Source organism: Acidobacteriota bacterium, from assembly GCA_026707545.1.
Lineage (GTDB): Bacteria > Acidobacteriota > Thermoanaerobaculia > Multivoradales > Multivoraceae > Multivorans.
This window is the reverse complement of record JAPOWR010000004.1, coordinates 170612-228282: the sequence shown is the minus strand read 5'-3', so window position 1 is coordinate 228282 and position 57671 is coordinate 170612. Positions and strand designations below refer to the sequence as shown.

The 57671-nt window shown below is 67.5% G+C and carries 42 protein-coding genes, 1 tRNA gene and 1 pseudogene (1 of these 44 cut by a window edge); 25 read left to right on the top strand and 19 right to left on the bottom strand.

What is annotated here, in order from left to right; all coding sequences use genetic code 11:
- Window positions 1–210 precede the first annotated feature (210 nt).
- Together OXG83_15820 and OXG83_15815 are read left to right on the top strand one after the other, a co-directional pair.
- Window positions 211–2577: a sulfatase-like hydrolase/transferase gene (locus OXG83_15820; GenBank protein ID MCY3966498.1), complete on the top strand. Its 2367-nt coding sequence runs from the start codon at window positions 211–213 to the stop codon at window positions 2575–2577.
- Window positions 2574–4376: a CRTAC1 family protein gene (locus OXG83_15815; protein MCY3966497.1), complete on the top strand. Its 1803-nt coding sequence runs from the start codon at window positions 2574–2576 to the stop codon at window positions 4374–4376. Before OXG83_15820 ends, OXG83_15815 begins: the two co-directional genes overlap by 4 nt.
- Window positions 4377–4378: 2 nt before the next feature.
- Here OXG83_15815 and OXG83_15810 read toward each other — a convergent pair whose 3' ends face one another.
- Entirely contained in the window at window positions 4379–6211 is a 1833-nt protein-coding gene (locus OXG83_15810) for a tetratricopeptide repeat protein (protein MCY3966496.1), read from the bottom strand.
- A 61-nt stretch (window positions 6212–6272) separates the two neighbouring features.
- Here OXG83_15810 and OXG83_15805 point away from each other — a divergent pair, with 61 nt between their 5' ends.
- From OXG83_15805 to OXG83_15780, 6 genes and pseudogenes are all read left to right on the top strand, one after another.
- A complete protein-coding gene (locus tag OXG83_15805) occupies window positions 6273–9206 on the top strand; it encodes a hypothetical protein (protein MCY3966495.1) in 2934 nt (977 codons plus the stop codon).
- Entirely contained in the window at window positions 9200–10759 is a 1560-nt protein-coding gene (locus OXG83_15800; protein MCY3966494.1) for a hypothetical protein, read from the top strand. Before OXG83_15805 ends, OXG83_15800 begins: the two co-directional genes overlap by 7 nt.
- Before the next feature lie 14 nt (window positions 10760–10773).
- A complete protein-coding gene (locus OXG83_15795) occupies window positions 10774–12468 on the top strand; it encodes a DUF885 family protein (GenBank protein MCY3966493.1) in 1695 nt (564 codons plus the stop codon).
- Between the two features lie 16 nt (window positions 12469–12484).
- Window positions 12485–13531, top strand: coding sequence for an aldo/keto reductase (locus OXG83_15790; GenBank protein MCY3966492.1), 1047 nt, complete (start codon window positions 12485–12487; stop codon window positions 13529–13531).
- A gap of 127 nt (window positions 13532–13658) precedes the next feature.
- On the top strand, window positions 13659–15137 hold the full coding sequence (locus OXG83_15785) for a sulfatase-like hydrolase/transferase (protein ID MCY3966491.1): 1479 nt from the start codon (window positions 13659–13661) through the stop codon (window positions 15135–15137).
- Between the two features lie 1853 nt (window positions 15138–16990).
- Window positions 16991–17095, top strand: a pseudogene (locus OXG83_15780) (hypothetical protein).
- A 221-nt stretch (window positions 17096–17316) separates the two neighbouring features.
- Here the strand turns inward: OXG83_15780 and OXG83_15775 are convergent.
- The 11 genes from OXG83_15775 to OXG83_15725 all read right to left on the bottom strand — a co-directional run bounded on the left by OXG83_15775 (window position 17317) and on the right by OXG83_15725 (window position 33639).
- A complete protein-coding gene (locus tag OXG83_15775) occupies window positions 17317–17916 on the bottom strand; it encodes an HD domain-containing protein (GenBank protein MCY3966490.1) in 600 nt (199 codons plus the stop codon).
- A 31-nt stretch (window positions 17917–17947) separates the two neighbouring features.
- Window positions 17948–19228 (bottom strand): hypothetical protein, encoded by a 1281-nt coding sequence (locus OXG83_15770; GenBank protein MCY3966489.1) that lies wholly within the window; start codon window positions 19226–19228, stop codon window positions 17948–17950.
- Window positions 19229–19237: 9 nt separating this feature from the next.
- Window positions 19238–20488 carry a hypothetical protein gene (locus OXG83_15765; protein MCY3966488.1) on the bottom strand — a complete coding sequence of 417 codons (1251 nt, stop codon included), beginning with the start codon at window positions 20486–20488 and terminating at the stop codon, window positions 19238–19240.
- 9 nt (window positions 20489–20497) lie between these two features.
- Entirely contained in the window at window positions 20498–21748 is a 1251-nt protein-coding gene (locus OXG83_15760; GenBank protein ID MCY3966487.1) for a hypothetical protein, read from the bottom strand.
- Between the two features lie 13 nt (window positions 21749–21761).
- Complete coding sequence (locus OXG83_15755; protein ID MCY3966486.1) at window positions 21762–23078, bottom strand: amidohydrolase family protein; 1317 nt, start codon at window positions 23076–23078, stop codon at window positions 21762–21764.
- Window positions 23079–23109: 31 nt separating this feature from the next.
- The gene (locus tag OXG83_15750; GenBank protein MCY3966485.1) at window positions 23110–24498 is read right to left on the bottom strand and encodes an amidohydrolase family protein; all 1389 of its coding nucleotides are present in this window, start codon (window positions 24496–24498) and stop codon (window positions 23110–23112) included.
- Window positions 24498–25418 (bottom strand): hypothetical protein, encoded by a 921-nt coding sequence (locus OXG83_15745; protein MCY3966484.1) that lies wholly within the window; start codon window positions 25416–25418, stop codon window positions 24498–24500. Before OXG83_15745 ends, OXG83_15750 begins: the two co-directional genes overlap by 1 nt.
- Before the next feature lie 129 nt (window positions 25419–25547).
- Entirely contained in the window at window positions 25548–27428 is a 1881-nt protein-coding gene (locus OXG83_15740) for a CRTAC1 family protein (GenBank protein ID MCY3966483.1), read from the bottom strand.
- Window positions 27425–30256, bottom strand: coding sequence for a tetratricopeptide repeat protein (locus OXG83_15735; protein ID MCY3966482.1), 2832 nt, complete (start codon window positions 30254–30256; stop codon window positions 27425–27427). Before OXG83_15735 ends, OXG83_15740 begins: the two co-directional genes overlap by 4 nt.
- The gene (locus OXG83_15730) at window positions 30253–31989 is read right to left on the bottom strand and encodes a penicillin-binding transpeptidase domain-containing protein (protein ID MCY3966481.1); all 1737 of its coding nucleotides are present in this window, start codon (window positions 31987–31989) and stop codon (window positions 30253–30255) included. The genes OXG83_15735 and OXG83_15730 overlap by 4 nt, the downstream gene beginning before the upstream one ends.
- Before the next feature lie 129 nt (window positions 31990–32118).
- Window positions 32119–33639, bottom strand: a complete 1521-nt coding sequence (locus tag OXG83_15725) for a sulfatase-like hydrolase/transferase (GenBank protein MCY3966480.1) — start codon at window positions 33637–33639, stop codon at window positions 32119–32121.
- A gap of 96 nt (window positions 33640–33735) precedes the next feature.
- Here OXG83_15725 and OXG83_15720 point away from each other — a divergent pair, with 96 nt between their 5' ends.
- From OXG83_15720 to OXG83_15705, 4 genes are read left to right on the top strand one after another with little or no spacing between them, the layout of a single operon-like run.
- Window positions 33736–34932, top strand: a complete 1197-nt coding sequence (locus OXG83_15720; protein MCY3966479.1) for a TraB/GumN family protein — start codon at window positions 33736–33738, stop codon at window positions 34930–34932.
- A 27-nt stretch (window positions 34933–34959) separates the two neighbouring features.
- A complete protein-coding gene (locus OXG83_15715; GenBank protein ID MCY3966478.1) occupies window positions 34960–35652 on the top strand; it encodes a crotonase/enoyl-CoA hydratase family protein in 693 nt (230 codons plus the stop codon).
- Complete coding sequence (locus tag OXG83_15710) at window positions 35642–36373, top strand: glutathione S-transferase N-terminal domain-containing protein (GenBank protein ID MCY3966477.1); 732 nt, start codon at window positions 35642–35644, stop codon at window positions 36371–36373. Before OXG83_15715 ends, OXG83_15710 begins: the two co-directional genes overlap by 11 nt.
- A 57-nt stretch (window positions 36374–36430) precedes the next feature.
- The gene (locus OXG83_15705; GenBank protein ID MCY3966476.1) at window positions 36431–36682 is read left to right on the top strand and encodes a helix-turn-helix transcriptional regulator; all 252 of its coding nucleotides are present in this window, start codon (window positions 36431–36433) and stop codon (window positions 36680–36682) included.
- On the opposite strand, the gene OXG83_15700 is transcribed toward OXG83_15705, so the two are convergent.
- Window positions 36679–38205 (bottom strand): hypothetical protein, encoded by a 1527-nt coding sequence (locus OXG83_15700; GenBank protein MCY3966475.1) that lies wholly within the window; start codon window positions 38203–38205, stop codon window positions 36679–36681. The genes OXG83_15705 and OXG83_15700 overlap by 4 nt on opposite strands.
- A 369-nt stretch (window positions 38206–38574) precedes the next feature.
- Complete coding sequence (locus tag OXG83_15695; GenBank protein ID MCY3966474.1) at window positions 38575–39678, bottom strand: ResA-like WAxxUGC motif-containing protein; 1104 nt, start codon at window positions 39676–39678, stop codon at window positions 38575–38577.
- Between the two features lie 54 nt (window positions 39679–39732).
- Between OXG83_15695 and OXG83_15690 the strand changes: the two genes are divergently transcribed.
- The 4 genes from OXG83_15690 to OXG83_15675 are packed head-to-tail and all read left to right on the top strand — an operon-like array spanning window position 39733 to window position 44316.
- Entirely contained in the window at window positions 39733–40866 is a 1134-nt protein-coding gene (locus OXG83_15690) for a trypsin-like peptidase domain-containing protein (GenBank protein MCY3966473.1), read from the top strand.
- A gap of 48 nt (window positions 40867–40914) precedes the next feature.
- Window positions 40915–42687: a PQQ-binding-like beta-propeller repeat protein gene (locus tag OXG83_15685; GenBank protein MCY3966472.1), complete on the top strand. Its 1773-nt coding sequence runs from the start codon at window positions 40915–40917 to the stop codon at window positions 42685–42687.
- 31 nt (window positions 42688–42718) lie between these two features.
- Window positions 42719–43006: a DUF1330 domain-containing protein gene (locus OXG83_15680; protein ID MCY3966471.1), complete on the top strand. Its 288-nt coding sequence runs from the start codon at window positions 42719–42721 to the stop codon at window positions 43004–43006.
- A gap of 14 nt (window positions 43007–43020) precedes the next feature.
- The gene (locus tag OXG83_15675; GenBank protein MCY3966470.1) at window positions 43021–44316 is read left to right on the top strand and encodes a hypothetical protein; all 1296 of its coding nucleotides are present in this window, start codon (window positions 43021–43023) and stop codon (window positions 44314–44316) included.
- A gap of 38 nt (window positions 44317–44354) precedes the next feature.
- Here the strand turns inward: OXG83_15675 and OXG83_15670 are convergent.
- Window positions 44355–44428, bottom strand: a tRNA-Gln gene (locus tag OXG83_15670).
- A gap of 169 nt (window positions 44429–44597) precedes the next feature.
- On the opposite strand from OXG83_15670, the gene OXG83_15665 reads away from it, so the two are divergent.
- From OXG83_15665 to OXG83_15625, 9 genes are all read left to right on the top strand, one after another.
- Entirely contained in the window at window positions 44598–44897 is a 300-nt protein-coding gene (locus tag OXG83_15665) for a YciI family protein (protein ID MCY3966469.1), read from the top strand.
- Between the two features lie 44 nt (window positions 44898–44941).
- Complete coding sequence (locus tag OXG83_15660; protein ID MCY3966468.1) at window positions 44942–46486, top strand: FAD-dependent monooxygenase; 1545 nt, start codon at window positions 44942–44944, stop codon at window positions 46484–46486.
- A gap of 102 nt (window positions 46487–46588) precedes the next feature.
- Complete coding sequence (locus OXG83_15655) at window positions 46589–47101, top strand: (2Fe-2S)-binding protein (GenBank protein MCY3966467.1); 513 nt, start codon at window positions 46589–46591, stop codon at window positions 47099–47101.
- The gene (locus OXG83_15650; GenBank protein MCY3966466.1) at window positions 47098–49326 is read left to right on the top strand and encodes a molybdopterin-dependent oxidoreductase; all 2229 of its coding nucleotides are present in this window, start codon (window positions 47098–47100) and stop codon (window positions 49324–49326) included. Before OXG83_15655 ends, OXG83_15650 begins: the two co-directional genes overlap by 4 nt.
- Window positions 49327–49343: 17 nt before the next feature.
- Window positions 49344–49913 (top strand): cytochrome P460 family protein, encoded by a 570-nt coding sequence (locus OXG83_15645; protein MCY3966465.1) that lies wholly within the window; start codon window positions 49344–49346, stop codon window positions 49911–49913.
- 172 nt (window positions 49914–50085) lie between these two features.
- Window positions 50086–50346 (top strand): type II toxin-antitoxin system prevent-host-death family antitoxin, encoded by a 261-nt coding sequence (locus tag OXG83_15640; protein ID MCY3966464.1) that lies wholly within the window; start codon window positions 50086–50088, stop codon window positions 50344–50346.
- Complete coding sequence (locus OXG83_15635; protein ID MCY3966463.1) at window positions 50347–50757, top strand: type II toxin-antitoxin system VapC family toxin; 411 nt, start codon at window positions 50347–50349, stop codon at window positions 50755–50757. It begins immediately after the preceding gene.
- 137 nt (window positions 50758–50894) lie between these two features.
- Window positions 50895–51623: a CPBP family intramembrane metalloprotease gene (locus OXG83_15630; protein ID MCY3966462.1), complete on the top strand. Its 729-nt coding sequence runs from the start codon at window positions 50895–50897 to the stop codon at window positions 51621–51623.
- Between the two features lie 360 nt (window positions 51624–51983).
- The gene (locus OXG83_15625) at window positions 51984–53213 is read left to right on the top strand and encodes a tyrosine-type recombinase/integrase (GenBank protein MCY3966461.1); all 1230 of its coding nucleotides are present in this window, start codon (window positions 51984–51986) and stop codon (window positions 53211–53213) included.
- A 234-nt stretch (window positions 53214–53447) separates the two neighbouring features.
- Here OXG83_15625 and OXG83_15620 read toward each other — a convergent pair whose 3' ends face one another.
- The 4 genes from OXG83_15620 to OXG83_15605 form a co-directional block, all read right to left on the bottom strand.
- The gene (locus OXG83_15620) at window positions 53448–54407 is read right to left on the bottom strand and encodes a hypothetical protein (protein MCY3966460.1); all 960 of its coding nucleotides are present in this window, start codon (window positions 54405–54407) and stop codon (window positions 53448–53450) included.
- Window positions 54408–54752: 345 nt separating this feature from the next.
- Complete coding sequence (locus OXG83_15615; protein ID MCY3966459.1) at window positions 54753–54896, bottom strand: hypothetical protein; 144 nt, start codon at window positions 54894–54896, stop codon at window positions 54753–54755.
- Between the two features lie 51 nt (window positions 54897–54947).
- Window positions 54948–56387 carry a hypothetical protein gene (locus OXG83_15610; protein ID MCY3966458.1) on the bottom strand — a complete coding sequence of 480 codons (1440 nt, stop codon included), beginning with the start codon at window positions 56385–56387 and terminating at the stop codon, window positions 54948–54950.
- 319 nt (window positions 56388–56706) lie between these two features.
- Window positions 56707–57671 carry the 3' portion of a response regulator gene (locus tag OXG83_15605; protein ID MCY3966457.1) on the bottom strand. 466 nt of this gene lie beyond the right edge of the window, so the window shows 965 of its 1431 coding nt (coding positions 467–1431); its start codon lies beyond the right edge, outside the window — the gene reads right to left on this strand; it ends in the stop codon at window positions 56707–56709.

The following is a 57671-nucleotide window of genomic DNA, read 5'->3' as shown; positions in this document are numbered from 1 at the left end:
TCCCGCGCCCCTGGCAGGCTGGAAGTCGTCTGGTGGCGAAACGGCGACGACTGCCGGCTGCATGGCCCCGCTTTCTCGTAGAGGATCCAGAGGGTGGCATACGCACGGATGGCACGTGAGAAGAGTTAGGCGCTGTTAGGCTTTTTCCTCGTCATGGGGCGCGGACAAACTCGTCGCGATGATGCGCTTGGCCAGGAGCGCGCCTCGCGAGTGAAGCGCGCGGGGCGGTGGATCGGGCTTGCTGTGGCCCTGGCCGTTGCCGGCGTTGTGGTGGTCGGTGTGGCGGTCCGCCTACTGTCCGGCGGTGAGGTCACTGCGCCGTCGGGGCATGTGCTGGGTCGGCTTCCGGCCGGGGTCGGGCCCGGTGACCTGAGTCTTCTGCTCATCACGCTGGACACGACCCGGGCGGACCGGATCGGGGCTTACGGGTTCGCCGGCATCGAGACGCCGCACATGGACCGGCTGGCGGCGGAGGGTGTGCTGTTCGAGCAGGCGGAGGCGGTGGCGCCGCTGACTCTGCCGGCGCACGCGTCGATCTTCACCGGACAGTTCCCGCCGGCTCACGGAGTCCGGGACAACGGCGCCTTCTACCTGGGCGACGAGCACGTCGTCCTGGCCGAGATCCTGCGCGACGAGGGGCTGCGCACCGGCGGTTTCGTGGGGGCGTTCGTGCTCGACGCGAAGTGGGGGATCGCCCAGGGCTTCGACCACTACTTCGACGACTTCGAACTGAGCGACACCGTGCGGCTGGCGCTGAACGAGATCGAACGGCCGGCGGGCGAGGTCACGGACGCGGCGCTGGCGTGGCTCGACGAGGCCCCGGACGCGCGCTTCTTCTCCTGGGTCCACTTCTACGATCCGCACTCGCCCTACGAACCGCCGGAACCGTTCGCCGAGCGGTACCGGAACCGTCCATACGTCGGCGAGATCGCCTACGTCGACTCGCAGGTCGGCCGGTTGCTGGACTGGCTCGACCAGAACGGGCGCGCCGACGACACCGTCGTCATCGTGATCGGAGACCACGGCGAGAGTCTCGGCGAGCACGGCGAATCCGGCCACGGCTTCTTCGTCTACGAGGGGGCGACGCGGGTTCCCTTCATCCTTCGCGCGCCCTACGACACGATGCGGGGCCGCAGGATCGGCGACGTGGTCCGGGCGGTCGATGTCTCCCCGACCGTCCTCGACCTGCTGGCGGTCGACGCGGGCCAGGCGGAGCGGGATTCCTCCTTCGAAGGCGCAAGCATCGTCCGGCTCCTGACGGGGGCCTCAGGGCCGCGCCTGCCGGCCTACGCGGAAGCCGTCTATCCGCGCTATCACTACGGCTGGAGCGACCTCGCCGCGCTGCGGGTCGAGAACATGAAGTACGTCGCCGCGCCCCGGCCCGAGTTGTACGACCTGGCGGTCGACCCGGACGAGCGGAACAACCTGTACTCCGCGCGGCCCGACGAGGCGGACCGGATGGCCTCCATGCTCCAGTCCCTCGAGTCGAGATGGGCCGACGTGGCGCGGCCGGCGGCGATCGAGGAGATCGACCCGGAAACCCGGGCGCGGCTCGCCGCCCTCGGCTATCTGGCCAGTTTCGGCGGCAGTACCGACGACAACGTGGACCGGGCCCTGCTCGCCGACCCCAAGGACCGGATCCACCTCTTCAACCTGATGCGCGACGCGCGCGAGGCTTCGCTCAAGGGAAACCGGCCGGCGGCCGTCGAAGCCCTCGAACGGGTGCTGAACGAGGACCCGTTGGTGATCGACGCCTGGGTCCGTCTGGGCGATGAGCAAATGCGCGGCGACGACACCGGCGCCGCGATCGAGAGCTACCGGAGAGCCATCGAACTGAAGCCCGACTACGCCCACGCTGTGATCAACCTCGCCAACGCCTACCGGCGAGAGGGCGCCGAGGAGGAGGCGATCCTCGGCTACCGGGAGTTCCTGCGGCTCGATCCCCGCAACGCGATCATCCACTACGAACTGGCGCGCATGCTCGTGGACTTCGGCGACCTGGAGGGCGCCGAGGAGCACCTCAGGGAGGCCGCCGATCTGTCGCCGGAGATGGGCGCCGCGGTCGTCAGTCAGGGCGCCGTGGCTCTCCTCCGATCCGACCTGGTCAACGCGGAGCGGCTCTTCGAGGAGGCCCTGACCGTTCAGGAGGACGTTCGCCTGGCCCACTTCAACCTCGCCCTGCTCGCCGAGCAGCGCGGCGACCCGCGCGCCGCGGTCGACTTCTACCGCCGCGAACTCGACTACCACCCGCAGAGCTACCGGGTCCAGTTCAACCTCGGCAGGCTGCTCGACAGCCTGGGCGACCGTTATGGCGCGGCCGAAGCCCTGGAGCAATCGATCGAGATCAACCCGGGGTTCGCCGTCGGCCACTTCTTCCTCGCCAAGTCCCTCGTCGACCGCAATGAACAGCTCGACCGCGCGATCGAACTCGCCCGCACCGGCCTCGATCTCGACCCGGCCTCGGACATGGCGCCCATGGGCCACTACCTGCTCGCCGACATCTACGCCCGCCTCGGCCAGGCGGAAGAGGCGCAACGGGAACTCGCTTCCGCCCGCGCACTGGAACGCCAGGGTTGACTAACCACTGGGTGCGCCGGCCTCCTGGCCGGCATCAGGCGCAACGCCGCAAAGCGGCGAGCGCGCGCCTTGCCCTCACCCTGGTCTTTCTCACCGCCTGCGTCCCACCAACCAGCACCGACCCCGCCTCCACCACCCAACACCCGATCTTCATCGACGCCGCCCCCGCCTCCAACCTCGACTTCGTCTACTTCAACGGCATGTCCGGCGAGCACTACTTCAACGAGATCATGGGCGGCGGCGCCGCCCTGTTCGACTTCGACAACGACGGCGATCCGGACCTGTACCTCGCCCAGGGCGGAATGCCGAGCCCCGATCTCTCCCCCGACGACGCCCTCTTCCCGCCGCCTCCCGGCACGCCGCTCACGGACCGCCTGTACCGCAACGATCTGGAACCCGGCGCCACCGGCGCCAGCCTCCGTTTCACCGACGTCACCGACGCGAGCAGAATCGAGGCCGCCGGCTACGGCATGGGCGTCGCGACGGGCGACTTCGACAACGACGGCTGGACGGACCTCTACGTCACGAACTTCGGCTCCAACCAGTTCCTGCGAAACCGCGGCGACGGCACGTTCGACGACGTCACGGCCGCCTCGGGCGCCGACGATCCGCGCTGGTCCGTCGCCGCCACGTTCTTCGACTTCGACCGCGACGGCTGGCTGGACCTCTACGTCGGCAACTACGTCGACTACTCGCTGGAGGGCCACTCGCCGTGCCCACTCCCGAGCGGCGTCATGACCTACTGCGCCCCCGGCGCCTACCGGCCGGCGGCCGACAGCCTGTTCCGCAACCGCCGCGACGGCACCTTCGAGGACGTGTCGACTCCCTCGGGAATCGGCACCGAGCCCGGTTCGGGCCTCGGCGCCGTCGCCGCCGACTTCAACGGCGACCGCTGGATCGACCTCTACGTGGCGAACGACCTGATGTGGAACCGGCTGTGGATCAACCGGGGCGACGGCACCTTCGCCGACAACGCCCTGCTGGCCGGAGTCGCCGTCAACAGCGAAGGCCAGCCCGAGGCCGGCATGGGCGTCGACGCCGGGGACTTCAACGGCGACGGCCAACCCGACATCGTCCTCAGCCACCTGGAACAGGAGACGAACACCCTCTACGTCAACGGCGGCGCCGGACTGTTCCGGGACCAGTCGGCGTCGTCCCAACTCGGCCCGCCGAGCCTGCCGTTCACCGCCTTCGGCATCGGCTGGATCGATTACGACAACGACTCCTGGCTCGACCTGCTCGTCGTCAACGGCGCCGTGATCGGCATCGACGCGCAGATCCGGGAAGGCGATCCCTACCCGCTGCGGCAGACCGACCAGCTCTTCCGCAACCTCGGCGACGGCAGCTTCGCGGAAGTCACTGCCGAGGCCGGCGCGGTCTTCGAGTCGTCCGAAGTCAGCCGCGCCGCCGCCTTCGGCGACGTCGACAACGACGGCGACCTGGACGTCGTCGTCGTCAACAGCAACGCGCCGACCCGTCTGCTCCTAAACCAGGTCGGCCAGAACCGCCCCTGGCTCGGCTTGCGGCTCGTAGCCCACAACCGCGACGCGCTGGGCGCCCAGGTTCTGATCCACCGGCAGGGCGCAACACCCATCTGGCGCCACGTCCACACCGACGGCAGCTACGCCTCGGCCCGCGATCCCCGGCTGCTGATCGGCCTCGGTGAGGCAAATGCAGTCAGCCACGTCGAGGTCCGCTGGCCCGACGGCACGGCGGAACGCTGGGCAGACCTGCAAGTCGGGGAGTACCAAACGCTGGTTCAGGGCGAGGGGGATGCGCTGGGCTTGGGGTCTCCTTAGGATCAATACGGCGGAAACGCGTCCGCCGCGCGGGCGCAACACGCTTCGCTCCGCTCGTACCGCTCCAGGTTGCGGGAGAGCCGTCGCTCCTCGCCCGTCCTGCCCTGCCGGCGAGCCTCCTCGACGAGAGTGCGCTGGATGCTGACCGCCTCTTCGAAGCTGCCCGCTTCGGCGAGCGCCATGGCGGCGGTTTCGGCCGTGGACGCCGAGTTGTCGGCCTCCATCAGTGCGCCAGCGAGGGCGACGGCCCGTGGACCGTCGCGAAGCGATGGGTCCGGGGCACCGGCCAGCAGTCTCGCCAGCGAGTGAGCGGCCCGGCCGTCCGTCGACTCGACGCGCAGCCGCGCTTGGAGCACCGCCCTCGCATCACCGAAACGTCCGAGCCCCATCAGCACGGTCGCCTCGCGCAGCCAGGCGAGGCCGTCGGCGGGCGCGATCTCCCGGACCCGCGTGTAGTGCGGCAGCGCTTCTTCTAGACGGCCGGTGCGCACGAGGGCCTCAGCGAAGCCGAAGTGGATCTGCGGCGTCCTGTCACCCTCGGGCACCAGGCGCACGGCCTCGCGAAGTTCCACAACGGCCAGTTCGAAATTGCCCGTCTGCGCCAGCACGGCGCCGAGTCCAAGCCGCGCATCGCCGTTCGTAGCGTCACTCTCAAGCACTTGGCGGTAGGTCGCCTCCGCCTCGTCGAGCCGCCCCAACCGGATCTGGACGTTGCCGAGGGTCAGCAGAGCCTCCACCAGCCCCGGTTCGAGTTCAACCGCCCGGCCAAGGTGCTCCAGCGCGCGGTCGTTTCGCCCCAGTTCACTCAGGAGCACGCCGAGGTCCGAGTGGGCCTCGGCATTCTCGGGCTCCAACCGGACCGCGACGCCGAAGTGCTCCAGGGCCGCTTCCGCGTCGCCCCGGCGGATCAGTAGCGTCGCCAGGCTCTGGTGCGCGCGCACACTCGTGGCGTCGGCCGCCACCGCCTGCCGGTACGCGGATTCCGCCTCGGCCAGCCGACCCTCGCGGGCGGCGGAATGGCCTCGGTCGAGGTGGGGCAAGGCACCGATCGCGAGTGTCGTCAACTCGTGCATCAGCGGATCGGCCATGGCGACGCGGTTCGGCCCGCTCCGCGCCAGCGCTTCTTCGGCCCGCTCGAACTCGCCCAACTCGCGGTAGGCCTGGCCGAGGTGGTAGTGGAGGACGGAAGCTCTCGGCTGGAGTGTCAAGGCTCGCCGGAATTGCTCGATGGCCTCGGCGTATGCGCCTCTCTGCTCGGCGACCCGGCCCAACCCGTAGGCCACGGCGGCCGAGTCGTCCACCGCCGCTGCCCGGATGTAGAGCAGTTCGGCCTCTTCGATCCGGCCCTGTTCGACTTCCAGGTCGGCGAGCCGGACGAGGGCCGGCGCGTCGTCCGGTCGGAGATCGAGCGCGTGACGGAAGGCCGTAGAGGCCGCCTCGACATCGCCACTACCCGCCGCGAGGACGCCCAGGTAGTAAGCCCAGTCGAATGACTCCGGCGCCAGAGTGTGCGCCTCGGCGTAGCAGGCTCGCGCCGCCTCGAGCAAGCGGTGAGCCTGGTAGAGCCGGCCCAGGTTGCCCAAGGCCTGCGCCTGTTCGGCGGTGCCCGCGTCGGCGCTGGCGAGCAGCGCGTCGAGTGCACCGCGCCGGGCCTCCAGCTCTCGGGCCAGGGGCGGTTCCAGCTCCGAGAGGGCCGGGTGCGGGATCGCGGCTTCGGCCGCGGGCGCTGGCGCCTCGTCGCCACCGGGGGAGCAGGCGACGAAGACCGCGGAAAGGAGGAGGACGACTCCGATCGCCCCTTGGGGCACGCCCGGTGCCCGGGCCCCGCTGCTCATCAATCGATCCTAGCGGTCAGTGGTCCGATTGCCTCGTGTATCGTGACCTCGGCTTCATCGAATGCAGGCACCACGCTCCGCCGAGATCGTCCGGTTCGTGCCGCTCATCTGTGTCATCGCAATGGCGGCACCTGGCGTCGGGGTGCAGGCTCAGGCATCTGCCGCCTCGCTTTCCCCGCCAGTTGTCCCCGGGTACGAGCACCTCAGGCTGGCCGGCGCCACGGACGAAGCCGCGCTGGGCGAGATCCTCCTGGGCGAACTGAACTGCCTGTCCTGCCATGAGGCGACGGAGGCCACAGTAAGGCGGATCGCCACGAGAACCGCGCCGGATCTGGACCGGATCGGTGAACGCGCCACAGACCGCTGGCTCGCCGACTATCTGACCGAACCGCACGAACAGAAACCGGGCTCGACGATGCCCGAGATGCTCCACTCCCTGGAACCCGACGAACGGCAACGAGTCACAAGGACGCTCGTCGGCTACCTCGCTTTCCGCGGGGCGGAGGCCGGGCCGGAAGACCAGAACGCCGCCCGCAGCGACTTCACCGCCGGCTTCCCGGTTCATCGCTTCCGCTCCACGGTCGAACGCGGGCGCCGACTCTTCCACTCGGTCGGCTGTGTCGCCTGCCCCGCACCCGAAGGCGGCGCAGGCGAACCGGCCATCCCTTCCGTCCCCCTGGCCGACCTGAGCGCGAAGACATCAGTGGGAGCGCTGACGGAGTTTCTGCTCGACCCGCGCGGCGCGCGGCCGAGCGGACGCATGCCGCCGCTTCATCTCGCGCGGGACGAGGCCGAGGACATCGCGGTCTACCTGCTCCGCAGCCAGACGCCCCTTGTGGTCGAGCGCCGCCGCGGCTTCGAGTTCGAGTACTTCCTCGACCCGGAGCAGGACGAGGACGTGGCCGGTTTCTTCGACCGACCGGCACCGAACCTCGACCGGGCGGAGCCGGCGGCCGTGGGCCAGATCGCCACCCTTTCGCTCAACCTGCCGGCGAAGATGAACTACGGCAACCACGCGATCCGCTACAGCGGCCTCCTGACCCTGCCCGCGGACGGGAGCTACACCTTCACGCTGAGCGCCGACCGGCGGTCCGGTTCCACGCTGAGGATCGGAGACGAGGTCGTCGCTTCGAAGCCTCAGTTCAGCGCGCGGGCAACGGCCGTCGAACTCGATCTGAATGGCGGGGATCACCCGGTCGAGGTGGCGTACTTCATCCGAGGCAGCATCGAAGAGCCGTTCGTCGAAGTCCGCGTCGCCGGAGGCGCGTTGCAGGCGGAGACGTCGCTCGATGATCTGACGAGCTACGAGAACGTCCGCCTGCGACCTGTCGGCGCGCCGCCGGCCGCACGCGACTGGTACGAGGAGGAGGGCAGCGCGCTCTTCGCCCGCTTCGGATGCGCCTCATGCCACGACTCACCGGGCGTCGATCCGGAACGTGGCCGGTCGTACTCCGTGTCGCGCGAGCGGGCTCCCGATCTGAGCCTGCTCGATCCGGACTCCGTCTTCGCCGAGCCCGGCATGCACACCGGCGCGACGTCGCCGCGCTACCGACTCGCCGATCACCAGAAACGCGCGATCCAGGCGGCGCTTGCAAGCCTCGATGGATCCCCGGCACAACGAGACGCCGAGGACGAGATCGTCCATGCGATGGCGAGCTTCAACTGCTACGCCTGCCACCAGCGACGGGCCGGCGGCAAGGCGGTCGGCGGCCCTGACTCCGTGCGCGCCCAGTACTTCAAGGTCGTGGACAACCAGGACCTCGGCGAGGAGGGGCGGCTGCCGCCTCCGCTCGACGGCGTCGGCGGAAAGCTGAAGCCACGGACGCTGCACTCGATCCTGACCGACGACGAACTCCACGTCCGCCGCGACTTCATGGAGGTCAGGATGCCCCGCTTCCCGGCTGACGCCGCTGAGCGGCTCGCCACGGCGCTGGAGGCCCTCGACGCCTCGCCCGAAGACATGGACGAAGCGCCTTTCTCCGTCGCCGCCGCGAACGACGGCATGGAGCTCCTCGGCACCGGCGGCATGAGCTGCGTCACTTGCCACGACATCCACGCCAACCGGGCGCCGGGAATCTCGACGATCGACCTGGCGACCGCCTGGGATCGCCTGCGGCCGGGCTGGGTCGACCGGTTCCTGCGGGATCCTGCCGCGACCCGCCCAGGCACTCGGATGCCCGGCTACTGGCCCGAAGGCGCCACCAACTTCCCGCAGCTCGGCAACGGCACGGTCGACGGCCAGATCGGAGCGATCTGGAGTTTCCTGTCGCTCGGCACGTCGATGCCAACGCCCGAAGGGATGGATGCCGGGTCCGACATGGTCCTGGTGCCCGAGGACCGTCCGCTCGTCTTCCGCACCCACATGATCGACGTCGGTCCGCGGTCGATCGCGATCGGCTATCCCGAAAACGTCCACGTTGCCTTCGACGCGAATACCGTCCGCCTGGCCAAGATCTGGCGCGGCGGCTTCTTCGACGCGAAGGGCACCTGGCAGGGCAGGGCAGGCCAGTTCTTCGGTCCCTACGGCACGGACGTGCTGAACCTGCCACCGGGCCCGGCGCTGGCAATCCTCGACGACATCGACACCCCGTGGCCCAACCCCGGCCGCGGCGACCGTAATGTTGGCGGACGCTTCCTCGGCTACCGGCTCGACGAACAGGGTCACCCCGTTCTGCGCTACCGGGTGGGGGACATCCTGGTCGAGGAAACGCCGACGCCACTGCATGCGGGGGGCGGCACGGACCTGATCCGCCGCTTCCGGCTTGCCGCCGGCACCGCTCCCGACCCCCTCTTTCTTCTGCTGGCCGAAGGGGAAGAGATCGCATCGACGGCGGATCGGAAGTGGCGAGTTGACGACACGCTCGACGTGGCCGTCACATCGACCGCCGATCTCGAACCGATCGTCCGCGATTCCCAGGACGTCCGCCAGCTCCTGCAACGGATCGAACTCGAACCGGGCGAGACGCTCGCACTGGACGTGACGCTGTCATGGTGAGCTGCCGTCCAACCCTCGCGGTCGCGCTCGTCGCGTTCCTGCTGCCCCTGCCGCTGTTCGCTCAGGAACCGCCTGACGAGGAGCTACGGGAACTGACGGACAAGGAGCTGCTGGCCCGCCAGCAGGCGGACGTCGGCCCCCGGATCGCCGCCGAGGAGCCCTACTACCGGGTGCTCACCATGCCGCTCAACGAAGGCATGTCGATGGAAGTCGGCGGGCTGCTCCAGCTCTCCGACGGCCGCATCATGGCGGCGACGCGGCGCGGTGAGATCTTCATCGTCGAGAACGCCTTCAGCGATCCGCCGGCGCCGTTCTTCAAGCAGTACGCCTTCGGCCTCGGGCAGCCGCTCGGCCTGCTGGAGTACGGCGGCTGGATCTACGCCGCCCAGCGCGGCGAGCTGACGCGCCTCCGGGACATCGACGGCGATGACCGCGCCGACGTCTTCGAGACGGTGACCGACGCCTGGGAGACCAGCGGCGACTACCACGAGTACGTCTTCGGACCGCGGCCGACGCCTGACGGCAAGCTCTGGGTGACCATGAACATCCCGTTCGGCGACCAGCCCTACGGTCACGCCCCCTGGCGCGGCTGGGCGGCCCGCATCGATCCCGCGACCGGCGACACCGAGTTCGTGGCCGCCGGTCTGCGCTCACCCGCCGGCATCGAAGTCAGCCCCTGGGGCGAGGTCTTCTACACCGACAACCAGGGCGAGTGGAACAACGCCTCCAAGCTCTCGCTGATCCAGGTCGGGGACTTCCACGGCCATCCGCACGGCATGGCCTCCACCCACCATCCCGACTCGCAGGTCGAGCCGCCGCCGGAAGGCCAGCCGGAAGGCGGGACCTACATGAAGGACCTGCACGAGCTGATTCCGAACTACCGCATGCCCTCCGTCTGGTTCCCCTACGTGAAGATGGGGCAGTCCCCCTCCGGTCTCCGGTGGGACACGACCAGCGGCAAGTTCGGGCCCTTCGAAGGTCAGGTCTTCGTCGGCGACCAGCACCACGCGATGGTCATGCGCGTCTTCCTGGAGAAGGTCGGCGGCCACTGGCAGGGCGCCGCCTTCAACTTCCGGCGCGGCCTCGACAGCGGCGTGATCCGCCTGGCGTTCGCCGACGACGGTTCGCTCTTCGCCGGCCTGTCGGACCGCGGCTGGGGCGGCGTCGGCCCCGAACCTCACGGACTTCAGCGGATCGTCTGGACAGGGGCGGTGCCGTTCGAAGTCCACGAGATGCGGGCTCGGCCCGACGGCTTCGAACTCACCTTCACCCGGGCCGTCGATCCGGCGACGGCCGGCGACCCCGCGTCCTACCGCATGGAGAGCTACACCTACCGTCTTAGCGAGAACTACGGCGGCCCGGAGGACGACAAGCTGGTGGTCGCCGTCCGGTCCGCCCGGTTCGCTCCGGACGGCTTGAGCGTCCGCCTGGGGGTCGAGCCGTTGCGGGCCGGCTACGTCCACGAACTGCACCTCGATGGAGTCCGCAGCGGCGACGGCGAACCGCTGCTTCACCCGGAGGCTTACTACACCCTCGTCAACATCCCCGATTGAAAGGAGCACACCTCATGTGGCAGATCAAGTTCCGCCTCGCTCCCCTGACCATCCTGCTTGCGCTGGCGATCGCCTGCGCTCCGACGCCGCCAGCCACTGAAGAGGCCGCACCCGGCACCCACGACGACCTGCTCGTGCTCTTCGAGGACTTCCGCGTCTTCCAGGAACCGGAGATCGTGGACGGTGTGCCGGACTACACCACCGAGGCGATGGCTCGCCAGCGTGACGGCCTCGAGGACTACAAGAGGCGGCTCCACGCGATCGACATCTCGGAATGGACCGTCTCCGAGCAGATCGACCATCACCTGGTCCGGGCCGAGATGAACGGGCTCGACTTCCACCACCGGGTGACCCGGCCCTGGTCGCGCGACCCGGCCTTCTACCTCATGTCCCAGGGCGGCGCCGGGCCGGCGATGTCGGGCTTCCGGTCGCTGTTCCGGTTCGAACCGCCGTTCGACGAAGAGGAGCTCGCCGAGTACAGGACGACCCTGCAGGCGGTGCCGAAGGTCTACGAGCAGGCGAAGTCCAACCTGACCGAGGCGGTGCCCGATCTCGGCGGGATCGCGATCTGGGCCGCTCCGCGGGAGGCGCGCATCTACGAAGGGATCGCTGAGGACCTCGCCGAACATCATCCGGAACTCGTCGCCGACGCCGAGGCCGCCCGCGATGCGGTGCTCGCTTTCGGCGGCTGGGTCGAGGAGAACAAACCGTCCTGGAGCGGCGCCGCCGGCATCGGCAAGGAGAACTACGACTGGTGGCTCCGCAACGTCCACCTCTCGCCCTACGGCTGGGAGGAGAGCCGGATGATCGTCGAGCAGGAATACAACCGGCTCGTCACCTTCCTGGCCCTGGAGGAGCACCGCAACCGCGACCTGCCGCCGTTCGACATCGCCGACACCCCGCAGAAGTACGCCGACAACCTGCACGAGGCGCTGCGCTACGTCGTCGACTTCCTGCGCGACGGCGAAGTCATGACCGTTCCGGACTGGGTCGACCCGCACGACTACAGCGATCCCGAAGAGCCGCCGGAGCCGTTGCCCTCCGATACGAGCATCGACCACAAGGCGCGCGAGCGCGAGATCCTGCCCGGTGAGACCCACGAGTACGTCGGCCACATGCTCGACGACCAGCGGCGCCAGCGCGACGACCGGCCAATCCGCGGCGCCGACCGCCGCTTCAACATGGAGTGGATGCGGATGGAGGGCTGGGCGGTCGCCCTCGAGGAACTCACGATGCAGGCCGGCGTGCTCGACGAACGGCCCCGCCGCGGCCGCGAGGTCGAGTACCTGATGAACATCTCCCACATGAGCCTGGCGCTGCCCGACCTCGCGATGCACGCGAACCTGATCACCTTCGACGAGTCGCGGGCGCTCTGCGCCGCGCTGATGTCCAAGGGCTGGTCCCAGGAAGACGAGCGCATGGTCTGGTACGAGATGGAGTCCAACCTGCGCTTCCCCGGCTTCCACACCGGAGTCGTCGTCGGCAAGGCCCACTTCATGAAGCTCTTCCGCGAGCGCGCGATGCAGCTCGGCGACGAGTTCGTGCTCCGCGACTTCATCGACGAGTTCCTGGCCGGCGGCATCATCCCGATCTCGCTGATCCGCTGGGAGATGACCGGCTACGACGACGAGATCCGGTTCCTCCTGGGCGAGGACGACGTGCCGAACCGCGTCTTCGATCCGGCCCTGCAGCTCGCGGACCGCATGTAGGTAGGCTGCTCGTCCAATGGAGTACCGCACCCTCGGCCGCACCGGTCTGAAGGTCTCGCCGCTCGGCCTCGGCACGAGCAACTTCGGTGACGTGACGCCGGAGGACGAGGCGCGGCGGATCATCGAGCGGACTCTCGACGCCGGCGTCAACCTGATCGATCTCGGGCACATCTACGGCGACGGCCTCGCCGAGCGCATCGTCGGCAGCGTGCTCAAGGAGACCGGCCGCCGCCACGAGGTCGTGATCTCGACCAAGATCTACCCGGGCGAGTTCGATGATGAAACGGGGCTAGCGCGCGTAGAGCACGTTCCCGGGCAGAATCCGAACGAGCAGGGGCTGTCCCGGGCCGGCATCCTGAACGCCTGCGACGCGGCGCTACGCCGGCTGCAGACGGACCACATCGACCTCTACCAGACTCACCGGCCGGACTTCGGCATCCCGATCGACGAGACGCTGCGCGCGTTCGACGACCTGGTGCGCGCCGGCAAGGTGCGGTACATCGGTTGCTCGACCTACCCCGCCTGGGGCGTGATGGAAGCACTCATGGTGAGCGAACTGAAGGGCTACGTCCGCTTCGCGTCCGAGCAGGCGCCCTACAACCTGCTCGACCGGCGGATCGAGAACGAGCTGATCCCGCTATGCCAGAGGCACGGCCTCGGCATCCTGGCGTGGGCGCCGCTTGGGATGGGGGTGCTCGCCGGCCGGTACTCGGATGCGGCGAACTACCCGGAAGGCTCGCGCGCCGACGTGCTCGGCAAGTACTACGCCCGCCGGGTCACGGAACGCGCGGTCCGCGTCGGCGTCGAGTTCGCCGGCCTCGCGGCCGAAGCCGGCATCACGCCGGCCCAGCTCGCCATCCTCTGGTGCAAGGACCGGCCGGGCATCACGGCACCGCTGATCGGCCCGCGCCGGTTCGAGCACCTCGGCGAGCTCGTCGCGGTCCAGGAGATGACGCTCGATCCGGAGATCGCCGCCGCCTGCGACGCCCTGGTGCCGCCCGGCAGCGCCGTGTCCGACTTCCACAACACGTCGGGCTGGATGAAGACGCGGCTCACCTGGTAGCTACGTCGCGGACCCTGGCTGCGCCGCGAAGCGGCGACCAACCTGTCACCCTCCAACCCGGCTGCTAACGTAGTACGAACATCCAACACAGATCGACGAAGCCGTCCGAGTCGGCAAGGAGTTGCCCATGACCTCTCGCAACCACCTTCTCTCCCGACGCGAGGTTCTCGTCTCCGGCGCCGCGGCGACCGCGGCCGCCCTCACCGGCTGCGGCGACGCGCAGATTCCGGGGCCACGCGCGATCAGGCGGCCGAACATCCTGCTGTTGGTTTCGGACCAGCACCGGTTCGACTGGATGGGACGGAACCCGGACATTCCGGTGCCGACCCCGCACCTGGACGCCCTGGCGACACGCGGCGCCGACTTCACGCGGGCGGTCGTGCCGGCGCCGGTGTGCGGACCGTCGCGGTCCTGCCTGGCGTCCGGCATGGAGTACGAGAACTGCACGGTCGAACGGAACCGCGACGTGTACAACGCGGCGCTCCGGCCGACCTTCTACAAGCACCTGCACGACAGCGGCTACCACACGATGGCGTGCGGGAAGATCGACCTGCACAAGGGTCCCGCCGGCCGGCGCCCCGACGGCAAGCTGCACATGGAGGAGTGGGGCTTCTCCGACATGTTGATCACCGGCAGCAAGGGCGGCGGCGACAGCGAGCCCTACGGGTTCTGGCTCGATTCGCTCGACCCGCCGCTCAAGGACATCCACAACGCGGACATAGAGGAGCGGCAGGAGCCCCGGCACGTCAACTGGTGGGGGATGACGGACCCGACGCCGATCGGCGACCACGCCTACAAGGACAACTACACGGCCCGCACCGGGATGGAACTCCTCGACGGCGTCCCGGACGGCAGCCCCTGGTTCCTGATCGTGAACTTCAACGGGCCGCACCCGCCGATGGACATCACCGAGCGGATGGAGCGCGAGTATCGCGGGCCCGACCGGGTGATCGAGGACTTCCCGCAGCCGCACAACTACCACGGCATCTCACGGGGTGGCCAGCTCCTCGCGCCGCCGTCCCCGTTCACGCCCGAGCACCACGTCCGCATTCGCCAGAACTACGCGGCGATGATCGAGAACATCGACCGCTGGATCGGGCTCTACGAGGAGCGGCTGGAGGAGCGCGGCGAGCTGGACGACACGATCGTCGTCTACACCAGCGACCATGGCGAGATGCTGGGAGACCACGACTACTGGGGCAAGGGCGCTCCGCAGGAGGCTTCGTGGAGGATTCCCCTGGTCATGGCAGGGCCGGGCATCGCGGCCGGCATCCGCAGCGACGCACTCGTCTCCCTGATGGACCTCGCCGCGACCAGCCTCGACTGCGCCGAGGTCGGCGTTCCCGGGGAGATGCAGAGCCGCTCGCTGCGGCCGCTGCTAGACACGGGCCGAGGAGAGCACCGCGAGCACGTCCGCTCCGCCCTCAAGACGGGCAAGGCGGTCAGCGGGCAGTTCCGCGTCGTCCAGGACCACCGCTACAAGCTGGTCGACGGCTTCCACGAGGAGCAGGAGCTGTACGACCTGGAGGCGGACCCCTGGGAGGACGAGAACATCGCGGCCGCACACCCGGACGTCGTGGCGCGGCTGGAGAAGCTGCTGGTGTGATCAGCGAATCAGGATGAGTTCCGTCTGCGGTGGCGAGAGGTACTCGATGCCGTCCTCGCCGGCCAGCGCCTCTTCGTGGGCCCACCAGAACAGGTACTGGTCCTCGCCCTCAGGGGCCGGTGAGGGCATGTAGAAGAAGTACTCGATGACGAAGTGGTGGTACGGGGCGAGCGGAATGTCCTTCGACCAGTCCGGGCCCAGGGAGCCGATCCGGGGCCCGAAGTAGGTCTCGACCGATGCGGGCCGGGCGCCCTTCGTTTGTCCGTGCGAGTCCATGGAAATGTGTGTCTTCGACGTGTCGAAGCCGGCGGCGTAGGCCGGGAAGTCGTTCTTCGGCGTCACCATGTGGAGCTGGTTGTCGCGCACGACGATGCCGGCTTCCTCGAACATCCGTTCATAGTCGCGAATGATCTCGCGCGGCGTCAGACCGGACTTGATCGTCTCCGCCAGGATCGCCTCGACGCGCAGGTACTCGGCCCAGAGATCCTGGATCTCGGGCGGCGGCTCCGTCTCGCCGTCGCGTAGCACGTAGGCGTACATGCCGATGCTCGGGTTCGTGACGATGTCGCCACCCTGGACCACCGCGTCCTCCCAGCCCTCGCTGCGGCCGCGCTGGGACTGGCCGGTTCGCATGCGGCGCATGATCGTCAGTTCAGTCTCGTCGATCCTGGTGACGCCCGGCTCGATCGCGTCCAGCGCGTCCTCGAACAGCCAGAGCTCGTCACGCCGCAGCCGCTTGAGCAGTTCGACCTCGCTCGGCACCTGGTGGTTGATGTAGTCCATCATCAGCCACTCGGACGAGATCAGCCGGCTCGCGTACCGGTCGCCGAGTTCCTCCGAGAGCAGCAGGTAGTCGGTGTGCGAGAGGCCGTCGATCTCGCCCCGGTAGGTCGGCCACGGCCCCAGCTCGTGCTTGAAGTTGACGGCGATGACGTCCGGGTCGCGCTCGGCGACGAAGTCCCTGAGCCCCTCGAAGCGGTAGTCGTACTCCGTCAACGGGCCGCCGACCGGTTCCTGGACCCGGACCGCCGGGGCGACGATGTCGTAGGCGCCGCTCTCTTCGACGTACCGGTAGTTCGTCTCGCCCCAGCCGCGCTGGGTGGCGCCCCAGCGGCGTCCGAGGATGGCCCGCTCGATCCGGTCGCCACCGCGGTCCGTGAACACGAAGACGCCGGAGGCGCTGCCCAGTTCGTCGATACCGAAGTCGTCGGCGATCGACTCCCGCATCACATGGATCCACATGTCGACGCCGCGCTCCCTCATGATCTCCGGGAGAACGAGATCGAACTTGTCGCGCCGGATCTTCCGGTTTGCCGCTTCGTAGGGAGAGCGGAATTCGTAGGGCTCGATCACGAGCGGCGCGCCCTCGTAGTTCCCGTCCGGGATGACCATCGGGATCCTGTACTCGGGATCGTTCAGGACTCCAAAGAGGACTGGCTCGCCTTCCTGCAACTTCTCGGGCGTGTTGAGGGGCCACTCGTGCCCGATCTCTTCCAGACGGCCCGGCAGGTCCTGCGCCCCGATCATCGACGTGTAGACCCAGTAGATGTACTCGGAGGCCATGCAGCCGTAGTCGCAGGTCACGTCGTCGTAGGTGTACCAGGCGCCCTCCGGGTACTCGTCCGGCGGTCCGTCGAAGGCGCCGCCGCGGGCGATGTCCATCGCGTCGGTGAGCGCGGTCCCCGGCTCCGTCCCGAACACGTCCGGGTAGGCCACGCCGTAGCCGTTGTCCGTGACCATGTGCCAGACCTCTTCGATTGCCGCGTCGAACACGCCGCGGGCCCGGGCGTCGAGTTCGGTCTCCTCATCGTAGAGGCCCTGGCCCCGGGGCGCGTTAGCCCAGTCCATGTACTCGGCTTCCTCCTGGGTCCCGGTCATCACGATCGTGCCGCCGGTGTCCAGCATCGCCTGGTGGACCTTCGGGTTGTCGATCTCGCCGTCCTCGTCGTTGTCGAGGAACTGGGCGAGGACGCCCGCCGCGTGGAGGAGCTTGTCGTCGCCGGTCGTGTTCGTGGCGTAGATCGGTACGCCGTGGACCATCACCTTCTTGACCCAGGCGATGTCGTTCGCCGGCTCGCCTGCGTCGGGCACGCTGGAGCAGGCGACGATGATCAGGCATCCCAGCAGCGCAAGAGCGGTCTTCATGGTTCGTCCTCCTGGCCGCGCCAATGCGGCGAACTCAAGGAGCCAGGAGTTCGCGCCGAACGGCGTCTTCGATCAGTTCCTCTGCGTAGCGCCAGAGTTCGGGCGCGCCGTCCTCGATGCAACCGTTGATCTCGCGCACCTGGTCGGCCCGGACGCCGTGCTCCTGCCAGGGGCCGCCGCCGTTGATGTAGTTGAGCACCATCGGCTGCAGGCGGTCCAGCGCCCTCGCGAACTTCGCCTCGGGGCTCTCCCGCGCCTCGAACTCGTCCCAGATCGCACGCAGTTCGGCGCCGCTCTCGGCCGGCAGCAGCCCGAAGATCCGCTCCGCCGCACGCTCTTCGCGCTCCTCCTGGTCCTTCAGACCGGCCTGATCGTAGACGAAGGTGTCGCCCGCGTCGATCTCGACCAGATCGTGCACGATCAGCATCTTCAGCACCTTGAGCTGATCGAGCCCGGAGGCGGCCGCGTGCTCCGACAGAACCAGCGCCATCAAGCTCACATGCCATGAGTGCTCCGCGGAGTTCTCGAGGCGCTCGTTGCCGACGATGGACGTGCGCCGCAGCACCTGCTTGAGCCGGTCGACTTCGACCAGAAAGCGCATCTGCTGCACCAGGCGTCCGTGCCGTTCCTGCATCATGCAACGGTATCCAACCCCTCACGGCTGCCTACTCTTCCGACTGGTCCAGTTGCACGACGCCGTCGCTGAACTGCAGGGACTCGACGCCGCTCAGCGTGTCTGTCCCGTCCCGGTCCGGCTGCGAGTCCGTCACCGTCGCACCGTCGCCGTCCTGGGTCACTTGGTACTCGGCCGCCGCGCCGCTGAAGACGGCGGTGTCGTCGCCGTCGCCGCCGTCCAGCGTGTCGTTGCCGCCGCCGCCCTCGAGCCGGTTCGCGCCCCCGTTGCCGGTGAGCACATTGTCGTGCGCGTTGCCGCGCAGGTCCGCGTCCCCGTCGCCGGTGAGCGCGACGTTCCGCAGATGCTGCGTCTTCATCGTGTAACGCACCTCCGGGTCGAACGTCATCGAGAAGGTGCCGCTGAAGTCGAGCGGCAGCTCCGACGTGTAGGTCAGGTGCGGCGGCACCCACTTCCGGATCAGGTCGAAGCCCAGCGGGTCCTTCTCCTCCATCAGAGCGCGGCTGCCGGCGAAGTACACGCCGAAGTGCGAATGCCCCTCGGGGACATCGCCGGGGGCGATATCCCGTCCCTCGTACAGGGTCGGGATCACGGTCCACAGGTCGTAGTAGTTGTCGTGCAGAACGCCCACGTACTCGTTCGGGTGGTTCTCCGGCTCGTCTTCCGGCCAGCCCTCCCAGCCCTTCGCCTCCGCCTCGTCGTTGGCCGTTTGCATCTCGGCGATCATGTCCGGCAACGTCGGCACGACGCCGTAGTCATGGATCAGGTGCCAGATCTCCTCGTAGGAGGCGTCGCGGGTGACGTGAGCCATGTAGTCGGCGTCGCCCGGGGCCGGACACTCGTTCGCGCGCAGGTCCTGCATGCTGAGATCGGTCGCGTCGCCCAGTCCCCCCCTCATCGCCTGGACCAGGTCGGGCTCGGTGTCGAAGAACACCATCGTCGCCTTGCGGTCCGCCATCGCGTGCGCGATGGCGCTCTTGTCGTCACCGTAGGCCGAGCCGGGGAAGTCGGCCAGCAGGTGCTCCATCACGTTCAGGCCGTGCTTGATCTGGTCGCGGGTCCAGCCGGAAGAGACCAGGAAGTGGATCCGCCTGCCGTCCGGCGTCGGAACGTAGGCGTACCTGTTGAAGTGCTCATGGAACACCTCCGGAACGTCGGCCGGCAGGTCGACGATCCCGTCGGGCGAACCCGAGGTGTCGATTTCCGGCAGCGTGACGAGTTCCCGAGGGGCGCATGAGACCGCCAGCAGCGCGAGAACCGCAATCGGAACGCATGTGCGAATCGAACTCACATAGGTCCTGGTCAGCTTCATCTGTTTCTCCTACTGTTCCAGTTGGACGGTCCCGTCGCTGAACTGCAGGGACTCCACGCCCCGCAGCCTGTCGACGCCGTCCCGGTCCGCTTGCGAGTCGGTCACCGTCGTTCCGTCCTCGCCCGTGGCGACTTCGTAGTCGGCGGCCGGTCCACTGAAGACCGCCGTGTCGCTGCCTTCGCCGCCGTCCAGCGTGTCGTTGCCGCCTCCGCCCTCCAGCACGTTCGCGCCGGCGTTGCCGGTCAGCACGTTGTCGTGAGCGTTGCCTTGCAGGTCCGCGTCGCCGTCCCCCGTCAGCGCGACGTTTCGCAGATGCTGCGTCTTCATCGTGTACCGCACGTGCGGGTCGTACGTCATCGAGAACGTGCCGCTGAAGTCCAGCGGTAGTTCCGGCGTGTAGGTCAGGTACGGCCCGACGAAGTTCGTGACCAGGGCGTAGCCCAGCGGATCCTTCTCCGGCATCGAAGCGCGGCTGCCGGCGAAGTACTCCCCAAAGTGCGAGTGGCCCTCGGGGTTCTGGCCGGGCTCGATGTCGCGGCCCTCGTACATGGTCGGCGGCACGGTCCAGAGGTCGTAGTAGTTGTCGATCAGGGCGCCCACGTACTCGTTCGGGTGGTTCTCCGGCTCGTCTTCCGGCACGCCCACCCAGCCCTTCTCCGCCGCCTCGTCGTTGGCCGTTCTCATCTCGGCGACCATGTCCGGCAGGGTCGGGACGACGCCGTAGTCGTGGATCAGGTGCCAGATCTCCTCGTAGGACGCGTCCCTGGTGACGTGGCCCATGTAGTCCGCGTCCCCGGGAGCCGGACTCTCGTTCGCCCGCAGGTCCTGCATGCTGAGGTCCGTCGCGTCGGGAAGTCCCCCGCTCATCGCCTGACGCATGTCGGGAGCGTCGTCGAAGAAGACCATCGTCGCCTTGCGGTCCGCCATCGCGGCAGCGATGCCGCTCTTGTCGTCGCCGTAGACCGACCCAGGGTAATCCGCCAGCAGATGCTCCATCACGTTCAGGCCGTGCTTGATCTGGTCGCGGGTCCAGCCCTCCGAGATCAGAAAGTGGATCCGTCTGCCGTCCGGCGTCGGGTGGTAGGCGTACCGGTTGAAGTGCTCATGGAAGATCTCCGGCACGTCGGCCGGGAGGTCGACGATGCCGTCGGGCGAAGCCGACGTGTCGATGTCCGGCAGGGTGACGAGTTCCCGAGGGGCGCATGAGACCGCCAGCAGCGCGAGAAGGGCAATCAGAACGCCTGTGCGAGTCAACTTCACCCGTCTCTCCTACTGTTCCAGTTGGACGGTCCCATCGCTGAACTGCAGCGACTCCACGCCCCGCAGCGTGTCGACGCCGTCCCGGTCCGTCTGCGAGTCGGTCACCGTCGTTCCGTCCGCGTCGGTGGTCACTTCGTAGTCGGACGCCGGGCCCGAGAAGACCGCCGTGTCACTGCCTTCGCCGCCGTCCAGCGTGTCGTTGCCGCCGCCGCCTTCTAGCTGGTTGGCGCCTGCGTTGCCGGCCAGCACATTGTCGTGCGCGTTGCCGCGCAGGTTCGCGTCGCCGTCGCCGGTCAGCGCGGCGTTCCGCAGATGCTGGGTCTTCATCGTGTACCGCACGTCCGGATCGAACGTCATCGAGAACGTACCGCTGAAGTCCAGCGGCAGCTCCGGCGTGAACGTCAGGTACGACCCGACGAAACCCGTGACCAGGGCGTAGCCGAGCGGGTCTCCCTCCGGCATGGCCGCTCGACTGCCGGCGAAGTACTGGCCGAAGTGCGAGTACCCCTCGGGAATCTCGTCCGGCTCGATGGGGCGCCCCTCGTACACGGTCGGTGGCACGGTCCAGAGGTCGTAGTAGTTGTCGATCAGGGCGCCCACGTACTCGTTCGGATGGTCGTCCGTCACCTCCCGGGGCCATGCGTACCAGCCCTTCTCCGCCGCCGTGTCGTTCGCCGTTCTCATCTCGGCGATCATCTCCGGCAGCGTTGGCTTGATCCCGTAGTCGTGGATCAGGTGCCAGATCTCCTCGTAGGCGGCGTCGCGGGTCACGTGGCCCATGTAGTCCGCGTCGCCCGGGGCCGGGCACTCGTTCGCCCGCAGGTCCTGCATGCTGAGGTCGGTCGCGTCGCGGAGTCCCTCGCTCATCGCCTGGCGCATGTCGGGTTCGGTGTCGAAGAAGACCATCGTCGCCTTGCGGTCCGCCATCGCCGCGGCGATGCCACTCTTGTCGTCGCCGTAGACCGAGCCCGGGTGGTCCGCCAGCAGGTGCTCCATCACGTTGAGGCCGTGCTTGATCTGGTCGCGGGTCCAGCCGGAAGAGACCAGGAAGTGGATCCGCCTGCCGTCCGGCGTCGGGTGGTAGGCGTACCTGTTGAAGTACTTGTGGAACACGTCCGGCACGTCGGCCGGGAGGTCGACGATGCCGTCGGGCGAACCGGAGGTGTCGATCTCCGGCAGGGTGACGAGTTCCCGCGGGGCGCAGGAGGCCAGCAGAAGGACCGCAACTGCGATCAGAGCCGCCATCCGAATCAGCCTCATCTGCGCCTCCCCTTCAGTCCTGCAGGTACAGCTCCCAGAAGCTGGTCTGACCCTCATCCTGCGAGCGGTTCACGATCTTGCCGTCCTTGATCACCATGGACAGGCTACGCAGGTGCGAGATGTGCTCGAGCGGGTTCTCTTCGAGCACGATCAGGTCGGCGAGCTTGCCGACCTCGACCGTGCCCAGGTCGTCCAGCATGCCCATCATCTCGGCACTGTTGCGGGTCGCCGCCTGGATGGCGCCCATCGCCGGGATGCCGTGGAAGACGAACTGTTCGATCTCGAGAATCCCGATCTCGGAGATCGGGTTCGAGTCGCTGCCGGTGGTCAGGCGGATGCCCGCGGCGTATGCCTTGTTGATCACGTCGCGCGCGTGGTTCGCGTACTCCGGGCTGCGCTCGTCGGCGCGGGAGACCCGCACGCGGCCTTCGATGACCTCCGGCGACGCAACGTAGCCGGCCTCCGCGATCAGCCGCTCCCGCTCGACGATGAACTCGTCGCTCAGGTTGCACTGGATCGTCGGGTCGAGGAACATCCCCGCCTCGGCCATCATCCGAATCGTGTCGTCGGAGAGGTCGTTGCCGTGCTCCATGCTCTCGGCGCCGGCCATAGCGGCGATCCGGGCCGTTTCGTCCCCGCCATGGATGGTGACCGGAACGCCGTGCCGGTGCGCTTCCTCGATCCCGGCGATCAACTCCTCGGGCGGCATCCGGCTGCCCAGGAACTTGATGAGCTGGACCCCGTTCGCGATGTTGTCGGCGACGATCGCCCGGATCCCCTCCGGCCCCTTGCCAGTCCGCACCAGCCAGTCCGTGTCGCCGTCGGTCGAGAGCGGCGGGCCGCCGGCGACGATCCGCGGACCGACGAAGACGCCGGCATCGAAGGCCTCCTTCCAGGCCACGTCCATGAAGTCGCGCTCGCCGGTGATCCGCAGCGTCGTGAAGCCGGCCTTCAGCGCGTCCATCGCGTTGCGGCCGGCGCGGATCATGGCCCGCAGCAGCGGCTCGTCGGGCAGCATGCCCTTCGGGTCCGGCAGCAGGTCGCCGAGGTGGGAGTGGTTGTTCCACAACCCCGGAAGGACGTAGGCGCCACGAAGGTCGATGACGCGGCCGTCGTCGCCGGGGTCGGGCGCGGAGGACGACGGCGTGTGGATCGCGCTGATCCGGTTGCCCTCGATGACCACCGCGGCGTCCTCGATCGGCGGCGCGCCGGTGGCGTCGATGACCGTGGCGTTGGTGAGGACGGTCGTCTGGGCGACGGCCCCAATGGGCAGCAGCAGAACGAGAGTTACCAGAAGAACTCCGCGGTTTTTCGTTGTGTTCCGCTTCATCCTTCGTCCCTCCTGCGATCTGCTGATCGCGCTATTGATCCGATGCCGTGTTGCCGCGCTGGAAACCGGCGGCCTCCTCGGACTCAGCGAGGAAACCCTCCGGCAACTCCATCGAGCCGTAGTAGTCCCAGTAGGTCGACGTCCCGAGCTGCGCGTCCAGGTCGACGATGACGCCCCCCTTGAGCACCATCACGGTCTCGCGGATGTTCGAGATGTTCTCGAGCGGGTTGGCCCCCAGGACGACCAGGTCGGCCAGCTTCCCCTCCTCGACCGTGCCGAGATCGTCGAGCAGGCCCTGCATCTCGGCCCCGTTGCGGGTGGCCGCGATGATCGTGTCCATCTCGCTGACGCCGGAGAGGACGAACTGCTCCATCTCGAGGAATCCCATCTCGCCGATCGGCATCGAGTCCGAGCCGATCAGCAGCTTGACGCCCGCCTCGGCCGACTTCTTCAGGATCTCCCGCTGTTCTCGTGCGAACTCCGGCGAACGTTCGTCGGCGAAGGCGACCATCGTCCGCAACCGCGAGATCTCTTCGTCCTCCGCGTAGCCCAACTCGGCCAGCCGCGCCTCCCGCTCCGCGATGTACTCGGCGCTCAGGTTGCAGATGATCGTCGGGTCGTAGAACGTCCCCTTCTCCGCCATCAGCTCGATCGTCTCGTCGGTCAGCCCGTAGCCGTGCTCGAGACAGTCGACTCCGGCCGCGACCGCGGCGTACGCACCCGGCTCGCGGACATGGGAGGTCACGTGAACGCCCAGGTTGTCGGCGGTCTCGACGGCCGCCTCGAGTTCGTCCGGCAGCATCTCGACGCTGAACAGCTTGATCGCCCGGGCGCCGTTCTGGACGCGCCTCCGCACCTCCTTGCGGATGGCGGCCACACCGTCGGCCCCTTCGTCGACCGAACCCCGGTGCCCGGCGGTCGGGCTCACCGGCTCACCGCTGCCGAAGACCCGCGGACCGAGGAAGAAACCCTGGTCGAACGCCAGTCCCCAGGCGACGTCGATGTAGTCCTGCTCGCCCACCGAGCGGATACTGGTAAAGCCGTGGCGTAGCCCGTCGATCGCGTTCAGCCCCGCGCGGATGACCTTGGACGGCACCAGTTCGTCGTCCAGGGCGTGGTTGTGCGGGAACATCACGCTCAGGTGCACGTGCATGTTCCAGAACCCGGGTAGCACCCAGGCGCCATCGAGATCATGAACCTCGGCGCTGTCGCCGGCGCCCGGCGATTCGTACGGTCCCTCTGTAATCGACGCGATCCGCGCGCCCGAGATGACGATCGTCATCCCCTCCTGGACCGGGCCGCCGTTGCCATCGATGATGTTGACGTCGGTCAGGACGATCGTCTGCGCCGCCAGTGGCAGCACCGCGACCGCAAGGCCCGCGGACATCGCCAGCGCCACGCTGAGCGGACGCCTCTTCATCAGTCGACGCCGAAGGCGAAGACCTTTCCTGAGACCGAGGCGCCGCTGATGGCAGGGCCGAAGAAGCCGACGACCGCTGTTGCCTGGCCGCCGTAGTAGAAGGCGTACTCGCCCGGCTTCAGTTGTTGCGAGGTCACTTCGTACACACCGGGAACGACCTTCCTGTACTCCACCTGGCGCAACTGCTTCGGCGGCGAACCCCCCGAGGCACCGGTCCAGAGGTTTACCTTGCCGGTGACCAGGGAGCGCTGGTTCTTCTTCTTCAGCACGTCGAGGGCAATCAGCGGGAACTCGGACGGGTTCACGGCGCCCGCCGTCTGGTAGGACAGGCCCGCCTGCGCCTCCTCGAAGCAGAAGTAGAAGGTCGGCTGCCGCTGGCTCGTGCGGACCTGCGAACGAGCGCCGCTGATCATCGCCTTCGCCTTGGTCGACTTGATGCCGTAGGTCAGGCCCGAGAGAACTCCGCTGCCGGTCTTGGTAGAGGACGTCTGAGTCAGTTCCAGGTCAACCAGCGAACCTCCCTCGGTGAGGAAGATCCCAGGACTCTCGCAGGGGGTTCCCTCGAAGTTCGAGGCGACATTGGCGACCTGGGAGGCGCGCGTCCCGGTCGCCACGTCGAGGGCCGCCGCATCGCTGGCGGCGGGCGCCGGCTCAGCACCGGCGTTCGTCATCGCCTCCAGCACCGCCGGATCCACCTTGGCCTCGGAGAGCGCCACCAAGGCATCGACCGAGGTGTCGAAGTCCGTCCAGGAGGTCTCGATCTTGGCGACGATGACCGATGCCGGAAGTCCGCTCTCTGTCAATCGAACGACATCCGCGTTCGTCAGGACCTCCACCTCGTCCTGGCCGAGCGCCGGCAACGCGGATACGAACAGAAAGACCAGACAGCCAACCAAGCAGAAGGGGCGCCTCTTGCGCATAACAATCCTCCCGTGATTTTTCTAGGCCACAGCAGCCCTGCTCAACACCGTAGCAGGCCGCGGGACTAAACCAACACCTTATCGCGTACGGTGGCGCGACCGTCCGCTGGCCCTCGCCGAAGCCTGGTCTCAGTCTGAAGACGCATACTCCACCTCGACCACCCGGTCGAGTCCGGCGACCTCGACCGCCTGCCGGGTGCCGTCGGGCCAGAGCACTTCGACCCGCTCCAGTTCGTCGACCGACCCGGACGCACCCAGGCCGATCGTTACGACCGGCTCGACCTGGCTCTGATAGCTGCGGGTCGGCATGACGCGGCGCCGCTGGAGCACCGGTCCGGTCGCGGTCCGCTGCTGGACCTCGACCCAGGCGCCGATCGCGTCCCGGTTCACGCGCTCGCCGTCGCCGCGGAGCAGGAACCGCAGCCAGCGGTGGCCGGTCTCCTGGTCGTTGCGCAGCAGCAGCGGCCGATCACCCGTTTGCAGCAGCAGAACATCGACGTCGCCGTCGCCGTCGATGTCGGCGTAGCTCGACCCGCGGCCGACGAGCTCTCGAGTCAGGCCATCGCCCGCCGCCGGCTCAACCGGCACAAAGGTCGCCGCCGCGTCCGGACCGGCGTTCCAGAACAACTGCGGCGCCTGGCGGTACTGCTGGCTCGGCTCGACGATCTCGATGTCGTCCTCGAGGTGGCCGTTGACCTGGAGCAGGTCGAGGCGCCCGTCCAGGTCGTAGTCGAAGAAGAACAGCCCGAAGCTCAGCACGCGGCGGCTCGGCGCGCCGATGCCGGCGGTGATCGCTTCGTCGCTCCACAGCGTGGGGTCGCCCTGGGAAACGTAGAGGGAGGTCATCTCGTTGGCAAAGTTCGCGATCGCGAAGCCGAGCTCGCCGTCGTTGCGGAAGTCGGCGGCGTCGGCGCCCATCGCCCCGGTCGCCGCGCCCTCGCGGCTGTAGGCGAGGCCGTAGCTGCCCCCCTCCTCGGCGAAGACGCCGCTGCCGTCGTTCACGAGCAGGAAGTTCCTCACCGTGTCGTTGGCGACCAGCACGTCGATGTCACCGTCGCCCTCGACGTCCACCGGCGCCAGGCCAAGGGTCTTGGCCACGGGCGTGTCGGTGGCCGGGTTCAGGATGTGCATCCCGGCATCCTCCGAAACATCGGTGAAGGAGCCCGAGCCGTCGTTGCGGTAGAAGTCCATCGTCGTGCCGCCGTAGTTGAGCGGCGGTCCGTAGGCTCGCCCGACGCCGGTCAACTGATAGCCGACCTCGATGTCGATCTCGCGCGACCAGCGGACGTAGTTGCCGACCAGCAGGTCCAGGTCGCCGTCTCCGTCCGCGTCGAAGAGGGCGCTGCTGCTGCTCCACTCGGTATCCGCGCCCGCCACCCCCGCGGAAGCGGTCACGTCCTCGAAGCGGCCCCCTTCCACGTTCCGGAACAGGCGGTTCGGCCCCACCGCGGAGACGAACAGGTCGGCCCAGCCGTCGTTGTCCACGTCGCCGACCGCGACGCCGGTGCCGTAGAAGCTCGTCGCCAGGCCGACTGCGGCGGTGCGGTCGGCGAAGCGGCCGGCGCCGTCGTTCTCGTAGAGCGCCATCGTCGGGCCGGCGTCCGCCTGGGCGTCCCAGGTGGTCGAGTTGACCAGCAGCAGGTCCTGGTCGCCGTCCCGGTCGAAGTCGAAGAAGGCCGCGCCCGCGCCCATCGTCTCCGGCAGCAGGGCCTCGCCCTCGGCGCCGTTGACGTGGACGAAGTCGATGCCCGCTGCCGCCGTGACGTCCGTGAAGGCGACGGCGGGCACCTCCGGCGGCGTCGCCAACGCGCGCGGCGCGGCAACCGGGATCTCCCGAGCCTCCTCGGGCGCCGCCCTGAACACGTAGCGGAGCGCGACGACGATCAGGGCGGCAGCGGCCAGCGCGGCCAGCACCTTGAGCGAGCGAGCGAACGCCCGGCCGATGACCGCGTCGTCCTCGGCTACGAGTTCGTCTTCCGGGGGCTCGCCGCCCGGCGGATCCGGCTTCAACCGCCGCCCTCGGCGACACCCGCGCGGTCGCCCTCAAAGCGCTCAGGCCGATGCAGGTCGTAGATCACGATCGCTTCCGCCGCATGATCGGCGGCCGGGTCGGCGCGGCGCGCGACCGCGATCGCCCGATCGCGGGCGTTGTCGTCCGGCTTGTACTTCGCATGGAGCGCCTGGTGCCGGTCGGACGCCTCGCGGTCACCGAGCTGGGAGTAGATCAGACCCAGGTTGTAGTGGGCGGTCACGTTCTCCGGGTCGATGGCCAGTCCGCGCTCGAACGATTCCCGCGCCTCGTGCAGGCGCTCGGCGCGCGTATCGGCCCGGGCCGGGCCCCGCTCCCGCTTCGCCCGCTCGAAGAGGGCGAGGCCGAGCTGGTTCTGGAGCCGCACGTCGCGGCTGAAGTCGAAGCCCCGCCGCCGCATCTCCTCGCTGTCCGCCTCCAGGATCGAGCGGAAGTTTGCGATCGCCTCGTCCACGGCGCCGTTCTGGAAGTTGACCAGCCCGCTGAACCAGGCCACCGACCACGCCGGGGCCGGCGGCTCGAAGGTGGCGGCCCGTTCGAGCGCGGCGATCGCGTCGTCGGCGACCGTGCCCTGGGCAAGGTAGACGCGGGCGAGGTTGAGGGGCCCATCGGGCCGGCCCAGCTCCTCCACGTGGGTGAAGGCCTCGATCGCCTGCCGCAACTCGCCGCGGCCGGTGCCGCCCTTGCGCAGCAGACCGATGCCGTAGTCGTTCCAACGCTGCCACTCGGGTTTCCCGGGCTGCCGGATGCGCGATTCGGATGCCTCCTCGCGGCCGACCGGGAAGGTGACCGTGTCCCGGGCCAGGTCGAGGATCGGCAGTTCGTTCACCGTCTCCTCGTCGTAGATGTACCGCAGGTACTTCGTGTCGAACTTGCGGTAGCGGAGCGTCGCCTCGACCGTCAGGCTCGTGGCGGCTCCCGCCCGCGGCACCGCCAGCCGGTAGTGGATCACGTCGCCGGCCCCCGGCGGAATCTGGTGATCGTAGAGGGGCACGAAGATGTCCTCGGCGTTGCGGCGGTCGATTCGCGCGCCGTCGCGGTCGAGCATGTAGACGTTGATGAAGTGCGACCAGGGGTCCACCCGGTTGCCCTCGCCCAAACCGCCGCTACGGCCCAGCAGCCGGCCCGCGCCGTCGCGCACGGCGACGTCCAACCAGAGCTGGTTCGAGTCCGCCGTCCCCTGGGTCAGATGGTGGCCCAGGGCGAGCGTGCGCACGACGATCTCCAACAGGTAGTCCTCGCCGGGCTCGAGTGCCGGGATCTCGGGCCGGATCGGAGCGATCAGCTCGTCCTCGATCCCGCCGCCCGGCTTGACGCCGAAGATGTCGACATCGACGACGCCCTCGTTGAACTCCCGGTGCGCCTCGATCACCCAGTCCGGAAAGTCGAGCAGATGCGGAATGCCGGTGTTGGCCGAGGGGAACAGGTGGTCGTGGACCTGCGTGAGGTTCGGCTGCTCGCTCTCGGGGTAGCGCCGGGAACCGAAGTCTTCCGACGGCAGCAGCTCCATGTGGCAGCCGTTGCAGTTCGGTTCGGCCTTCGGCGGGTAGTAGAAGCTCGCCACGCCGTGTCCGGAGACGCCGGAGAGCAGGTGCGAGTCGTAGTGGTTCTGCCCTCGCAGGAACTTGTAATGGTTCAGCTCCTCCGGCAGGTGGACCTTGTGGCAGGTGCCGCAGAACTCGGACGTCGTGTGCAGGGGCTTGAGAAAGGTCCGCTTGTGCAACTCCGGCTTGGCCTTGACCAGCTGATGGTTGACGAACTTGAGGAACGGGGAGTCCGAGAAGGCGAACGGGTAGTGCTGGGGCTCCTCGATCGTGTAGTCGGCGTTGCCGCGGGGGCTGTTGACGTGGGTGATCGCGTGGCACGACGTACAGGTGATGCCGGCGTGGGCCGCCGGCTGGTCAACGTCGAACTCCGGATCGTCGAAGGCGCCCGAGAAGAAGACGACGGGATCGTGGCAGCCGGCGCAGAACCGGGACGCCTGCACGTCGCCCGAGCGCTCGTACGCCTTCTCCCGCGTCTGCTGCACCGAGAAACTGTAGGCGGGGTTGTTGAAGGAACTGAGCCGGTGCATGCTGTAGCCCCAGCGCTCGTGCACGTCGGCATGGCAATCCGCGCAGTAGGCATCGTTCATCAGCGCGCGCTCGGGAATGAAGCCGCCGCTCGCGGTGCGAGCCAGGGAGGGGAAGAAGTACTGCTCTCCCGACTCGGGGCCCTCCACGTTCCAGGCCCGCGGATCCTGGAACTGCAGGACCAGCGCCACGCCGACCAGAACCACGGCGGCGACCGCGACGCGCCCGCCGATCCGCCAGTTGATCCGCTTGCCCGCGAGCCGGTGCAGCACGAACAGCCAGGCCGCAACCAGCGGCGCCAGGACGTGGAGCCAGTAGGCGACGCCGCGCACTGTCGGGTCGTTCACCGTGATCACGCCCTCGATCCGGGTGAGCACGATGCCGCTGAACAGGAGCACGAGCGCCGTCCCGAACAGCGCGTAGCCGACCTTCACCGCCCGCCGGTTGGGGCGGTTGCGGGCGTTGCGCATGTGCGCGAGGCCGAACCAGATGACCGGGACCACGAACAGGCCGCCCACCGCCAGGTGGAGGAGGAACATCGAGATGTAGAACCAGTTCTGGTACGTCTCGCCGGTCGCCGCCTCGGCGACGCGAACGCCAGAGAGATAGAACGAGTTCACCGCCAGCAGCGCGAACAGGCCGAAGACCACCCAGAGGAGCGGCTTCAGCCTGGGGCCGATCGCCGGCCGGTAGCGCCGGCGAGCGGGCCGCTCCCCGCCGCCCGCGCCCGTCGTCACTTGCTCGCCCCGGTCGCCCCGGTCAGCCGCGGCGGAATCCGGGACGCCGTCTCGATCTCGTCGCCGACCAGCCGGTCGAGCGCCCGCAGGAGACGGAAGGTGACCGCGTAACCCGCGCGTCGAACCCGCGCCGACGTCGGTTGACCGGTCACCCGTACCGCGAAGGCGTACCGGGGCGGCTGCCGCTCGTCGGACGGGAAGAAACCGACATAGTTCACGTGGAACGGCTTGTCCGGATCGCGCGCCGTACCCGTCTTCATCGCCACGCGGAGGCGCTTCGGCGCCACCCGGTTCGCCGTGCCGCCCGGCGACACGACGGCGCGCATCGACTCGTGCAGCATCGGCAGCCAGGACGGGTCGAGCACCTCGCGGCCCTGGCGCGGCCCGTCGCCGGCCGGCTTCCTCGGCGAGATGCCCAGAAGTCCGTCCGCCTGGAGCACGAAGCTCGGCTCGTGCCGGCGGCCGTCCGAGAGGGTGGCTGCGAAAAGGGCCGCCCCCAGCGGGGTGATCGAAGCCTCCTCGAGGCCGATGGACAGCTCGCCGAGCCGCTTGCCCGGGTGACGGAACTCGTGCACCACGCCGATCGCGCTCCTCGGCACCGGCTCGCCCCTTCTGCCGCCGATCACGAAGCCGTAGCGTTCGTACTCCTCCACCAGCGCCCGGTCGCCGATGTCCATCGCGAGCCTGGCGAACGCCATGTTGCAGCTACTGGCCATCGCGTCGGAGAGCCCCTTGAGCCGCCCGCCGATCGCGGCGCAGTAGAGCCGCTCACCGTCCATCAGCACGGAACCGCGACAGGTCATGTCGGCGATCTCCCGATCGGGGTCGAGGCCGGCCCGCATCGTCGCGGTCGTCGTGATCAGCTTGGAGATGGACGCCGGTTCCCGCGGATCGAGGATGCTGTCGCCGTTCGACCGCCAGCGGCGGCTCCGGCTGCGGTTGCTGACCGCGGCCAGCACGCCGCCGGAGGGCAACTCCACGATCGCGATCGCTCCCTCCTCCCGGCCCAGCGCCTCGTCGGCCGCACGGCTCCAGGCCCGGTCGATCGTCAGGCGCAGCGCCCGCGCGCCGGCGGCGCCGCTCATCGCCCCAGGTCCGGCGGCGGCGAGGCCTGGCGGCTGCAGGGCCGGAGGCAGCAGGTGGGTCGCCAGCTCGATCGGTACCAGGCCCGCGGGCAGATCCGGCTCCAGCGTCAGCGAACGGTCATCGCCGATCGATCCCAGCGGACGGCCCCGCCGGTCGAAGAGCAGTTGCTGCACACCCGAGGCGTCGACCTCCTGCGCCCGCCGCAGGCGCCGTTCGAATGCCGACGCGGGCGGCGGTTCCTCCGGGGGAGGCGCCGTTGCCGCCTCTCCCTCGGCGTCCGGCTGCGGCGTCTCTTCGTCGACCGCGCGGTTCAGCCCAAGCTCCACCTCCGCCGCGGCCAGCAAGGCTGGCGGCAGATGCTCGGCGTGCTCCTCGTACAGCGCCGCCACCTCACGCCAGCGGCCCTCGCCGGCAGCCTGCCGGGCGGCGAGACCGAGAAGTTCCGGCGCCTGCTCGGCGACGCTCGCGAACTCCTCGGCCGCCGTCGCCGCTTCCGCCAGCCGGAACTCCAGCCGCGCCTGGCCGACGTGCCGCTCCACTCTCCAGGCCGAGTAGCCGGCCACGAGGAGAGCCGCCGCCACAGCGGCCAACACCCGGCGGCGCGGAGGCCAGAGGCCGCGCTCAGCGTTCTTCGGGTGTCCGCTCATCAGCTCGCCGCGCCCGCCGCCAAACCTGTCGCAGACTCCATGTTTGGCCCCAGCCCCCACCTCACCATGATCTTGCACCTGCGGAACTCGCTTCGCTGCGTTCCGCGGCGCAAGCTCCTGGTAGGCGGCTCAGAATACCAACTGCACCCACTCTCCATCGATCTGGGTGATCGTCGAGCGCACTCCCGGCAGGATCGACTCGGAGAGCAGCGTGCCGCGCCAGGAATCGAGCTCGGCCTCCAGCCGCGCGACGACGTCCGGCTGCTCAGCGGCCAGGTTGTTCAGTTCGCCGACGTCCGCGTCGAGGTCGTAGAGCAGGGTGAGCTGGCCGTGAGGCGAATCGGTCGGCCAGCCGTCTTCCGGCGGCTGCAGGCGGCCGTCCCCGCGCAGGTTGTCGGGCCGGAAGTCCGTCCGGTTCAGCTTGATCAGCTTGTACTGCGCGTCCCGGATCGCGAGGCTCGCGCCGGCCCGCCAGTAGAGGTACTCGTGGGGCACGCCGTCGGCTTCTCCCGTCATGTACGGCAGCAGGTTCACGCTGTCTTCCGTTTCCGCCTCTTCGCCCGCGGCTGCGGTGAAGGTCGCTACGTAGTCGAGCGTGATCACCGGATGGCTGAACTCCTGCCCGCCTTCGACCTCTGCCGGCCAGCTCACGATGAACGGGATCCGGACGCCGCCCTCGTGGTGGTAGCGCTTGAAACCGAACAGCGGACCGTTCGAGCAGGCGTTGCCGATGTAGCCGGCGCAGCCGTTGTCGCTGGCGAAGGCGATCAGCGTGTTCTCGTACACGCCCTGAGCCTTCAGCGTCTCGACCACCCGCCGCACGCTCTCGTCGAGCGAAGCGACCATCGCCGCGTAGACCCGCGTCCGCTGATCCTCGATGTGGCGGTACCCCTCGAGGTACTCGGCCGTCGCCTGCAGCGGGGTGTGCGGCGTGGTGTGGCTGAGGTAGAGGAAGAACGGCTCGTCCCCGGCCGCACTGCGCTCGATGAACTCGACCGCCTCGTCGGTGAAGACGTCCGTGAGATAACGCTCGACCTTCTCCTCCTCGAATCCGCGCAGGACCTTGTTCCGGCGCTCCGTCGGCCCCTCTTCGCCGCGACGCGAGCCGTACTCCACGCCGGGCAGGCTGGAGTCGATGAAGATGCTGCCGCCTTCGAGCACACCGAAGTACTCGTCGAAGCCGCGGCTCATCGGGTGGTGGGGATCCTGGTGGCCGAGATGCCACTTGCCGACCATGCCGGTCCGGTACCCGAGCCCCTTCAGACGGTCGGCGAGGGTCGACTCGCCGAGGCTCATGCCGGCGTTCACATCGCGGCCGGCCGGGTTGAACTCCCAGCCGTGGCGCTGCTGGTAACGCCCGGTCATCAGGCCCGCCCGCGACGGGCTACACACCGGGTGGCTGACGTAGCCGTCGGTGAACAGTACGCCGCTCGCGGCCAGCGCGTCGATATGCGGAGTGGAGATGATCTCGCTGCCGTAGATGCCGATGTCGGCGTAGCCGAGATCGTCGGCGAGGATCAGGACGATGTTCGGCGGGCCGGAGCCCGTGTCCGCGGCAGGGGCGTCGGCTTCGGGCGCGCCGCAGGCCCAGGCAAGTGCCGCGGCCGCGAACACCGCCATGATCCTGGAGCATCGGGTCGTCGTCGCCATGGGGAACTCCCTCCGGGTCCAAAGTGCTGTGGATCCGAAGAGCGTACCGGACGCGGGCCCCGCGGGTGCGGTTCGTGGGCTACGCTCCGCGCTGCCATGACCTCTGAAGCCGAAGCCCAGCCGACCGCAGCCGAGCTACCTGCCTCGGTCCAGCGTCTCGAGCTCGAAGACCGCGAGGTCTTCCTGGTCGGCACGGCCCACGTCTCGCCCCAGAGCGTTCGCGACACGAACGAGACGATCGAGGCGATCGAGCCCGACACCGTCTGCGTCGAGCTCTGCGAAGCCCGCTACCAGAACCTGGAAAACCAGGAATCCTGGCGCAAGCTCGACATCTTCCAGGTGCTGCGCGAGGGCAAGGCGGCGCTCCTGCTGAGCTCCTTCCTCATGCACTCCTTCCAGCGCCGCATCGCGCAGCGCTTCGGTATCGAACCCGGCGCCGAGATGCGGGCCGCGATCGCCCAGGCGAGGGACCGCGGCGCCCGCCTGGAGCTGATCGACCGCGACATCCAGATCTCGCTCAAGCGGACCTGGGCTTCGCTCGGCTTCTGGCAACGGGCGAAGGTGATGACCCAGTTGACCGGCAGCGTCTTCGTCGGCGACGACCTGAAGGAAGAGGACATCGAGAAGCTGCGCGACAGCGCCAATCTCACGGACCTGATGAGCGCCCTCGCAGAGGCCCTGCCCAGCGTCAAGGGCGCGCTGATCGACGAGCGCGACGCCTACATGGCCGAGAAGCTCCGCCAGTCGGCCGGTCCGCGGACCGTGGCCGTCGTCGGCGCCGGACACTTGCCCGGCATCACCGGCCTCGCGGACTCCAACTGCGACCTCGAGGAGCTCGAGCATGTGCCCGACCCGCCGGTGTGGCCCCGCGTCGTCGCCTGGCTCGTGCCGATCCTCATCGTCGCTCTCTTCGCCTACGGCCTCGTCTGGGGCGACCGGGAGCGCACCGTCGAGTCGGTGTACATCTGGATTGGGCTGAACGGCGGTCTGGCCGCCCTCGGCGCCGCCATCGCACTCGCCCACCCGGTCACGATCCTCGCCGCGTTCGCCGCCGCGCCACTGACCAGCCTGAACCCGCTGATGGCGGCCGGCTGGGTCGCCGGACTGGTCCAGGCCCTGCTTCGCAAGCCTCTCGTTGCCGACATGGAGAACCTGGCCGACAGCCTGGGTTCGGTCCGCGGCTTCTGGAGCAACCGACTCACCCGCATCCTCCTGGTCGTCGTCCTGTGCAACCTGGGCAGCGTGCTGGCTACCTTCGTCGCCGGCGCGTGGATCACCGCGAGGACACTCTGAAGCTCCAGCAACCACCAAGGAAGAGCAATGACTGAACCGACCACCTACGAACAGGTTGGCGACGTGGCACTGGTCACGATGAACGACGGCAAGGCCAACGTCTTCGGACCGCCCATGATCGCCGCCGTCAACGCCATGCTCGACCGTGCCGCGGACGAGGCGAAGGCTGTCGTCCTGACCGGCCGGCCCGGCCTGTTTTCGGGCGGGTTCGACCTCAACGTGTTTCGCGACGGCGGCCCGGCGGAAGCCCGCGCCATGGGCCTCGCCGGAGCGCGTCTGATGATGCGCCTGTACGGATGGCCGCAGCCCCTGGTGGTCGCGGCCAGCGGGCACGCCATCGCGCTCGGTGCGCTCTGTGTGCTCACCGGCGATCATCGCCTGGCCGCCGGCGGCGACTTCCGGTTGGGACTGAACGAGGTCGCGATCGGCCGAACGCTGCCGCCGTTCGCGTGGTTGCTGGCCCGGGAGCGGCTTTCCAAGCGGGCTCTGACGCAAGCCGCCCTGACCGCGAAGATGTACGACCCGGACGGCGCGCGGGATGCAGGCTTCGTCGACGAGATCGCGGCGGCCGACGAGCTGCGCGACGTTGCCCTCGAGCGGGCGGCGCAACTGGCCGAGTTCGACGCCGACGCGTTTTCGGCAATGAAGCAGGGCCTGAGAGCCGACGGCATTGACACCGTCCTGGCCGATCTCCCGGAGGTGCCGGCAAATGGCTCTTGACGTCTACTTCAGCGCGACGCCCAACGGCTGGAAGATCTCGATCATGCTCGAGGAGCTACGGGAGGCCGGAGTCGAACTGCCCGAGACGCGTATCCACATGGTCGACCTCTCTGCCGGCGACCAGTTCACGCCCGAGTTTACCGCCATCAATCCAAATCAGAAAATGCCTGCCCTGGTGGACGACGGTCGCGCCGTCATGGAGAGTTGCGCGATCCTGCAGTACCTCGGGGAGAAGTACCCGACCCCCCTCTACCCGACGGACGAGCGACGCTGGGACGTGCTTCCCTGGCTCTACTGGCAGGCGGCCAATCTCGGCCCGGCCTTCGGCAACAAGCTGAGCTACACGCGCTACATCGACGTGCCCGAGGACGCCAAGGCGCATCCGCTCGAACGATTCGGCAGGGAATCGCTCCGGCTCGTCGCGATTCTCGGGCGCCGGTTCGAGAAGCACCCCTACATCTGCGGCGACACCTTCACGGTCGCCGACATCTCCGTGTTCCCCTGGATCCGGGCGTACAAGTGGGCCAAGGTCGACATCACGACCCAACCGACGGTGGTGGACTGGCTGGAGCGCGTTCGCGCCCGCCCGGGCGTGGATCGCGGAGTCGCCTACGGCGTGCCGAAGGACGAGGTCGACAGCTTCAGCAAGGAGCGCAGGGAACGCTACAAGGCACGCGGCGCGCAGATCGCCGCCAACGAGAATCTCAGGACCTCGATCTGATCTGAACTCGGGAACGCTTGCACCGCTAGAATTCTCGACTCACCGATCGAGCCAGCGATGAGCCAGGAAGCCACAGTCCAGCAGGTCCAGCTCATGGGCCACCGGATCCGGCGCCTGCGCCGGAAGAACAAACTGACGCAGCCGGCGCTGGCGGAGCGGGTCGGCATTCCGGCGTCCGACCTGTCCCGGATCGAGCGGGACGAGCTCCGCGTCAGTCTGGACGTCCTGATCCGCATCGTGGCCGAGTTCAACGTCGGGCTCGACGAGTTAATGGGCAAGCCGGCTGACCAGCCACGCGGCCGCCGCTAGCCGAGAGCCTCGATCAAGCGGCGCAGGCCCGCTTCGACAGCGCCGTCGATATGGACGGCCAGCACCCGGCGGTCCCGTTCGACCAGCACTTGGTAGTCGCCCCAGGCCTGGGCGAGCTGGACCTGGCCGAAGGTCAGGCCCTCGCCCGGTATCGAAACGTCGGCGGCCGGCGGATCGGCAGTGACCTGCAGGAACAAGCCGCGGTTGGGGCCGCCCTTGTGGGCCTGGCCGGTCGAGTGGAGGAAGCTGGGCCCGAAACCGAGAACGGACGCGCCGCCGGTCCGGCCGGCGACGCCGCGGCGGAGCGCCTCGAGTTGCTCGCGGTTGCCGCGGCTTCGGTCCAGGTAGGCCGAGACGACAGCGTAGCCGCGATCTGGAAACGTCGCGAGGTGGGTGCCCAGGAGCTGGGCCAGCCCGAGGTCGCTCACCTCACTCAGCCGGACCACACCGCCAGGCGCCGGCGCAGCACCGGCCTTCATCTGCTCGACGTAGCGCCGGGTGACGACCTTGGACGACTCCACGTCCGGCTGGTCGAACGGGTTGACGCCCAGCAGTGCGCCGGCCACCGCGGTGGCGAACTGCCAGCGGAAGAGCTCGCCGCCGAGGTCGGCGGGAACGAGCTCGATGTCGAGTCGGTCGGCGCTCGGCTCGGCCGGCAAGCCCGCCGCCGAGACTGGCAGCAACAGGATGTCGCCCTTGCCGAGCGACTCGGCGATCAGTTGCTCTACCCAGGCCGCTGTCTCCATGCAGCCATCCGGCGCATGGAGGTAGAGCTTGTCCCTGCCGCAGTCGTGCGCAGCGGCGAGCAGGAGGCCCAGTTCGACGCCGGGGTTCGTCTCGTCACGATCGTCTGGCCGGCGGCACGCGGCGGCCATTCGCCGTGCGCTCAAGAGCAGTGGTTCGACGTCGATCCGGGCAACAGCGGCAGGGGCGAGACCGAACGCCGACAGGACGGAGAACCTGCCACCGATGTCCGGGTGGCCGAAGACGACCGCCGCTCCGGCGTCCCGCGCACGCCGTTCCAACGCCGAGCCGGGATCGGTGATCGCGAGCGCGGAGACCGAAGCCGCATCGCCCAATCGGTCCAGCAGCAGTTCGAACACCAGCTTCGTCTCGAGCGTGCCGCCCGACTTCGACGCCGCAATGACCCGGAGCGCGGCCGGGTCGACGCCGTCAAGCGCGCGGGCGATCTCACGAGGGTCCGTCGTGTCGAGGACGATGAACGAAGCACCGGCATGCCGCGGCAACGCCCGCCACAGCAGGTCGGCCCCAAGCGCCGAGCCGCCCATGCCGAGGAGCAGGCAGCGGTCGAACGGTGGTCCGGCGAGGTGCCCGGCGAGCTTCGCGGCCTCCGTGTCCACGCGCTTGCCGTCGGCGTCGACGAGCGTCAGACGGTGCAGGCGTTCGACATCCAACCAGCCGAGCCACTCCTCCTCGCCCGAATCGGTCCAGAGCGAGCCGTCGCGGGACCAGAGACGAACCGTGCCGTCGATCTCGCGCCACTGCTGTCGGCGGCTCTTCAAGACTGCTGTGAACTGGGCGTCAGCGTTGGTGAGGCGCATCGGCGCGAATCGTAGCCTTGTGGTTGGAGAACAAGGAGGCCGGCCGAAGGCCGGCGGCGTTACCTGGCCGCCTACGGCGGCAGCGGACCGGAAGGTCCGCGCACCCAGAGAGCCGCTCCGGTGCGGCCGACTTCTCTACATGCAGCTGACATGACGCCGCTGCGGCTCCCTCCAAACTGCAGCACAGCACCACGCAGAAACTACGTCCGTTCTCTGGGTGCGCGGACCTTCTGGTCCGCTTCCGGGCGAAGCCGCGGAGCGGCGAAGCCCGAAGGAAAACAGCCGCCGGCCTCCGGCCGGCGACCTTACTCCCCGACACCCCACCGGGGACTACGGCTCGAAGCGCTCGGCGTAGTTCTCGGGGCCCTCCGCACGGATATCGCTGAGCCAATCCCCTTCGTAGGGCCATGCCTCGGGGTCGTCTTCGCTCGGGCCCTGCCAGAAGCGGGCGAATGGACCCTCGGCGCCACCCTCGAGCGACCAGGCCTGACGGCGGAAGGACCAGCTGTCGGGGACCAGGCGGTGGGCCTCGCGAAAGTGGCGGACCGCGGCATCGTGGTGACCCTCGAGCTCCAGGTGCGAGGCGAGTTCGAAGTGGGCGTGTCCGAGGGACACGTCCGCGTCGCGCGGGCGCGATCGTTCAACGACTTCTTCCGGCGAAAGCGCGAATCGACTCTCGGCGCCCTTCTCCACCCAATCGCGCAGCGCCCGGTGGTAGGCGTCGGTGTCGGCCGGGATCTTCGCTGCCTCCTGCAGCATCTCCCCGAAACGACCGGGAACCGTTGACAGAGACCTCAGACTGGGGGCGCCGTCCTCCGGCGGCGCCGGCGCCGCCTCCGCCGGCCGGACGATCGTGCCCGATTCGTCGATCCACACCGAGCTGGGGATGTTGACCACGCCGAAGAGCCGGGCCAGCAGGTGGTGACGGTCGACGAGCGAAGGGTGCTCCGGCTTCGCGGCCTCGATGAACGGGCGGCAGCCCTGCGCACCCAACGTATCGAGACCGACGGTGACCAGTTCGAACCCCTGCGGATGAAGCTCTTCGCGCAACGCCTGCCACCCGGGCAGGTGGGCCGAGCACCCTCAGTAGGGCGCCCAGGCGTAGACGACGACCTTCTGCCCGCGCAGACTGGACAATCGAAACGGCTTCCCGTCCAGATCCGGCAGTTCGAAGTCGGCGTCTTCGGCCGACACCAGGGCTCGGGAGCCGATCGACTCCGGGCCCACGGCCCATACGCCGTGCTCCTCCGCGTGAACGACCGGGAGACCGATGGCCCCGGCAACCGCGACCGCGTCCACCTGGCTCGACGACGCCACGGTCCGGTCGAAGAGCGGTATGCAGGCCGACCCCTTGCAAGCGCCTTCGGGCTTGAGCTGCCAACCCGTGCCGTCCTCGAACTTCGCTTTGGACACCTTCTTCTCTGTGAGGATCATGCGCCGAGTGTACGCCGGAACAAACCACCACCCGTGGCCTGTTAGTTTCAACCCATGCCCTACCCAGCCTCACGCGGTCCGACCGAACGGCCGCGGATCGCCACCGCGGCGGGCCTGATCGTCCTCGCCGGACTCGCCTTCCTGTTGGCTTCCCGGTGGCAGGGAAGCGTGCTTCAGGCGGACAGCCGAGGTGAGCCCAGGCCGCCAGCGCCGAGTGCCGGGCTCCTGCCCGAGGAACGGTCGACCGTCGAACTGTTCCGGCGGGCATCGCCGTCCGTCGTGAACATCACGACCGTGACGAACCGCCGCAACCTCTTCTCTCGCCGCATCGACCGCGTTCCGGAAGGCAGCGGCACCGGCTTCATCTGGGATGAGCAGGGTCACGTCGTGACGAACTTCCACGTCCTGCTCAGTGGTCACGAGGCCGTGGTCACTCTCGACGATCAGAGCACCTGGCCGGCCAAGGTTGTGGGTCAGGATCCGCACGTTGATCTCGCCGTCCTCAAGATCGAGGCCCCGACGGAGAAGCTGCGACCGCTGGCGGTCGGCACTTCGCGCGACCTCGAGGTGGGTCAATCCGTCCTCGCGATCGGGAACCCGTTCGGACTCGACCACACGTTGACCACGGGTGTGATCAGCGCACTCGACCGCGAAGTACCCTCGCTTACCCAACGCCTGATCCGCGGCGCAATCCAGACCGACGCGGCGATCAATCCCGGAAACTCCGGCGGGCCGCTGCTGGACTCCAGCGGACGGTTGATCGGCGTGAACACGCAGATCGTTCCGTCGGCAGCTGGCGCCTGGGCAGGCATCGGCTTCGCCATTCCGGTCGACACGGTGAACTGGGTCGTTCCCGAGCTCATCGCGCACGGCCAGGTCGAACGGCCGCTGATCGGCGTCGACCTGAACGACTCCCTGCTGCGATCGCGCGGCATCCGGGGAGCGCTTGTTACCCGTGTCGTGCCCGGTTCCGGCGCTGACAGGGCCGGTATGCGGGCAAGCCGGCGAACGCGCGGCGGCATCATCCTCGGCGATCTGATCACCTCCATCGAGGGTCGATCCGTCGCCTCGATCAACGATGTCCACACGATTCTCGAGAGCTACCGCGTCGGAGACCTGGTCACCGTGACCGTCGTCCGGGGCGACGGCGAAGAGGAACTGAACGTCCGGCTCTCCTCGTCGCGCTGACCCCAGGGCCCGGGAAGGGCCTGGAGGCGCTAACATCCGGCGCCGACCATGCTTCAACGCGATCTCCTGCCGCGGGCGGCGCTTGTCGCCGCCCTTCTGACGTTCGTTCTGAGTGTCCCGCTCGCCGAAGCACAATCGGCGCCCGAGCCCGAACGCGGCGACATCGTCCCGGTCACGGACGCCGTGCTCCAGAACCCGAGCGACGACGACTGGCTGATGTGGCGCCGGACGCTCGACGGCTGGGCCTACAGTCCGCTCGACCAGGTCACGGCCGAGAACGTCGGCAAGCTGCGCATGGTCTGGTCCCGCGGCCTGAGCGAAGGCCGCCAGCAGGGGACGCCGCTCGCCTACGACGGCGTGCTGTACATGCCGAACCCCATCGACGTCATCCAGGCCATCGACGCGGTGAGCGGAGACCTCATCTGGGAGTACCGCCGGGAGCACCCGGACAACATCCTCCAGCAGGTCGGAGGCCTCGCCGCGAACAACCGCAACATCGCGATCCACGGCGGCCTGATCATCGACACCAGCGTCGACAACTTCGTCTTCGCGCTCGATGCCGTGACGGGCGAGCTGGTCTGGGAGACGATGATTCTCGACTACAAGACGCAGCCGGCAATGCACAGCTCCGGCCCGATCATCGCCGACGGCAAGGTGATCTCGGGCCGAAGCTGCCTGCCCCGCGGCGGGCCCGACTCCTGCGTCATCGTCGCCCACGACGCGGAGACGGGGGCCGAACTCTGGCGGCGCCGCACGGTTCCCGCTCCCGGCGAGCCGGGCGACGAGACCTGGGGCGACATCCCGTTCGAGGACCGCACCCACGTCGGCACATGGATGGTGCCGAGCTACGACCCCGGGCTGGAGCTCATCTACATCGGCACCTCGGTGACCTCCCCGGCGCCGAAGTTCCTGCTCGGCGGCAGGGATCTCAGGCACCTGTACCACAACTCGACGCTCGCGCTCGACGCGAACACAGGCGAGATCGCCTGGCACTACCAGCACCTCAACGACCACTGGGACCTCGACCATCCCTTCGAGCGCATGCTCGTCGACACCGCGGTCGCGCCCGACGCCGACGAAGTCGACTGGATCAATCCCCGCCTCGAACCGGGCGAGACGCGCCAGGTGATCACCGGCGTCCCCGGCAAGACGGGCGTCGTCTACACCCTCGACCGCGAGACCGGCGAGTTCCTCTGGGCGCGGCCGACGATCCGGCAGAACGTGATCAGCATGATCGACGGCGCCACCGGGGCGGTCACCGAGAACTCGGAAGTCGTGTTCCGGGAACTGGGCCAGGAGGCCTACGTCTGCCCCACCTACATCGGCGGCAAGGACTGGCAGGCCGGCGCCTACAGTCCGCTGACGAACGCGATGTACGTGCCGATGCGCAACTCCTGCGCCCTGATGACGGCGACCCGCGCAGGCCGGCTGCAGATCTACGCCCTGGACGCCGAGCACCAGATCGCGCCCGGCACCGACCTGAGCGGATCCGTCCACGCCGTGTCCGCCGAAACGGGGAAGTCGCTATGGACGTACGAGCAGCGGGCCGGCCTGATGTCGCTCTTCGTGACCGGCGGCGGCCTGGTCTTCGTCGGCGACGGCAACGGCCGGTTCCGCGCGCTGGACGACAAGACCGGGGAGAGCCTCTGGGAGATCAACCTCGGCTCGCCCGTGACCGGCTTCCCGATCACCTACGCGGTCGACGGCCGCCAGTACGTCGCGGCCAGCACGGGCAACCGGTCGGCGGCCCTGCTGTCCGGGCTCACGCCGGAGCTGCGTCCCAGCTCCGGCAACAACCTGTTCGTGTTCGCGCTACCCTGACATTCAACGTACTGCAAGGAGGTTCCGCACCATGGCTGGATACGCGATCATCAGTGTCGAAGTGAAAGACGAAGCCGCCTACAACCGGGCTCTGGAAGAGGTACCGGCGGTCGTCGAGGCCCACGGCGGCAGGTACCTGGTGCGCGGCGGCGTCGCCGAGGCCATCCGTGGCGACTGGAAGCCCGACCGTCTCGTCATCGTCGAGTTCGACAGCGTCGAACAGGCGAGGAAATGGCAGGACGGGGCCGACTTCGCCGACCTGAGAGAGAAGCTCAGCCAGTCGGCCAACACGGATGTCGTGATCGTTGAGGGCGTGTAGCGATTCGCCGCCAGATGCTCTATCCGCGGGCGAGGCTCTTCACCGCCCTCGTCCTCGCCTTGGCCCAGGCGGCTGCCTTGGCGGCGCAAGGCCCCAGCGTTCGGCTGCCAGCGCCGACCGGCGGCTTCGCGGTCGGCGTTCTCGACTTCGAGTTCGTAGACCACAAGTACCCTTCCCGTCGCGCGAGCGATCGCGCGGGTCGCCGGCTGATGGCTCGCGTCTGGTATCCGGCGGCCGCTGTCACCGGGCAGCCCCGCAACTACATGGAGGGGCGAGAGTTCGACGTCCTTGCCCGGCCACTGCTCGAGGCGCTGGCGCCCGTCATCCAGGACCCGACGCTCTTCGACACTCTCGCCAGCGCCCAGACCCACAGCTACGAGGAAGCACCGGTAGCCGCCGGCGGCCCTTTCCCCGCGCTCGTCTTCTCACACGGGGGACTCTCCTATGTCTCCCAGAACACGGTGCTGATGGAGGATCTCGCGAGCAACGGTTACGTCGTCTTCAGTGTGGCTCACCCCGGCGGGTCGAGTGGGGTCCTGTTTCCGGAAGGCACCACGGTCACCTACGATCAGGATTGGCGCGACGCGGTCATGGGGGCGGCAGCTGCTCCCGACCCGGATGGCCGCTACAGCCCCGATGTCGGCAAGCGCCATGGCGCGGTGATCCGATCGGTGGACGACGGAGGTCTCGGTCCGTGGGCCACGCGCTGGCGCGACGACATGATCGCGCTCGTCGACTTCCTCGAATCCGATCCGTCGGCAGACGATGTCCTGGCTACGATTCTCATGCGAACCTCGCTAGCCAAACTGGGCTACTTCGGCATGTCCTACGGAGCGGCCGCGGCGGTGAGCGCGGCACAGGTGGACCAGCGCGCCAGAGTGGCGATCAACTTCGACGGCACCCACTGGCTTTCCGACGTCCTCGGGAAGGACGTGCGCACGCCGCTACTCGTCCTGACGAGTGAGGATCCCGCGAGTTACAGCAACGAGTTCTTCTTCGAGCCGCTCACCACGATGGGCAGGCGCGAGGACATCGTGCGCATCAAGCTGCAAACGGAAGCGACCCACATGGAACTCAGCGACATCATGTTCCTCCCGGCCGCTTTACGCCAGGCCCTCCCCGGTGACGCCGGCCGTGTCGATGGCGCCAGGCTCAGCGACACGATCAACGCCTTCGTCCGTGCGTTCTTCGACCACTACCTCAAGGGAGCCCCCAACGGCTACCCGGAGTCCGTGCTCACGGAGTTTCCGGAAGTCAGCCGTTTCGATCTGCCGCAAGTCCGGGCCTGGGCGGCGTCGCACCAACGCTGAGATCCCGTCGACGCCGTCGGCGGTGTGGGCCGACGAGATGGCTGGGAGGCAGGGATTCGAACCCCGATTCTACGGTCCAGAGCCGCATGTCCTACCGTTAGACGACCTCCCAGCGGCAGCGGCCAAGCCGCGCAGTCTACCGCGAACGGCAGCGGCTGTCCGTTTCCGTCGACGGCGCCGGGCCTCATGCCGGGAGCCCGCTCGAGGTCGGGCCTCCCCTGTCTGCTAGTTTTGCCCCGGTTCAGCTTGCTCACTTCCGCCGAACCAGAGGAGATTGCCCCATGTACCTCGTAGTCGTCGCGACTCACAAGGCAGGAAGGGAAGAGGAGCGGGCCGGTCTGCAGAGCGCCTTCACCGCCTACCTGCGGGACGCCGCCAGTCATCCCGACGTAACGCTTCATCACGGTGGACAGACGCTCGACGAGAGCGGTGACACCGCTACCGGACTGCTCCTGGTGCTCGAAGCACCCTCGCTCGACGCCGCGCAGGCCTTCGTCGCCGGCAGTCCTTACGCCAAGGCCGGAATCATCGCCGAGACCCAGATCCGGCCCTGGAACTGGCTGACCGGCCGGCCCGGCTGACTCGCTTCGCAGCGTAGTTCGACCCGGGCTCCTGGCGCCGCGTCGTGAGCGAGCACAGGAAGTACGACGTACTGATCGTCGGCTGCGGGCCGACGGGCGCCACGCTGGCCAACCTGCTTCGGGCGCGCGGCCGCTCGGTGGCGATCTTCGACCGCGAGCCGGACGTCTATCCCACGCCCCGGGCGATGGTCCTCGACCCGGAGAGCTGCCGCATCTACACGTCCATGGGGATCCTCCAGAGGCTAATCCCCGAGGACGCCTCGCCCTACGCGCGGAACGAGTTCGTCGACGCGAAGCGCCGGCCGCTCATGACGCTCGATTTCCTGCGGGCTCCGAGCCGGTTCGGGTTCCCGATGGGCGGCATGGTGTTCCACCAGCCCGCGCTAGAGCGCCTGCTGCGCGACGACTTCGCGAAGGACGCCGGAGTCGACGCGTTCCTCGGGTACGAGGTGTGCGCGGTCGACGGTTCGGGCGAAGCTGCGAAGGTGGTCGCGACGCACGGCGACACCGGCGAGCGCCATGAGTTCAGCGGACGCTATGCCGTCGGAGCTGACGGCGGCGGCAGTTTCTGCCGTTCGGCGATCGGAGCGGAGCGGGTCGAGTTCGGCTACCGGCGCCAATGGATCGTCGTCGACCTCGTCGTCCACGACCAGAAGCTCTTCGATTCCCTTCCGGACGGCTCCGAGATCAGGTGCCGGCCCAACCGTTCCGTCGTGTACTTCAAGGGGCACCACAAGCATGTCCGTTTCGACTTCGAAGCCGGCGAGGCGCTCGCCCGGAACTTCACCGCCGAGGACGCGCTCGAGGCAATCGCCGAGTACTTCGACCCGTCTTCGTGCGAGATCCTTCGTGTTCAGCCCTTCCTCTTCCATGGCTCGATGCCGAAGGCGTGGCGCGCCGGTCGACTGCTGCTCGCGGGTGATGCCGCCCATCAGTCGCCGCCCTTCTCCGGCCAGGGCCTCAACATGGGCATCCGCGACGCCGTGAACCTGGCCTTCAAGTTCGAACTCCTGTTTCGGGGGCTCGCCGGACCGGCGCTTCTGGACACCTACCAGCAGGAGTGCTGGGATCACTGCGCGCGCCTGATCGAGGGCGCATCGAAGCGGGGCAGAATGATCAGCGCTTCGAGCCCGATCGCCATCGCGAACCGCAACTACTCCTTCTTCCGCGGGCGCAGGAAGAGAAAGACAGGCTTCTCCCTGATGCGGCGCATGACGAACCGGCAGCCCTACCAACGGGGGCTGATCGGGGGCTCGGAGGCCTCCGGAGGACGCATGATCAGGCCCCGCGTGACGACCACCGGCGGCGAAACCTGGCTCGACGACCTGCTGGGTCCGGAGTTCTCCCTCATTACGAGCTCCCCGACCGCCGGCGCCGACATGGACTGGTTCAGGGACATCCTCGGCGGCATCGTCCTCCAGCTCGGGCGCGACCTGTCCGACGCGAACGGCGAACTCACCCGCTGGCTTGGCCGAAACAACGCGTCCAGCGTGCTGATTCGCCCCGACCGCTACGTCTTCGAGACGGGCGACGACGGTTCGAGCCTCTGCCGGTCCCTCAGGCGAAAGCTGGAGGCATTTCAGAACTGAGCGCTACATGGCGGGCGACCCCTTGACCTCACCCCGCGTTTCATTCACTGTATGACCAGCCAGTAAGTCGCCGCCCCGCAACGGCCCTCGAGGAGAACGAACATGGCGATCGCCTTCACCCTGAACGGCAAGTCGACGACGGTCGACGCGCCGCCGGAGATGCCCCTGCTCTGGGTTCTCCGCGACGAGCTCGACCTCAAGGGCACCAAGTTCGGCTGCGGCCGGTCCTTCTGCGGGGCCTGCACCGTGCACGTCAACGGCGAGCCGGAGCGCAGTTGCCGCATGCCGGTCTCGCGCGCCGAGGGCAAGGAGATCACGACGATCGAGGGCCTGTCCGAGGACGGCGCCCATCCCGTGCAGCTCGCCTGGCAGGAGATCGACGTACCCCAGTGCGGCTACTGCCAGGCTGGCCAGATCATGTCGGCTTCGGCGCTCCTCGCGAACAACCCGGCGCCTACCGACGGCGACATCGACGAAGCGATGAGCGGCAACATCTGCCGCTGCGCGACCTACAGCCGCATCCGGACGGCTATCCATCGGGCCGCGGACATCGCACAGGCTCCATCGGCCACCAGCCACGAGACCGCCACGGGAGCGGGAGGGAGTGAGGCATGAACGCCGTGGACAAGACAGGCAACCTCTCCCGGCGTGGATTCCTTCACGTCACCGCCCTGGCCGGCGGCGGCATGCTCCTCGGAGCCCGCTTCCCGCTGGACGGCGCGCGCGGCGCCTTTGCCGCCACCGCCGAGGCCGAGACGGCGCTCAACGCGTTCATCCGCCTGACACCGGACGGCATCGCGACGATCATGGCCCAGAACCCCGAGATCGGTCAGGGCGTCAAGACGATGCTGCCGATGCTGATCGCCGAAGAGCTCGACATCCCCTGGAGCCAGGTGCGCGTCGAGCAGGCGGACTTCGACGCGACCAAGTACCGCGGCCAGATGGCCGGCGGCAGCATGGCCACCCCGATGCACTACGAGTCGATGCGCCGCGTGGGCGCCGCCGCCCGCGCCATGCTCGTCGAAGCCGCAGCGAAGGAGTGGAAGACGAAGGCCGAGAAGTGCACCACCGAGGCCGGCGCCGTCCACTTCAAGAACAAGTCCCTGTCCTACGGCGAACTGGCGAGCGCCGCGGCCGGGGTCGAGCCGCCGAATCCCCGGACCGTCCCGCTCAAGGACGCGAAGGACTTCAAGATCATCGGCCAGGAGATCCCAGGCGTCGACAACCCGCAGATCGTCACCGGCAAGCCGCTCTTCGGCATCGACGTCACCGTGCCCGGCATGAAGTACGCCGTGTTCGAGAAGTGCCGGGTCCACGGCGGCAAGGTGAAGAGCGCCAACCTCGACGCGGTCAAGGCGTCGCCCGGCGTCACCGACGCGTTCGTCGTCGACTCGACCGCTCAGGCCGGAAGCGCCGCGCCCTCGCCCTCGATGTTCCAGGTCGGGCTGCCCAACGGCGTCGCCATCGTCGGCGACTCCTGGTGGCTGATCAACGAGGCCCGCAGCAAGCTGGAGGTCGACTGGGACGAGGGATCGACCGCGTCCCAGAGCACCGCAGCCTTCGACCGGCAGGCCGAGGAGCTGTCGAAGCAGGCGCCGGAACAGGATCTCAGGAACGACGGCGACGCGGCCGGGGCCCTGGCCTCCGCGGCGAAGACGCTCGAGGCCGCCTACCAGTACCCCTTCCTCGCCCACGCGCCGCTCGAGCCGCAGAACACGACCGCGCATTTCCACGATGGCGGGCTCGAGATGTGGGCGCCGATCCAGACTCCACAGTTCGCGCGCGGCGACCTGGCCAAGGCGCTGGGCATTCCCGAGGACCAGATCACGATCCACCTGACCCGGATGGGAGGGGGCTTCGGGAGGCGCCTGTACTGGGACTACATGCTCGAGGCGGCGCTGATCGCGCGGAAGGCGGGAGTTCCGGTCAAGCTGGTGTGGAACCGCGAGGACGACACGCGTTTCGACTACTTCCGCCCCGGCGGCTACCACTACTTGCAGGGCGGTCTCGACGAGGCCGGCAACCTGACGGCGTGGCGCGACCACTTCGTCAGCTTCGGCGAGGGTCGGCGGTTCGCCCCGAGCGCCGAGATGATGCCGAACGAGTTCCCGCAGGGCTTCGTACCGAACTTCGCGCTCCAGGCGTCGAAGATGCCCCTCGGCATCCCGACCGGGGCGCTGCGCGCTCCGACGAGCAACGCGATCTCGTTCGTCGTCCAGTCGTTCATCGACGAGCTCGCGGCGGCGGCCGGCAAGGACCCGCTCCAGTTCCGGCTCGACCTGCTCGACGCGGCGCAGGAAGGCATGAGGCCGGCGTTCGACCCGAAGCGCATGAAGGCCGTGCTCGAACTCGTGCGCGACAAATCGGAATGGGGCAAGGCGGACCTGCCCGAGGGCACCGCCCAGGGCGTCGCCTTCCACTTCAGCCACCGCGGCTACTTCGCCGAAGTCGTCCAGGCCACGGTCAGCAAGGAGGGCGAACTAGGCGTCGACAGGATCTGGGTCGCCGGCGACGTCGGCAGGCAGCTCGTCAACCCGAGCAACGCCGTCAACCAGGTCCAGGGCGCTGCCCTCGACGGCCTCGGCCAGGCGCTCGACCAGGAGATCACCTTCGACGGCGGCCGCACGAACGAGAGCAACTTCCACAACTTCAAGCTGCTCCGCATCGACCAGGCGCCGCCGGTGAAAGTCCACTGGGTCATGAGCGACAACCAGCCCACCGGCCTGGGTGAGCCCGCGTTGCCGCCGGTCCCGCCGGCCCTGTGCAACGCGATCTTCGCCGTGACCGGCAAGCGGATCCGCTCGCTGCCGATCTCGAAGCACGACCTGAGCTGGGCCTGAACTCCCAGGACTCCGCTGTGCGCAACATCGCCCTGGCAACTACCCTCATCGGCCTGGTCGCCGCGCTAGTCCTGGCCGCGCAGGACGCCAAGCCGTCGCTCGACGGCATGGCCCTCCCCACCTACACCTCCGACGGCGACCTCATCCGCCCCGACGGCTACCGCACCTGGGTCTTCGTCGGAGCCTCGCTCGGCCTGAGCTACGACGAAGACGCCGCCGAGCGCGAAGGCCCGGGCGCCTTCACCAACGTCTACATCCAGCCCGAGGCATACCGCTACTTCATGGCGACCGGCGAGTTCCCCGAAGGAACCATGCTCCCCATGGACGTCTTTCGCCCCGGCTCCCGCGAGTCCATCAACCAGGCCGGCTTCTTCGAGAAGGACTTCCTGGGGATGGAGGTCGCGGTCAAGGACAGCGAGCGGTACCCCGAAGGCTGGGCCTACCTCAGCTTCCGCGACCGGTCCGGAGGGCTGAGGGAGTCGGCGTCAGCGTTCCCGAAGGAACGCTGCTACGACTGCCACGCGGAGCATGCTGCGACGGACAACGTGTTCACGCAGTTCTACCCGGTGTTGCAGCGGGAGGATTAGGACGACCCGTGATCACGCGACCGCCGGCCGAGGTGATCGCAGCCTTCTAGGTGTACGGAAACGCATCCGCATCGGTTAGCGGCGGGTTCCACCCGGCTCTGCGAACCACCGCTTCTCAAGAGGTGAGTGCTGCTGCAAACCGGAACCGGTCGTGGTAGACTGTCCGGTCAGAATGACCGGTGCGATGCGGGACGTTTCCACAACCGAGGCCAAGGCCCACCTGGCAGAACTACTGCGGGCCGTGGAGTACGGCCAGACGGTGGCGATCACGCGTCACGGCCAGACCATCGCGCATCTGGTTCCGGCGCGGACTCAGGATGATGAGGCTCGGAAGTTGGCCGTGGAGAGCTTCCGGAAGCGCCGTCGGCAGTGGCGACGCGTCCGGATGACATCCGAGGAGATCGTCGCCGCCATTCACGAAGGCCGCCGCTAGGTGGCACCCTTCGTACTCGACGCGTCGGTGGCGGCGGCATGGCTCCTGGACGACGAAGACGAGGCGCTTTCGAACGCGGCGTTGGCGCAGCTTGAGACCGAAGAGGCACTGGTTCCGCAGTTATGGCACGTCGAAGTGCGAAGCGCCCTGCTCGCCGCGGAACGAAGTGGACGGATACGCTCCGACGAGGTCGACGAACGCCTCCGCAGCCTGGGAGACCTGCCGGTTCGCACAGATACCGACCCGCGCCTTGGGGCGGCGCTCGCTCTGGCCAGGACGCACGGTCTGTCGATGTACGACGCGATGTACCTGGAGTTGGCCCAACGGCTGAACGCGCCTCTAGCGACGCTGGACAAGGCGCTGACGCGCACGTCCGATGCCACCGGCCACATGCCCGACTGGAGCCCATAAAGGTCCTCACTGAGCACTTCGGGCGCGGACCGTTCCGGAACTGACCTCCCCGTTTGCGGCGTTGAACCGTAACCAGGGGCGCCTCGCATCCGTGTAGATGTCACGGGGCCGGGCAACTCCGGAGTCGAAGGGAAGCCATGAGCGAAGAGATCGGAAGCACGCAGGGCGTCCTGTCCTCGGGACCGACGGGCGAGGCGGCCGCGGCCCGGCCCTGGTGGTCGAGGCTCCTCGCCGCTGTCGCGATCGCGTTCGCCGTGTTGCTGCTCTTGTACTTCCCCGACCGAACCGACGGTAGCGGGGCCCTACTTGGCGGGCTTTCGGCGCTCATCGCGGCAATGCTGGGTCTGGCGGCGTTAGCTCAGTGCCGGCCAATGCCTCAACGTACCTCGGCCGAGCATCTCCGGCTCGCGGCTCTGTCGCTCGGTCTGGGCGTCGCTTTCGGCGTTGCGAATCTGGGTGCCAACTACGGCATGGCAACAGCGGATTCGGCCATCTACGAGCAGATGGTCGCGCGTTGGTCTGAGTTCTCTCCTCTGTCAGTTGTCGTCAAGGGGCCGATCATGGAGGAGATTGTCTTCCGGCTCGGCCTGCTGAGTGGTCTGGCTTGGCTCACCGCTCGCTTCACAGACAATTCCCGCACGATCTTCCATGTGGCCTTGGGTGTGTCGGCGTTGACGTTCGGCATCGCGCACATCTTCTACGGCGGCGTAGCGGGGCCGATGTACATGACGGGCATGGCCGTGAAGAGCAGCATCGCGGGCCTCCTGCTCGGCTGGATGTTCTGGCGATGGGGCCTCCCTTACGCGATCGTCTGCCACAGCGCGGCAAACGGGATCCACCTCCTGCTGGAGCCATTCCTCTTCTGATCGCCCCGGCATCGCACACGGCAGCAGCCCCCGCCGCCGGGAAACGGCATCTAGGCGGGCCCAATCGTGGGACACATCGTGGGATCGTCGCGGCCCTGTCTCGCGGAACTCGCTGAAGACGCGACAACTCACACGACGGCGCTGGCGGAGAGGGAGACCGCCTCTAGCTGGCTCTCATGGAGTCTATCGGACTCCCGGCAACTTCTCCAAACCCTTGTAACACATACGTTTTCTCCTCTCTCTGACGCCTATCTGCTATCGTCTCGTTTCGCTGGCTCTTGCAGAGACTGTGGGACCAAACGAGGGACCAATGAGCGCCGGAACCATGTCAAGACCGGAGTCCACCGGGGAGAAGAAGAAGTGCCAAGAAGGAAGCTGACGGCTGCCTTCGTCCGAACCGTCGACCGCGCCGGCAAGTACGGCGACGAGCACGGGCTCATACTACGGGTCCGGCCAACCGGCTCGAAGCATTGGATCTGGCGCGGAACCGTCGGCGGCCGGCGAGTCGATCTCGGCCTGGGCGCCTATCCATACACGAGCCTCGCTGAGGCACGCCAGACGGCCTTCGAGCATCGGAAGTGTGCTCGAGCCGGTGGAGATCCACGTTCCCGCGCACGTAGCGTCCCCACCTTCGCCGACGCAGCGGACAAGGTCATCGCCATCCACCGTCCCTCGTGGCGGCCGGGGAGCAAGAGCGAAGGCCAGTGGCGCGCGAGTCTCACCGACTACGCAATCCCGAGCTTGGGCAGCAAGCGCGTAGACCAGATATCGACGGCAGACGTGATGGGGGTCCTACTGCCGATCTGGAGCACCAAGGCCGAGACCGCACGGAGATTGCGGCAGCGGGTATCGGCGATCATGAAGTGGGCGATCGCACAGGGCTACCGTCCTGACAATCCGGCCGGTGAGGCCCTAGGCGCGGCGCTACCTAAGAACAGCGGCCAACGAGCGCACTTCCGAGCGCTTCCCCACGCCGAAGTCGCCGCGGCCGTTCAGAAGGTCCGCACCTCCCAAGCCTGGGCCGGCACCAAGCTCGCGTTGGAGTTCCTCGTCCTGACAGCAGGCCGTTCGGGCGAGGTGCGGCTTACCCGGTGGAACGAGATCGACCTTGAGACCGCTACGTGGACAGTCCCTCCCAGCCGAATGAAGGCCGGGCGCCAACATCGGGTCCCTCTCTCCGGCCGCGCCCTTGAACTGCTCCAGGAAGCGCGAAGAACAGCGGATCGTTCGGGCCTCGTCTTTCCCTCGAATTGGCACGGGCGCGCCCTCTCACAATCGACGCTGTCGAAGCTGCTGCGCGATCTCTCGATTCCATGCGTGCCCCACGGCTTCCGAACGTCCTTCAGGACATGGTGCGGCGAAGTCGGAGTAGCGCGGGAAGTGGCGGAGGCAGCCCTTGCGCATGTGGTCCGCAACAAGGTCGAAGCAGCCTACGCCAGGGGGGACCTCTTCGAGCCACGGCGACCAGTCATGGAAGCTTGGAGCCGGTACCTTGAAGCGGCTGAGGGCCGAGACTCGCGACGAACCTCGAGAGCGGAGGCGTCGGCCGGACCTACTACCTTCTCTGCCTCGTCCCATGCCTTGAGGTAGGTCTTCCCATTCCTATGCCTTCGGAGAAGGCAACCAGCAGCACGTAGCGACGATAGCGGCGACGGTCAGTTGTTTCGACATGGGCTCGGCCCTTCAGATTCGTGGCGGCGGCTCCTTAGTGAGTCTATCCCCTATCTCGTACGCGAGTTTGATCGGGGGACTATACTCGATAGTAACCATTCCTGAGTGGCGGGTGGCCGCTATTCGGCGACATCTCTTGGCCTACCAGTTGAACTATCCCTCCTCTACCGCACTGCGGGGCCCTAGGAACTCGTGGTTCTCCATGCACTTCAGAATCGCGTATCGGATCAGCCGTTCGAGGCCGATAAGAGTCGGAGCGTCTCTGCTCGCCTTCCTCAGGTTCTTGTTTGAACTGTCGAGTTCTCCTGGAATGAAGCTCTGCACGTAGCCCGTACTGATTGCGGTCCTAAACGGTTCACCCGTATGCAAGTAGAGACTACGAAGATCGTATGCGGCTCCGATGTGCTTCTCGATGTTCTCTTGCTCAAGCCGGTAGTGCGGAGGATCGTCGCACGACTCGTAGAAATCTGAGTCCAGTAACGACGTGAGTGCCCTCACGAAACTCCGTCGCACACCCCACAAGACGCTGGACAAACGTCTGACGACCGCACAACCCTGGGGAACGTGTTTCTTGACGAGTGCGAGATCCGATCTGATCTCGTCCGAAAGCCGGACGGAGTCCGGATACTCGAATAGGTTTGCCAGGACCTCTCCAGCGGTTATGAGGTGTAGGTAGGCCACTTCCGCATCCCGCTCGGCACTCTGAAGGGACCGCATGTAGAACCTCGCGGCGGCGATTAGCTTCGTGGCGGCCCCTTCATCCGATTCGAACAGTGGACGAATCGCCCCGAACTCATCTAGGACGAGCTTCACCGGGTACGCATTGCGCGGCTGGTGAGAGTTGAATCTCAATCGGGGATCGCAGAGGCTCGCGTACTGCGAGACGTCGGGTGTGAGGAATCTACCGTGATGCTCTGTCAGTCCGTGAACGTCGAGCTTCTTGCCGAAGAGAACGGACATGCCTGCTGCCACGGAAGATAGGTGAAACGAGTAGTCGGGGAAGATGATGGTCTTCTCCCGCTCAGGCGTATGGAATGCCACAACGAAGCTTGTACGGGAAGCGGGACTCTCAAAGAGCCGCTCTCGGATCTCTGAGCCGGGAACGGCCAGCATGATTGCCATGTCCTGCGATTGGTACTCGCCGATGACACGACTGGTAGTCGAGACCAGTCCCCGTTGGATGTTCTTGTCTGGGGAGAACTGTGGTTCCTCTTTCGATTGCGTCATCTGTCTATTGTGCGTTTGTGCGTGATTTGACTCTTCTCGTTTCTTCCGGTACCCCTTCAGTGTAACCACTGGAGGATACCTTCATGCGACGCAGATATCTACGCAGCCGGGACCGGGACGAGGTGGTTCACGATTCCATTCGTCACTATAACTGTGGCTATCGCCGCTGTCGTCATCCTCCCGTCAGGCTGCTCTGGCCTGTGAGGTCAGCATAGCGTAGCCTCTTTCCGTTCATCCCCAGTACGACCTCGACCATCTGGTCAAGGGTGTCAAGAGCTCTCGCTGGTTGTGCCGGCCGGTGAACTCGTTCACATAGCCGTTCAGATGCCGCCAACTCACGCGGTGGTAGGCGCCCTTGTGGCCTCGCTTGAGCATGCTCCGCCTCTGCAGTGCGATGCGGACACTGAAAGGACGGGAGGATTGCGGTCATAGTTCACCTTCGGCCCCCTCCGCTGGCATCAGGGTCCACCGCTGTTTCTTGGCGATCTCCCGAACTTCTGCGTCGTCGAAGCCGAGATCCCTTAGCGTCAACATCCTCATTAGGTCCATCACTGCACGGCAGGTGTCGACAAGCTCGTCCGAAGAGATTCGACTGCGAGTGCCGTGGAGGGGCTTGTTCCTCAACTCTCGGATCCTCTGTCCCCACGTTGCAGTCTCAATTCCCCATTCGTGAAGCCCGAGGTCTTCCATGAGAAGCTGGTACTTCGTTGGTCGTTGAACCGGCCGCTTGTACGTCCCCACGAGATTCCCAATGTCCCCTACAAGCGTCTCGAACCTCGACGGTGTCTCCCTGTCAAACTGGGCTAGCAGAGACTCGATGTCGTCGATCAGTCGTCGAACCGCCGGCGTCCCGTCCGTGAACTCATCGGCGTACTTCCCCAAGAGGCTCGCCGCTATGGCCTCGCAGAAGACGACGGTGGCTCCATCCGCCATGGAATCCATGACCTCGCGATGGTACTCATCCAGGCCGAACCACTTCTCGATCACCTCGAGGTCGACAACATCCTGAAGGCGAAACAGCGGTGTCCCATGGCCGCTGAGCGAGGCCTTCTCGTAGTGACGGTGCAGGAGATGGACATGAGGTATTGGCTCGTCGAAGATCGACTCCATGTTCCGATTCCGGTCCTTCCTCGTACCCTTGATGGACCGGATCTGACACCTCTCTCCGTACACGAACCGGAGGAGGGTTCGCAGAGTCTCTGCGGCGTCCCTAAGTTCAGTGATAGGCCGAGGCTCCTCAGCCTCGATCAGTAGTACCGCCTCCTGGAACACGTTCCTTGAGTGCAGGCTCTTCTCACCCTCGCCGTATGCTAGCCGGCTCTCAAACCTCACGGTCAGTCCGTCGCCTATCTTGGCAGTCACATCGGGGCAAAGATGACGCGAGACCGTAACCTCCATAGGGGAATGCTGGAGGACTGACATCCCGAGAGCGAACCAGAAGTGAACGTCAGAGTACCGCCCTGGCGCGGAGGCACTGATCGCTGGCAAGGTCCATTCTTCTAGCCGGTCTATCCGCACATGGAGGGTGTCGGCCAGAGCCTCCTCCTGCTCCACGACTGACTTGTCGCTACTGTGGATCACATCGCCATACACGCGGAGCTTCGCGGTGTTGTACGCGCCGAAGCTTGGGTGTGACACGCTCCTCTCGTAGAGATCCGTTGCCAGTACGTAGTGCTCTTTGGAGAGTCGTCCTACGACCTTGGGAAGATGACGTTCACGCTTGAAGGCAAACATACCGAAACGACGATGCCGATCGTGCAACTCTATGAATGGCACATCGTCCTCGAAGAAGAGGACTCCCTCGTGTTCCACGTCGGGCATCGCACAGTTCACGAAGATCCCGTTGTATCTGTTGTTCTGGCTCATGAGACGTCCGAATATCTGACTTTCTTGCTGATCCTCCGGTAACCCCTTTTGGTGGAACTACCGGAGGAGATCTCCATGCGACGCAGCTACCTGCGCAGCCGTGGCCGTGACGAAGAACGATACCTAGAAGCGGTCAACGAAGCTAGGGAGAACGGGTGGTTCATTCGTCGGGAGTACTCTAGTGCTCTCGACGAAGCCCGAGGCGCCGAACCGGAGAGCTCTGCACTCCTCGCTTGCTCCACGGGACCTAGACCACGTCGGCCCCTGACCGCGAGTCAGCGTGCGCAACCGAAGTCGAACCACCCTCCGAATCGACCGCTCACGTGCACCCCTCGTAGAAAGTCCTCACGCCCTCAAGCAAGGCCAGTGCCCGCTCCTTGTCCGTGTCCTCGTACGTTAACTGCCTTACTAGATAGCCATACGCCGCCGCTGCAACTTCCCTGCTACCGGCAGCCGAACGGAGCGCCCATGCTCGACACTCCCGCACAAACTCCGGGAACGGGCACTGGTCTAGATAAACGTCCAAAGTCCCCCAAGCTCTCGCCTGCTTGCCGGACGGCCAAGTGCCGTGCCTTCCTGGCCCGTCGGGATGAAAGAGCAGGCTCAACTCAAGAGTCACGGCATCTAGACTGGCCACGCCCTCTCCAACATCCGCATAGTCGATTAGCTCCGTTCTTGAGGGCGAAACAAGGACGTTCTTTCCATGTAGGTCGCCGTGGCTACAGCCTAGTCGCACTTGTATCTTCCGTCTTTCGAAATCCTGCACCCAGTCCGAACCGAAAGTCTCTAGTACTCTGTCGAACAACTGGTCACTAAGGAGCCGCCGTCTCACATTCTTGATCGTGCTTCGAGTCTCTGGAACTCCCTCAATCCAGTTCCTCATCGCCACTTCTAAGCTCTGAACTATCTCTTTGGCCCTCCCAGGAAACGCCCGAGCGATCTCGAAGACGGACTCGTCCGCCCCCTCGGCAAGACCGAAAAACACACCTGCGAGGCTATGCGCTCCGTATTCAAGAGTAGCGAGCTTTCGCGGCGTCGCCGCGGGCGCGAGCCGAATCACATCCAGGTCGTAGCAGGCACCTTCCCTTCGCACGTCTTCGTGTGTAGAGAGCTTTCCCACCGCATCATGCAGCAACACACCTTGCCGATCCGTAACGCGGAGCCTAAGAACACGGGCACCCGACAGACCGCTCCCAAGCTCCGATACCGCGCAGCGCACGCCTCTCAACCTCTTCGCGAAGATCCGGACTAGCCGATCCTCAGGGACCCGCAGGTCCACATCCG

Bases quoted from the DNA above. Each gene is read 5' to 3' on its own strand.
- OXG83_15810 (MCY3966496.1), bottom strand. From the start codon at position 6,211: ATGAGCAGCGGGGCCCGGGCACCGGGCGTGCCCCAAGGGGCGATCGGA.
- OXG83_15805 (MCY3966495.1), top strand. From the start codon at position 6,273: ATGCAGGCACCACGCTCCGCCGAGATCGTCCGGTTCGTGCCGCTCATC.
- OXG83_15800 (MCY3966494.1), top strand. From the start codon at position 9,200: ATGGTGAGCTGCCGTCCAACCCTCGCGGTCGCGCTCGTCGCGTTCCTG.
- OXG83_15795 (MCY3966493.1), top strand. From the start codon at position 10,774: ATGTGGCAGATCAAGTTCCGCCTCGCTCCCCTGACCATCCTGCTTGCG.
- OXG83_15790 (MCY3966492.1), top strand. From the start codon at position 12,485: ATGGAGTACCGCACCCTCGGCCGCACCGGTCTGAAGGTCTCGCCGCTC.
- OXG83_15785 (MCY3966491.1), top strand. From the start codon at position 13,659: ATGACCTCTCGCAACCACCTTCTCTCCCGACGCGAGGTTCTCGTCTCC.
- OXG83_15775 (MCY3966490.1), bottom strand. From the start codon at position 17,916: ATGCAGGAACGGCACGGACGCCTGGTGCAGCAGATGCGCTTTCTGGTC.
- OXG83_15770 (MCY3966489.1), bottom strand. From the start codon at position 19,228: ATGAAGCTGACCAGGACCTATGTGAGTTCGATTCGCACATGCGTTCCG.
- OXG83_15760 (MCY3966487.1), bottom strand. From the start codon at position 21,748: ATGAGGCTGATTCGGATGGCGGCTCTGATCGCAGTTGCGGTCCTTCTG.
- OXG83_15755 (MCY3966486.1), bottom strand. From the start codon at position 23,078: ATGAAGCGGAACACAACGAAAAACCGCGGAGTTCTTCTGGTAACTCTC.
- OXG83_15750 (MCY3966485.1), bottom strand. From the start codon at position 24,498: ATGAAGAGGCGTCCGCTCAGCGTGGCGCTGGCGATGTCCGCGGGCCTT.
- OXG83_15745 (MCY3966484.1), bottom strand. From the start codon at position 25,418: ATGCGCAAGAGGCGCCCCTTCTGCTTGGTTGGCTGTCTGGTCTTTCTG.
- OXG83_15730 (MCY3966481.1), bottom strand. From the start codon at position 31,989: ATGAGCGGACACCCGAAGAACGCTGAGCGCGGCCTCTGGCCTCCGCGC.
- OXG83_15725 (MCY3966480.1), bottom strand. From the start codon at position 33,639: ATGGCGACGACGACCCGATGCTCCAGGATCATGGCGGTGTTCGCGGCC.
- OXG83_15720 (MCY3966479.1), top strand. From the start codon at position 33,736: ATGACCTCTGAAGCCGAAGCCCAGCCGACCGCAGCCGAGCTACCTGCC.
- OXG83_15715 (MCY3966478.1), top strand. From the start codon at position 34,960: ATGACTGAACCGACCACCTACGAACAGGTTGGCGACGTGGCACTGGTC.
- OXG83_15710 (MCY3966477.1), top strand. From the start codon at position 35,642: ATGGCTCTTGACGTCTACTTCAGCGCGACGCCCAACGGCTGGAAGATC.
- OXG83_15705 (MCY3966476.1), top strand. From the start codon at position 36,431: ATGAGCCAGGAAGCCACAGTCCAGCAGGTCCAGCTCATGGGCCACCGG.
- OXG83_15690 (MCY3966473.1), top strand. From the start codon at position 39,733: ATGCCCTACCCAGCCTCACGCGGTCCGACCGAACGGCCGCGGATCGCC.
- OXG83_15685 (MCY3966472.1), top strand. From the start codon at position 40,915: ATGCTTCAACGCGATCTCCTGCCGCGGGCGGCGCTTGTCGCCGCCCTT.
- OXG83_15680 (MCY3966471.1), top strand. From the start codon at position 42,719: ATGGCTGGATACGCGATCATCAGTGTCGAAGTGAAAGACGAAGCCGCC.
- OXG83_15675 (MCY3966470.1), top strand. From the start codon at position 43,021: ATGCTCTATCCGCGGGCGAGGCTCTTCACCGCCCTCGTCCTCGCCTTG.
- OXG83_15665 (MCY3966469.1), top strand. From the start codon at position 44,598: ATGTACCTCGTAGTCGTCGCGACTCACAAGGCAGGAAGGGAAGAGGAG.
- OXG83_15655 (MCY3966467.1), top strand. From the start codon at position 46,589: ATGGCGATCGCCTTCACCCTGAACGGCAAGTCGACGACGGTCGACGCG.
- OXG83_15650 (MCY3966466.1), top strand. From the start codon at position 47,098: ATGAACGCCGTGGACAAGACAGGCAACCTCTCCCGGCGTGGATTCCTT.
- OXG83_15640 (MCY3966464.1), top strand. From the start codon at position 50,086: ATGACCGGTGCGATGCGGGACGTTTCCACAACCGAGGCCAAGGCCCAC.
- OXG83_15630 (MCY3966462.1), top strand. From the start codon at position 50,895: ATGAGCGAAGAGATCGGAAGCACGCAGGGCGTCCTGTCCTCGGGACCG.
- OXG83_15620 (MCY3966460.1), bottom strand. From the start codon at position 54,407: ATGCTGGCCGTTCCCGGCTCAGAGATCCGAGAGCGGCTCTTTGAGAGT.
- OXG83_15615 (MCY3966459.1), bottom strand. From the start codon at position 54,896: ATGCTCAAGCGAGGCCACAAGGGCGCCTACCACCGCGTGAGTTGGCGG.
- OXG83_15610 (MCY3966458.1), bottom strand. From the start codon at position 56,387: ATGAGCCAGAACAACAGATACAACGGGATCTTCGTGAACTGTGCGATG.